Annotated in this window: 55 protein-coding genes and 1 pseudogene (2 of these 56 cut by a window edge); 16 read left to right on the top strand and 40 right to left on the bottom strand. The window is 36.5% G+C overall.

The window, feature by feature from the left end; all coding sequences use genetic code 11:
* The 4 genes in view from APB85_RS16875 to APB85_RS16860 are tightly spaced (at most 3 nt apart) and all read right to left on the bottom strand, a layout consistent with a single transcriptional unit that may run on beyond the window.
* Nucleotides 1-270, bottom strand: the beginning of a protein-coding gene (locus APB85_RS16875) for a glycosyltransferase family 2 protein (protein WP_057480672.1). The gene continues 576 nt to the left of window position 1, outside the view; 270 of the gene's 846 nt are visible here — the first part of the coding sequence; its start codon is at nucleotides 268-270; its stop codon lies off the left edge, out of view.
* Nucleotides 242-1,333 (bottom strand): glycosyltransferase family protein, encoded by a 1,092-nt coding sequence (locus tag APB85_RS16870; protein ID WP_057480673.1) that lies wholly within the window; start codon nucleotides 1,331-1,333, stop codon nucleotides 242-244. The genes APB85_RS16875 and APB85_RS16870 overlap by 29 nt, the downstream gene beginning before the upstream one ends.
* Nucleotides 1,327-2,400: a glycosyltransferase gene (locus tag APB85_RS16865; RefSeq protein ID WP_057480674.1), complete on the bottom strand. Its 1,074-nt coding sequence runs from the start codon at nucleotides 2,398-2,400 to the stop codon at nucleotides 1,327-1,329. The genes APB85_RS16870 and APB85_RS16865 overlap by 7 nt, the downstream gene beginning before the upstream one ends.
* Nucleotides 2,401-2,403: 3 nt before the next feature.
* Nucleotides 2,404-3,912 carry a glycosyltransferase family 2 protein gene (locus APB85_RS16860; protein WP_057480675.1) on the bottom strand — a complete coding sequence of 503 codons (1,509 nt, stop codon included), beginning with the start codon at nucleotides 3,910-3,912 and terminating at the stop codon, nucleotides 2,404-2,406.
* A 184-nt stretch (nucleotides 3,913-4,096) separates the two neighbouring features.
* On the opposite strand from APB85_RS16860, the gene APB85_RS16855 reads away from it, so the two are divergent.
* Complete coding sequence (locus APB85_RS16855; protein WP_057480676.1) at nucleotides 4,097-5,122, top strand: helix-turn-helix domain-containing protein; 1,026 nt, start codon at nucleotides 4,097-4,099, stop codon at nucleotides 5,120-5,122.
* A 523-nt stretch (nucleotides 5,123-5,645) separates the two neighbouring features.
* On the opposite strand, the gene APB85_RS16850 is transcribed toward APB85_RS16855, so the two are convergent.
* The gene (locus APB85_RS16850; protein ID WP_262506229.1) at nucleotides 5,646-6,779 is read right to left on the bottom strand and encodes a GAF domain-containing sensor histidine kinase; all 1,134 of its coding nucleotides are present in this window, start codon (nucleotides 6,777-6,779) and stop codon (nucleotides 5,646-5,648) included.
* Between the two features lie 295 nt (nucleotides 6,780-7,074).
* Here APB85_RS16850 and APB85_RS16845 point away from each other — a divergent pair, with 295 nt between their 5' ends.
* The 3 genes from APB85_RS16845 to APB85_RS16835 all read left to right on the top strand — a co-directional run bounded on the left by APB85_RS16845 (nucleotide 7,075) and on the right by APB85_RS16835 (nucleotide 9,768).
* Nucleotides 7,075-7,629 carry a hypothetical protein gene (locus tag APB85_RS16845; protein ID WP_063870567.1) on the top strand — a complete coding sequence of 185 codons (555 nt, stop codon included), beginning with the start codon at nucleotides 7,075-7,077 and terminating at the stop codon, nucleotides 7,627-7,629.
* A gap of 255 nt (nucleotides 7,630-7,884) precedes the next feature.
* Nucleotides 7,885-8,649 (top strand): LytR/AlgR family response regulator transcription factor, encoded by a 765-nt coding sequence (locus APB85_RS16840; protein WP_057480679.1) that lies wholly within the window; start codon nucleotides 7,885-7,887, stop codon nucleotides 8,647-8,649.
* A 12-nt stretch (nucleotides 8,650-8,661) separates the two neighbouring features.
* Entirely contained in the window at nucleotides 8,662-9,768 is a 1,107-nt protein-coding gene (locus APB85_RS16835) for a sensor histidine kinase (protein WP_057480680.1), read from the top strand.
* Here the strand turns inward: APB85_RS16835 and APB85_RS16830 are convergent, their stop codons facing one another.
* Nucleotides 9,769-10,851 (bottom strand): Gfo/Idh/MocA family protein, encoded by a 1,083-nt coding sequence (locus APB85_RS16830; RefSeq protein WP_057480681.1) that lies wholly within the window; start codon nucleotides 10,849-10,851, stop codon nucleotides 9,769-9,771.
* 148 nt (nucleotides 10,852-10,999) lie between these two features.
* Here APB85_RS16830 and APB85_RS16825 point away from each other — a divergent pair, with 148 nt between their 5' ends.
* On the top strand, nucleotides 11,000-11,575 hold the full coding sequence (locus APB85_RS16825) for a DJ-1/PfpI family protein (RefSeq protein WP_057480682.1): 576 nt from the start codon (nucleotides 11,000-11,002) through the stop codon (nucleotides 11,573-11,575).
* A gap of 157 nt (nucleotides 11,576-11,732) precedes the next feature.
* Here the strand turns inward: APB85_RS16825 and miaA are convergent, their stop codons facing one another.
* The 7 genes from miaA to APB85_RS16790 all read right to left on the bottom strand — a co-directional run bounded on the left by miaA (nucleotide 11,733) and on the right by APB85_RS16790 (nucleotide 18,773).
* Entirely contained in the window at nucleotides 11,733-12,653 is a 921-nt protein-coding gene (miaA, locus tag APB85_RS16820) for a tRNA (adenosine(37)-N6)-dimethylallyltransferase MiaA (RefSeq protein ID WP_057480684.1), read from the bottom strand.
* Nucleotides 12,643-13,476, bottom strand: a complete 834-nt coding sequence (locus APB85_RS16815; RefSeq protein ID WP_057480685.1) for an ion transporter — start codon at nucleotides 13,474-13,476, stop codon at nucleotides 12,643-12,645. The genes miaA and APB85_RS16815 overlap by 11 nt, the downstream gene beginning before the upstream one ends.
* Nucleotides 13,477-13,541: 65 nt before the next feature.
* Nucleotides 13,542-14,915: an exonuclease domain-containing protein gene (locus tag APB85_RS16810; protein ID WP_057480686.1), complete on the bottom strand. Its 1,374-nt coding sequence runs from the start codon at nucleotides 14,913-14,915 to the stop codon at nucleotides 13,542-13,544.
* A 24-nt stretch (nucleotides 14,916-14,939) separates the two neighbouring features.
* Entirely contained in the window at nucleotides 14,940-15,593 is a 654-nt protein-coding gene (locus tag APB85_RS16805; protein ID WP_057480687.1) for a YggS family pyridoxal phosphate-dependent enzyme, read from the bottom strand.
* A gap of 12 nt (nucleotides 15,594-15,605) precedes the next feature.
* Nucleotides 15,606-16,850 carry a DUF1015 domain-containing protein gene (locus APB85_RS16800; RefSeq protein ID WP_057480688.1) on the bottom strand — a complete coding sequence of 415 codons (1,245 nt, stop codon included), beginning with the start codon at nucleotides 16,848-16,850 and terminating at the stop codon, nucleotides 15,606-15,608.
* Nucleotides 16,851-16,864: 14 nt separating this feature from the next.
* Nucleotides 16,865-17,752, bottom strand: coding sequence for a 3-hydroxyacyl-CoA dehydrogenase family protein (locus APB85_RS16795; RefSeq protein WP_057480689.1), 888 nt, complete (start codon nucleotides 17,750-17,752; stop codon nucleotides 16,865-16,867).
* Nucleotides 17,753-17,807: 55 nt separating this feature from the next.
* The gene (locus APB85_RS16790) at nucleotides 17,808-18,773 is read right to left on the bottom strand and encodes a Gfo/Idh/MocA family protein (protein WP_057480861.1); all 966 of its coding nucleotides are present in this window, start codon (nucleotides 18,771-18,773) and stop codon (nucleotides 17,808-17,810) included.
* 136 nt (nucleotides 18,774-18,909) lie between these two features.
* Between APB85_RS16790 and APB85_RS16785 the strand changes: the two genes are divergently transcribed.
* The gene (locus tag APB85_RS16785; RefSeq protein WP_057480862.1) at nucleotides 18,910-19,551 is read left to right on the top strand and encodes a protein-L-isoaspartate(D-aspartate) O-methyltransferase; all 642 of its coding nucleotides are present in this window, start codon (nucleotides 18,910-18,912) and stop codon (nucleotides 19,549-19,551) included.
* Nucleotides 19,552-19,729: 178 nt separating this feature from the next.
* On the opposite strand, the gene yidC is transcribed toward APB85_RS16785, so the two are convergent.
* From yidC to APB85_RS16755, 6 genes are all read right to left on the bottom strand, one after another.
* Complete coding sequence (gene yidC / locus APB85_RS16780; protein ID WP_057480690.1) at nucleotides 19,730-21,601, bottom strand: membrane protein insertase YidC; 1,872 nt, start codon at nucleotides 21,599-21,601, stop codon at nucleotides 19,730-19,732.
* A gap of 52 nt (nucleotides 21,602-21,653) precedes the next feature.
* The gene (locus APB85_RS16775) at nucleotides 21,654-23,288 is read right to left on the bottom strand and encodes a CTP synthase (protein WP_057480691.1); all 1,635 of its coding nucleotides are present in this window, start codon (nucleotides 23,286-23,288) and stop codon (nucleotides 21,654-21,656) included.
* A gap of 121 nt (nucleotides 23,289-23,409) precedes the next feature.
* Nucleotides 23,410-23,646: a DUF3820 family protein gene (locus tag APB85_RS16770; RefSeq protein WP_057480692.1), complete on the bottom strand. Its 237-nt coding sequence runs from the start codon at nucleotides 23,644-23,646 to the stop codon at nucleotides 23,410-23,412.
* 67 nt (nucleotides 23,647-23,713) lie between these two features.
* Nucleotides 23,714-24,082 (bottom strand): response regulator, encoded by a 369-nt coding sequence (locus APB85_RS16765; RefSeq protein ID WP_057480693.1) that lies wholly within the window; start codon nucleotides 24,080-24,082, stop codon nucleotides 23,714-23,716.
* A complete protein-coding gene (locus APB85_RS16760; protein ID WP_057480694.1) occupies nucleotides 24,079-24,945 on the bottom strand; it encodes a hypothetical protein in 867 nt (288 codons plus the stop codon). Before APB85_RS16760 ends, APB85_RS16765 begins: the two co-directional genes overlap by 4 nt.
* Nucleotides 24,946-24,950: 5 nt before the next feature.
* Nucleotides 24,951-25,523, bottom strand: a complete 573-nt coding sequence (locus APB85_RS16755) for a carboxymuconolactone decarboxylase family protein (RefSeq protein ID WP_057480695.1) — start codon at nucleotides 25,521-25,523, stop codon at nucleotides 24,951-24,953.
* A 276-nt stretch (nucleotides 25,524-25,799) separates the two neighbouring features.
* Between APB85_RS16755 and APB85_RS16750 the strand changes: the two genes are divergently transcribed.
* A complete protein-coding gene (locus APB85_RS16750) occupies nucleotides 25,800-27,359 on the top strand; it encodes an NAD(P)/FAD-dependent oxidoreductase (RefSeq protein WP_057480696.1) in 1,560 nt (519 codons plus the stop codon).
* A gap of 107 nt (nucleotides 27,360-27,466) precedes the next feature.
* A complete protein-coding gene (locus APB85_RS16745; RefSeq protein WP_057480697.1) occupies nucleotides 27,467-28,993 on the top strand; it encodes a GH3 family domain-containing protein in 1,527 nt (508 codons plus the stop codon).
* Here APB85_RS16745 and APB85_RS16740 read toward each other — a convergent pair.
* The 4 genes from APB85_RS16740 to APB85_RS16725 all read right to left on the bottom strand — a co-directional run bounded on the left by APB85_RS16740 (nucleotide 28,990) and on the right by APB85_RS16725 (nucleotide 34,458).
* Nucleotides 28,990-29,568, bottom strand: a complete 579-nt coding sequence (locus APB85_RS16740) for a M48 family metalloprotease (protein ID WP_057480863.1) — start codon at nucleotides 29,566-29,568, stop codon at nucleotides 28,990-28,992. The genes APB85_RS16745 and APB85_RS16740 overlap by 4 nt on opposite strands.
* 229 nt (nucleotides 29,569-29,797) lie before the next feature.
* Nucleotides 29,798-30,280, bottom strand: coding sequence for a DUF4168 domain-containing protein (locus APB85_RS16735; RefSeq protein WP_057480698.1), 483 nt, complete (start codon nucleotides 30,278-30,280; stop codon nucleotides 29,798-29,800).
* A 255-nt stretch (nucleotides 30,281-30,535) separates the two neighbouring features.
* Nucleotides 30,536-32,401: a TIGR00341 family protein gene (locus APB85_RS16730; protein ID WP_057480699.1), complete on the bottom strand. Its 1,866-nt coding sequence runs from the start codon at nucleotides 32,399-32,401 to the stop codon at nucleotides 30,536-30,538.
* Nucleotides 32,402-32,586: 185 nt separating this feature from the next.
* On the bottom strand, nucleotides 32,587-34,458 hold the full coding sequence (locus APB85_RS16725; protein ID WP_057480700.1) for a S9 family peptidase: 1,872 nt from the start codon (nucleotides 34,456-34,458) through the stop codon (nucleotides 32,587-32,589).
* A 146-nt stretch (nucleotides 34,459-34,604) separates the two neighbouring features.
* Here APB85_RS16725 and APB85_RS16720 point away from each other — a divergent pair, with 146 nt between their 5' ends.
* Nucleotides 34,605-35,045, top strand: coding sequence for a VOC family protein (locus APB85_RS16720; RefSeq protein WP_057480701.1), 441 nt, complete (start codon nucleotides 34,605-34,607; stop codon nucleotides 35,043-35,045).
* Here the strand turns inward: APB85_RS16720 and APB85_RS16715 are convergent.
* Nucleotides 35,042-35,854, bottom strand: a complete 813-nt coding sequence (locus tag APB85_RS16715) for an HAD family hydrolase (RefSeq protein WP_057480702.1) — start codon at nucleotides 35,852-35,854, stop codon at nucleotides 35,042-35,044. The genes APB85_RS16720 and APB85_RS16715 overlap by 4 nt on opposite strands.
* Nucleotides 35,855-36,086: 232 nt before the next feature.
* Between APB85_RS16715 and APB85_RS16710 the strand changes: the two genes are divergently transcribed.
* A complete protein-coding gene (locus APB85_RS16710; protein ID WP_057480703.1) occupies nucleotides 36,087-38,567 on the top strand; it encodes a TonB-dependent receptor in 2,481 nt (826 codons plus the stop codon).
* 62 nt (nucleotides 38,568-38,629) lie between these two features.
* Complete coding sequence (locus tag APB85_RS16705) at nucleotides 38,630-39,748, top strand: PepSY-associated TM helix domain-containing protein (protein ID WP_057480704.1); 1,119 nt, start codon at nucleotides 38,630-38,632, stop codon at nucleotides 39,746-39,748.
* Between the two features lie 23 nt (nucleotides 39,749-39,771).
* Here the strand turns inward: APB85_RS16705 and APB85_RS16700 are convergent, their stop codons facing one another.
* Complete coding sequence (locus tag APB85_RS16700) at nucleotides 39,772-40,128, bottom strand: phage holin family protein (RefSeq protein ID WP_057480705.1); 357 nt, start codon at nucleotides 40,126-40,128, stop codon at nucleotides 39,772-39,774.
* Between the two features lie 148 nt (nucleotides 40,129-40,276).
* On the bottom strand, nucleotides 40,277-40,909 hold the full coding sequence (locus tag APB85_RS16695; RefSeq protein WP_057480706.1) for a SanA/YdcF family protein: 633 nt from the start codon (nucleotides 40,907-40,909) through the stop codon (nucleotides 40,277-40,279).
* Nucleotides 40,910-41,035: 126 nt separating this feature from the next.
* On the opposite strand from APB85_RS16695, the gene APB85_RS16690 reads away from it, so the two are divergent.
* Nucleotides 41,036-41,668, top strand: coding sequence for an NAD(P)H-dependent oxidoreductase (locus APB85_RS16690; RefSeq protein ID WP_057480707.1), 633 nt, complete (start codon nucleotides 41,036-41,038; stop codon nucleotides 41,666-41,668).
* On the opposite strand, the gene ribB is transcribed toward APB85_RS16690, so the two are convergent.
* The 12 genes from ribB to APB85_RS16630 form a co-directional block, all read right to left on the bottom strand.
* Complete coding sequence (ribB, locus tag APB85_RS16685; RefSeq protein WP_057480708.1) at nucleotides 41,665-42,813, bottom strand: 3,4-dihydroxy-2-butanone-4-phosphate synthase; 1,149 nt, start codon at nucleotides 42,811-42,813, stop codon at nucleotides 41,665-41,667. The genes APB85_RS16690 and ribB overlap by 4 nt on opposite strands.
* Before the next feature lie 30 nt (nucleotides 42,814-42,843).
* The gene (locus APB85_RS16680) at nucleotides 42,844-44,223 is read right to left on the bottom strand and encodes an LptF/LptG family permease (protein WP_057480709.1); all 1,380 of its coding nucleotides are present in this window, start codon (nucleotides 44,221-44,223) and stop codon (nucleotides 42,844-42,846) included.
* A 70-nt stretch (nucleotides 44,224-44,293) separates the two neighbouring features.
* Nucleotides 44,294-44,935, bottom strand: coding sequence for a LolA family protein (locus APB85_RS16675; RefSeq protein WP_057480864.1), 642 nt, complete (start codon nucleotides 44,933-44,935; stop codon nucleotides 44,294-44,296).
* A gap of 16 nt (nucleotides 44,936-44,951) precedes the next feature.
* A complete protein-coding gene (locus APB85_RS16670; protein ID WP_057480710.1) occupies nucleotides 44,952-47,324 on the bottom strand; it encodes a DNA translocase FtsK in 2,373 nt (790 codons plus the stop codon).
* 193 nt (nucleotides 47,325-47,517) lie between these two features.
* Nucleotides 47,518-47,880, bottom strand: a complete 363-nt coding sequence (locus APB85_RS16665) for a diacylglycerol kinase (protein WP_057480711.1) — start codon at nucleotides 47,878-47,880, stop codon at nucleotides 47,518-47,520.
* Nucleotides 47,880-48,380, bottom strand: a complete 501-nt coding sequence (gene tpx / locus APB85_RS16660) for a thiol peroxidase (protein ID WP_057480712.1) — start codon at nucleotides 48,378-48,380, stop codon at nucleotides 47,880-47,882. Before tpx ends, APB85_RS16665 begins: the two co-directional genes overlap by 1 nt.
* 131 nt (nucleotides 48,381-48,511) lie before the next feature.
* Complete coding sequence (locus APB85_RS16655) at nucleotides 48,512-48,760, bottom strand: DUF6952 family protein (protein ID WP_057480713.1); 249 nt, start codon at nucleotides 48,758-48,760, stop codon at nucleotides 48,512-48,514.
* Nucleotides 48,741-49,055 (bottom strand): thioredoxin family protein, encoded by a 315-nt coding sequence (locus APB85_RS16650; RefSeq protein ID WP_057480714.1) that lies wholly within the window; start codon nucleotides 49,053-49,055, stop codon nucleotides 48,741-48,743. The genes APB85_RS16655 and APB85_RS16650 overlap by 20 nt, the downstream gene beginning before the upstream one ends.
* 22 nt (nucleotides 49,056-49,077) lie before the next feature.
* Nucleotides 49,078-49,716 carry a peroxiredoxin gene (locus APB85_RS16645; protein ID WP_057480715.1) on the bottom strand — a complete coding sequence of 213 codons (639 nt, stop codon included), beginning with the start codon at nucleotides 49,714-49,716 and terminating at the stop codon, nucleotides 49,078-49,080.
* A 185-nt stretch (nucleotides 49,717-49,901) separates the two neighbouring features.
* Nucleotides 49,902-51,389 (bottom strand): Na+/H+ antiporter NhaC, encoded by a 1,488-nt coding sequence (nhaC, locus tag APB85_RS16640; RefSeq protein WP_057480716.1) that lies wholly within the window; start codon nucleotides 51,387-51,389, stop codon nucleotides 49,902-49,904.
* A gap of 134 nt (nucleotides 51,390-51,523) precedes the next feature.
* A complete protein-coding gene (locus APB85_RS16635) occupies nucleotides 51,524-52,105 on the bottom strand; it encodes an outer membrane beta-barrel protein (protein ID WP_160319229.1) in 582 nt (193 codons plus the stop codon).
* Between the two features lie 103 nt (nucleotides 52,106-52,208).
* Nucleotides 52,209-53,411 (bottom strand): aminotransferase class I/II-fold pyridoxal phosphate-dependent enzyme, encoded by a 1,203-nt coding sequence (locus APB85_RS16630; RefSeq protein ID WP_057480718.1) that lies wholly within the window; start codon nucleotides 53,409-53,411, stop codon nucleotides 52,209-52,211.
* Nucleotides 53,412-53,568: 157 nt separating this feature from the next.
* Here APB85_RS16630 and APB85_RS16625 point away from each other — a divergent pair, with 157 nt between their 5' ends.
* From APB85_RS16625 to lpdA, 3 genes and pseudogenes are all read left to right on the top strand, one after another.
* Entirely contained in the window at nucleotides 53,569-54,027 is a 459-nt protein-coding gene (locus tag APB85_RS16625; RefSeq protein WP_057480719.1) for an Lrp/AsnC family transcriptional regulator, read from the top strand.
* Between the two features lie 29 nt (nucleotides 54,028-54,056).
* A pseudogene (locus tag APB85_RS17545) lies at nucleotides 54,057-54,273 on the top strand (aldehyde dehydrogenase family protein); the annotation flags it as partial.
* 88 nt (nucleotides 54,274-54,361) lie between these two features.
* Nucleotides 54,362-55,768, top strand: a complete 1,407-nt coding sequence (lpdA, locus tag APB85_RS16615; protein ID WP_057480720.1) for a dihydrolipoyl dehydrogenase — start codon at nucleotides 54,362-54,364, stop codon at nucleotides 55,766-55,768.
* Nucleotides 55,769-55,851: 83 nt separating this feature from the next.
* Here lpdA and APB85_RS16610 read toward each other — a convergent pair whose 3' ends face one another.
* Both APB85_RS16610 and APB85_RS16605 read right to left on the bottom strand, forming a co-directional pair.
* Nucleotides 55,852-56,490 carry a hypothetical protein gene (locus APB85_RS16610; protein ID WP_057480721.1) on the bottom strand — a complete coding sequence of 213 codons (639 nt, stop codon included), beginning with the start codon at nucleotides 56,488-56,490 and terminating at the stop codon, nucleotides 55,852-55,854.
* A 6-nt stretch (nucleotides 56,491-56,496) separates the two neighbouring features.
* Nucleotides 56,497-56,991, bottom strand: a complete 495-nt coding sequence (locus tag APB85_RS16605; protein ID WP_057480722.1) for an RNA polymerase sigma factor — start codon at nucleotides 56,989-56,991, stop codon at nucleotides 56,497-56,499.
* 219 nt (nucleotides 56,992-57,210) lie between these two features.
* Here APB85_RS16605 and APB85_RS16600 point away from each other — a divergent pair, with 219 nt between their 5' ends.
* On the top strand, nucleotides 57,211-57,671 hold the beginning of the coding sequence (locus tag APB85_RS16600) for an NAD(P)/FAD-dependent oxidoreductase (protein WP_057480723.1). 847 nt of this gene lie beyond the right edge of the window; only the first 461 of its 1,308 coding nucleotides appear in the window; the start codon lies at nucleotides 57,211-57,213; its stop codon lies off the right edge, out of view.

Raw genomic sequence — 57,671 nt, 5'->3', positions numbered from 1 at the left:
AATACAGTCAACATCCAGGAAAATTAAGAATTCATTTTCTGCATATTCAGCTCCTAGATTTCGGGCTTTTGCTATAGGAAGATGTTTACCCTCCCAATTTATGTTTATAAATTTTATAGGTAAAGTCGGAAATTCTTCAGTATTAAATTTATCGTTTATTCCAACAATTATTATTTCATCGGGAATAGAAGATCCTTTGGAAATACCGGTTAATTGATTTTTTAAATGTTGTTGGCGTCCACTAAATATGGTAATTAGGCTTAATTTCATCCTGGTAGAGTTGCGTTTGAATTTCAGCTAGATTTTTTCTTAATTTCTCTGGGTTGTACTGATACTTTTCTATCCAGTACCTGAAAAGTTCAGGAGCCGATTGATTTATAAATCTCTGGTTTTTCACCGGTTTATTTTGAATAGTTTTGTCATCGTGCTTTTCTATAAAGTCTAGATCCAGAGCGAGTTTGTTCCTTAAAAGATAAGCGTGCATGTATTCCTGCTCATTAAATGGTCTGGGCTCAGGAATACTTAAAAATGGTTTCTCAGTCTCTATAATTTCAGAAGTTAGATTTAATCCGCAATTTGCGACTATGAGATCTGCCTCGTATAAAGTCTTTAAAAAATTTGTGGCAGATTTTCTGAAACTTAAATTTTCTGTATGGGCTGGATTTTCCTTAGCACCATAAATGTTTATTTCACTATAATGAAAGCGCTTCTGGAGGCGTGGTATAGCTTTTAAAAGTTCTTTATTCCCACCTTTTCCGCTAAGCACCACCACATTTTTTATATAGTTGTTCTTATTAGTGGATTTAACCTGGTTGATTTTTGAAAAGCGATTGAAAAATCCCAGGTAAATAGTTTTTTCTTTTACCCAAGCAGGAGTATTAGAGGACTCAAATGCTTCGGGAAAATAGGCTAGAAGAAATACTGCTCCCTGGAAGGCCTGCAAATGGCCGGGATCGTTTCTTTCTCCGGGAAGGCGCACATATGAATAAGGAATACTGGCTGAACGTGCAAGGGCAGCAATTTCGGCGCTAACATCTATGATCATTAATTTTACCTCTTCCCGAATAATGCGATTTAGGATTTGCGCACTTCTATGCTGAATAGTTTTTTGGCCAACAGGAGAATAATGTAAATAGGCCGGCGGCGGAATAAATTTTTGGTCAGTGCCAGTGCCATCGGGATCTTCGCTTGCTAATTTATCAATTTTTACATTTGGGTTAAATTGAAAATTAGCACTGGTAAAAATTACACTTTCGTAATCAAAAGCTTTAGAAAAGATTTGGGCGTAATTACAATGGCCGCTGCCGTGGTGATGGGCATAATAACTTAACATACTTCTTGAAGATTTAAACTGTTTTTTGGCTTCAACATCCGGGTATATAAATCTAAATAGCCATTTACCATTTTTTCTACCGAGCAAAATTCTATTGCTCTCACTCTGCAATCTCTTCGGTCTAATTTTTCTATTTCTATAAGGGCATTTTGAAATTCAACCATATTAAAAGGCGCCACCACCCGGCCGGTTTTATTGGTTAGGATTTCGGGAGCGGCACCTTTATTCCAGGATACTACTGGAGTTCCTGAAGCTAATGATTCTGCAATGGTTAATCCGTAGGGTTCATCCCAGGTACTGGTAAAAAGCAAAGCACGAGCGTTCTTTAGCCAGTGATTTACTTCAACCTGATTTAAATGTCCCAGGTAAACTACATTTTCGTTATTAATTAAGGGAGCAACTTCTTTGATATAATACTCCATATTGCTTTTAGGACCGGCGAGATAGATTTTCTTACCTAGTTTGGTTGCTGCTTCTATTGCGGTATGCGTACCTTTTTCGGGGCAGATTCTTCCATACCAGAAATAATAATCTGAAGGATTATTCGCAAACTCCCATTTATCAATATCTATCCCATTATACACAACATCGCATTTTCCGAATTCGGCATAAAGCTTACTTAAGCTTTTACTTACTGCAGAAAAATATTGCTGAGGTGATCTTAGTGCATTTAATGCGTAAGAAATTTCGGGGAACACAGGAGTATGAAAACTTGTTAGAAAGGGGATATCCAGACTATTTCCTAAAATTATAGGTAAATAGTGCAGGGAATTATTATGCACAAGATCGTAATTACCTTCCTTAATTTTTAGAAAGGCGAGGGAATAATAACTAGCTACGTTCATATTAAAAGCCTCGGTTCCTAATTCAGCCGGATCCCAGTTATAATTAGGATCGTTTAAAGCAACTGGCGCTAAATTTATTGCGGAAGATCCTAAAGCAAATAAATCTACCTGATGGCCTTCTTTTCTAAGTGCCTTTACTATCAAAGCGGTTATCATTTCCAGACCTCCCTCATAAGGTTCTTTAATAGGATGATTTGCGTGGGCTAAGATTGCAATTTTCATAATTTAACTTCTTTTAAAATTGGGGATAGCAGTATTTCTACTGTTAAGTTGCTGTTTTAGAATAATTTGTCCCGAAAAAATAAAAATAGCTGGAAGTAAAAATAAACCGGCCAGGATTACATTTTCCATTAAAGCCAACATAGCACTAACTGTAAATAGCCCCAGGCCCAGTATTGAGCATTCTAAGTTTTGATTGGTGTTGATGATAAATTTACTGGTTCTCTCAAAAGGCTTTGACTTACCTTGCAAGACTCCTATCCAGCAGAAGGTATTTAAGCCGGTAAACACTAAATTGATAAGCCAGGTCTTTAAATGAAGTTTAGGCTTAAAGTTCGTAGATATTCCAAAGAGAATAAACTTAAAGCTTATAAAGACCCAGAGACTACTTGCGGTAATGGTTAAGGCCCGGTGAAAATAGATAGAAGGAATTAATGGAAATAGCATTATTGAAAGTAGAGCTGAAAGTAAACTGAAATTCAAAAAGTTAACCCAGGAAGTGAGTTGAACCATTAATGATAATTTGCGCCTTAAGCTAATTTCTGAAGAGTTAAAGAGTTTGCCGATACATTGCATATTCCCATACACCCAACGTTCGCGTTGTATCTTTAAATCTTTTATACTAAAGGGTAGCAAGCCTTTTCCTATCGTTTTTTCGCAGAAGACAGACTTCAGCTGTTTTTCCTGGAATTTTAGGCCCATTTCAGCATCTTCAGTTATACTGTTGCATTTCCAACCACCTACTTTCTCAAGTGCCTTTTGTTTATAAAGGGATAAAGTACCCGTTGCCAGTACAGAGTTATTGTAATTTCCGCCTTTAGCAAAAACTCTGAAATAATGGGCATACTCTTCTATTAATGCACTGTTTTTTCCATTACTGTAATAATCCTGCGGGAACTGTACGAGATCGGCATTTTGATTTTCGGCAATTTCAACAGCCGTTTTTAAACAATTAGCGCTTACACGATAATCGGCATCAACAATAAATATATACTTAGAATCGGGATTGGTAAGTTCCATACAAACATCCAGCGCGCCGGCTTTGTATCCCTGTAAATTGTCAATATGATAAAAGAAAACATTCTTTTTATCTGAGCAGAAATCTCTAACCGGCAACCAGGTTTCCTGGTTCGGAGTATTATTATCTAAAACTATAATCTCGAAATTTGGATAATCAATATTTAGGCAGGATTGAATGGTGGCTATTAGAATATCAGAAGGTTCATTATATGCGGGAATATGTATTGAAATTTTAGGGCTTTTATTACCTGGTTTATTCTTCTCATATAATTGGTTCGCTTCTGGACTGGCAATGGAACTGCTACTTTTCTTTGTAGTTTTTTCTTTTTTCAGTGCCCACCACAGTTGAAGCGACCCGTGTAAACTTATAACGAATAGGTTAAATATTAAAAAGCCCAGTAAAATTTTAGGAGCTAAAATTAATAGCGCACTTATTAAAATAACTGAAACTATTAACAGGTTATTACTTTTAAAAATAGGTATTAGTCGAGACATTTTTTGAATTTAGCGAGGATAAAATTGAGGTATATCATGTGCCCCAAAGTGCTGTATTGAAAAATGTTTTTGCTGTATTAGTTTCTTTTAGAAAGTTTTAACCACTTCCTGGTTTTTTTAGGAAGTAATTAATAAATTAAGACTACTATATATTTTAAAATTGGGGTGTTAATATTTGCTTTTAATGAGAAACTTTAAATTACTGGTCGGAAAAGAAGATAGAATTATCCCAGAACTCGCTAATCAACTAGGGGTGAAATATAATTCAAACCTTGGAGAATATTCTTTAAAAATCCCCTCAGAACTCGGTTCAGGTAAGGTACAGGGAATTAATTTCCCCAACGGGGTGGGGCTTTATATTATAAGAGCTAATTTTTCTAAACAAATAGAGTTAGAACTAACCAATGATGAAGTGAAGCCCCTTAGATTCATCTACTGTCTAGAAGAAGAATTTAAGCATAAGTTTGAAGAAGATAACGATTGGCAGGCCATTGAACAGTATCAACATTTAATTTCGGCAGCGAAACAGGAGCAGGTGCAAAAGTTACAATTTTCAGCTAACGCTAAAACTGAGATCTGTTACCTCGAGATTGATCGGAAGAAATTTCAGGATTACCTTTCCTTTCAATTAAGCGATATCGAGAAAAATATATATGAACTATTTGCAGATGTGAATGGGATAAAACAAATATGTTCCAAAGGATATTTTAGCCTTGAAATTTCGAATGTTATTAACCAAATTCTTTCTTATAGAGGAAAAGGGTTTCCACGAACCAATTATTTAGGCGCCAAAGCTTTGGAAATACTTTCTCAAATGTTGGTGATTTATCAAAATGAATCCAAACCAGGGGAAGATGAGATTTTAAAAAAGGCTGATGTTGGAAAAATTAAAATTGCTTCTGATTATATTGATGACAATCTATCCAGTCTTGAGAATATTCCACAGATATCAAGAATCGCAGGACTTAATACTTCTAAAATACAGGAAGGTTTTAAAATCCTTTATAATCAAACGGTAAACGAATATGTAAAACAAAAGCGGTTAGAAAAGGCTATAAAACTTTTAACAGAGGGAAATAGGAATATAAGTGAGGTAGTCTTAGAATTAGGACTTTCGAGCAGAAGCTATTTCTCAAAAATATTTAAAGAGAAATACGGTTTAACTCCGAAGGAATTTGTAAAAAATTCTACGGCAAAGAATATTTCTTAAATTTTAATAATCTATTTAATTGAATGTTTTACAGATAGTTAAACAGTATTTTGCGCTTTAAAATAGAAACTTTTACAAAATAGCTTTTTTCATTCCTGTTCTTTGATTAAAAAACGGGGGAATTTCCTAATACCGAAAAAGAAAGACTAGTCTTAACTTAAAGGATACCTTTTTGGGAAATCAGCAGTAAATATGGCGCATTTTTATTTGTTAGTCTATAGATTAGATTTTTAAAACCGGGTTGAAGTTTATTGTCAGGATAATTTGATTTATATAACCCTGTTATTTCATAGCTGCTTTACCAATTAAGGTCTCAAGTTTAACCTTAATTTCTGTGCTATGAATCCATTCTATATTTTTCTTGAAAATTACAAGACAGCTACCGCCGGTTTTCATATTCTGGCCAAACTATTTATTTTTTTAATCCTAACCTGGATAGTTGTTGCAGCTATCTTTGCAGTTTTGGGAACTTTAAATTTGATATTTTAAAGTCATTAAATCTTTTAAATTCTGGCATTCAGGCTTAGTTATGTGCAGGCATTACAAAGCTGAACACTGTTTCTTTGTCTGTAGATTTCACATTTATATTTCCTTCGTGAGCTTTAGCAATTTCGGAAGCTATATATAGACCAAGCCCTAAACCTTGTTTAGGCTCTTCACCTTCAATACGATAAAAAGGTTCAAACAATTTCTCTCTTACTTTTTTCGGGATTTTTGCTCCTTTATTGGTGATTTCTAATTTAAATTGTCCATTTAAACAAACAGCTTCAAGCTCTATAGGGTTATCCTGCGAACCGTGGGTAACAGCATTTCCCAGGAGGTTAGAGCATAATTGTGCAATTCTATTAGGGTCACAATTAACAGGATTTTCAATTCTAATATTTGTAGAGAAATCTCGGTTTGGAGATATGGTTTTTATTTCATTAATTACCTGCTCCAAAATATTTTCCAGCTTCCCAAAATCCTTTGTTTTATTTAATTTAATGCCTTCACCTAAGCGGCCACGAGCAAAATCCAGAAGGTTATCTATTAAATTTTCCATTCTAATGCTGGTAGATTTAATAAGGGCAGCATTGCGTTTTACAATATCTTCCTTGCTAAATTTCATTAGAATTTCAGCACTCATTCTGGTGGTGGCAATAGGGTTCTTAAGATCGTGTCCTAAGATCGCTATAAATTGCTCCCGCAATTCGGCTATATGTTGCTCTTCGTTAAGCTCTGCAACTGCTCTTTCCTTCTCTTCAATCGCTTCAAGATGAAAACTTATTAGCTCAGCGTAAAGTTGAAACATTCCTTTAACTTCCTCATTATCTACTTTGGCCGGCTCTTTATCTATAGCGCAAAGCGTTCCAAAGAAACTTCCATCTTTTTTATAAACCGGTACAGATATATAACTGCCAAATCCGTACATAGCCGGGGTGGGATGCTTAGCATATGTGTCACTAGTAGCTACATTATCAATATAAACCGCTTCATTTTGCCTTCGCACCTGGCTGCAAAGCGTAGTTTCTACTTTTAATTCGTCACCTGGTTTTAAGCCAAACGAAATTTTATCCTTACTTGCGCACGTTATCCATTTGTCTTCGGTAACACGTGCAATAGCAGCAAATCCCATTCCTGTATTAAGGCAAACAATGTCTAATAGCTGAGAGACGATTGGGATTTTATTAATATTTGCAACGTCAGTTTTATAATCTTGATACGTAGAGGTAGTCTTAATAAGAATAAATTTTTGGATGTAAAAAGTCTATAAAATTAGTAAATATTTTTGATTTCTGAAAAGATTAAAAATTGACTCTTGAGCTTTATATCAAATTTCTAACAGCTCATTATCAAAAATATGTAGTTTGTATCATTACTGCTTAATTTACCTGTATTGCTACTTAATTTTAGGATATAATTAAATACAAGCTTTTACCTAAACCTTTTATAAATCCTAAAATTTTATTGTTATGAAAACATTAGTCGTTATTTTGATGCTTGTGAGCTTTAGCTTTAATAGCTACGCTCAGAGAATTACTGAACTAGAGGAAACAAAAATTGCTTATTCTCCTATTGTCCTCGCCGAAACCGATAATCCAGATGAGTATCGATACGAGGTGAACGATGGTTTTGCCGCCGAATTCACTGAGGACCCAATGGCATTTATGGAATCTTATTTTGATATTTCTGAATTTATTGAAGAAGTAAAAGATAAGGACTATAATTCTTACCTGGTGCGTTTTTCATCTGATAAAGGCTTTCTTGAAGCCAATTATTCAAAAGATGGAGAATTAAACCGAACCAGGCAGCTATTTAAAGATGTTGCCTTACCTCTTGCCGTAAGAAATGAATTATGGAGACAAACCGAAGGCTGGAGTATGGTAAAGAATAGTTACAAAGCCAAGGGAAAACGAGATCTTCTGGATCAAGAACAATATCGAATTAAAGTGGTAAAAAACAATAAATCGAAAATTATTAAAATTGATCCTAAAAATATTAATGAAGAGCGTGTGGCCGGTATGTAATTTCTCAAGAACCTCAAACTATTGCCTGTAAAGTATAAACTTCAGTCTAAATGAAGCTCGAAAAAACTTTACAGGCATTTTTATGTCTTTATATCAAATATGAACCTATTGACATCATAAAATAAATCTCTGGTAGCAAAATAAGCGACATTCATCGAATTAATTTATTTGATGTCAATCACTTAGATTCAAAAAAAATATTCAACAAGAAAAAATAGTTTTAAATTACATGGGTATATCTCAAATGTAAAAATTATGAAAGCACTTGTTGTAGATGATGAAGAACTGGCAAGAAGAAGAGTGCTTAACCTGCTTGCCGAAGTAGAGGAAATTGAAGTTTTAGGAGAATGCTCCAATGGGAAAGAAGCTATTGCTCAAATTAACAAGCTTAAGCCGGGACTTGTTTTTCTTGATATTAGTATGAAAGATATGAGTGGCTTTGAAGTGTTGCAAAAGCTTAATGTGAACCCCAAACCGGTAGTCGTCTTTGTAACGGCTTATGATAATTATGCCACCAAAGCTTTTGACGTTGATGCTTTCGATTTTCTGCTGAAACCATTTAGAGACGAGCGGTTTTTCAAAACCATAAAAAAGGTACTTAACATCACAAATAATGAAGTTCAGGAAAATTTTGAAAAGCGCCTACAAACCTTATTCGAGGTTTATAGCAAAGACAGGAAAACTTCTAAGATCCCATTAAAACTTCCGGTTAGGCAGGGTAATAAAACCGTTTTGCTAACACCCCATGAGGTCAGTTATATATGTGCCTCCGGTTATTATGCTGAAATATATACCGAAAACAGTAAATATTTACTGCGGGAATCTTTAAATAACCTGGAAGAGTTTTTTAAAAACCATGCCTTTTTTAGAATTCATAGATCAGCTATTATTAACCTGAATCACATTAAAGAGATTGTTCATTCAGATTTTTCTGAAGTAGATGTAAAAATGAAAGACAACAAATTATTACGCATCAGTAAATCCAATAAAAAAGAATTATTTGATAAACTCGGAATTTAAAATATCCTCAGAATGAGCCTTTCAGCCTTAAAAAATAAATACATAGACGTAAAGCTTATTTTGCTTTTGGCGGCTTTCTATACTTTATTCAATCTGGTTTACCTGGGTAAATTGGCTTATATGCGTGCTTTCGTTTACAGAGAAATCGTAGAATCCTGGCACGACATTATTATTCACAATATGCTTATAGACTGGATTATTGTAGTGGTTTATATGAGCCTTATTGCAATAAGTACGAAGCGTCTTTTAGATGAAAATTATTCGTGGATAAGGATTTTTCTACTGCATACTCTATTTTCAATTTTAATAGGATTTGTAATTCGGTTTGTTTTCGATCTTCATGGAATTTTACTCGGCCGAATGACTTTTGCCGATTATAGTATAAAAGCCAGTATAGACCGAATGATATTTGTAATAGATCTTAATTTTCTCATCTACTTTGCGATGATTTTTATAATCTATACCTATTATTATTTAAAACAGGTGAAAGAGACCGAAAAGCAAAAAACGCTGCTGGAATCCCAACTTACCAATACTCGAATGAAAATGTTGTCTTCCCAGCTACAACCACATTTTTTATTCAACACTTTAAATTCAATCTCAGTTTTAGTAGAGATGGATGCTAAAAAAGCCCAGGATACTATTGCAGATCTAAGCGATTTGCTTCGGGAAATTTTATACAGTAGCGAGAATTATAAGGTTAGCCTCAGAAAGGAATTACGAATGCTGGATTATTATCTAAATATTCTCACTCTAAGATTTTCAGATCATTTAATAATTGAGAAGAATATAGATGAAAGCCTTTTAGATCAATTAGTGCCTTCCTTACTATTGCAACCTGTTATCGAGAACTCGGTTAAACACGGTTATTCTTACCACAACATACATCTTAAAATTGTAATCAATATTTCTAAATCTAGAGGTTACCTGGTGCTTAGCGTTCATAATAATGGAAAACCACTTACCGAAAAACAAGAAGCTTTGTTAGAAAAAGGAGTGGGAATTTCTAATACCAGGGATCGTTTACTTACACTTTACGGAAAAAAGGCCAGTTTTAAAATACGCAATAAAGAGGGGGGAGTAGAAACATTAATAAAAATACCCTTTTCCAAAACCTGATTACAGATTTAAACGTTCCCCGTTCTTACTGGCAGATTCATATATTTTTTCCGGGATTATAATGTCTTTTAATCCATCTTCCCCGGGCACCAAAACCGGTTTATCCTCAATAATCGCCAGGGCATCATCATCCATTTGTACAGCTTGCTGATTTTTGCCAAATGGAGGTAATACCGTTCCATCGCTGCCTTTTCCTTTCACGCCCGAGTAAGATTGAAAAGGCCTTAAATAATACCATCCATCTTCGCAATTCACTTCAAGATTATTTAGATTTTCTCCAAAACTGGTTTTACAATCAGCGGTAAGTCCATTTGGGAATTCAAGATTAAAGGTGGTCGTTTCATCTACTTCATCAAAAATTTCGGGTCTATTAATAATATGTCTTGCACTTACCGAAATAGGTTCTAAACCGGTGGTATAGCGCGCGGCATTTAAAGGGTAAACTCCCATATCATACATTGCACCGCCACCCATTTCTTTTTCCAGTTTCCAGGGTGTCATGGGGTCTCCATAATAACCGGCTTCTGCTTTTAGGTTTTTCATTTTACCAAAAGGTTTGGTTTCTGCCCACTTTATTAATGTTTGAGTATTCTTTTCGTGTTGCATTCTATAGCCAATAGAAAGTTTTACCCGGTTTTTATTACAGGCTTCGATTATTGCCCGGCATTCTTCCGAAGTTTTTGCCATAGGTTTTTCGCACCATACTTGTTTCCCTGTATTTGCAGCTTTAATGGCATATTGTGCGTGCAACCCGGTAGGTAACACAATATAGATCACATCTATTTCGTCGTTATTGGCAATACGGTCCATATTGTCATAATTATACACGTTTTGATCTTTAATCTCGTATTTACGTTGCCAAAGCGGGATTTTTTCAGGACTTCCGGTAACTATACCCTTTAGTTCACAAAATTCTGTTTCCTGCAGGGCAGGAGCCAATTGTCCGGTGCTGTAATTTCCCAAACCAACCAGGGCAACACCTAGTTTTTCTCTATTCTTCGGAAATAAAAAGTTCGGAATTGGTAGCGTGCTCGCCGCAATCAATAATCCCGATTTTTTGATAAAGGTTCTACGGTTTTGCATATTGAAGTTTTTATTAGGCTTTAAAAGTTACTCAAGTGTTCTTAAATTATAACTTCAAAAATTACTTTTAACTATTTTTTAAAATCTGATTTCCAATGCTTAGGCTGAATTTCCTTAACTTAAAGAAAGATTTTAAAACTTATTAATTATGAAAAAATTACTCTTTTTAACCGGAGATTTTGCTGAAGATTATGAAACTATGGTTCCTTTCCAAATGCTGGTTATGTTGGGATATACCGTCCATACTGTTTGCCCCGGAAAGAAAAAGGGAGAGAAGATAAAAACTGCTATCCACGATTTTGAAGGAGACCAGACTTACACTGAAAAACCGGGTCATTTATTCGAACTCAACTACTCTTTTGATGATGTAAAACCCGAAGATTATGATGGTTTGGTAATGGCCGGTGGCCGTGCTCCGGAATATCTTAGATTAAATAAAAAGGTAATTGAAATCACTAAGCATTTTTTTGAAAAAGATAAACCGGTTGCTGCAATTTGCCACGCGATTCAAATTCTTACAGTTGCAGATGTATTAAAGGGAAGAACGCTTACAGCATACCCAACCATAGGCCCGGAAATTGAATTAGTAGGAGGGAAGTACAAAGAGGTAGAACCTACTGAGGCGGTGGTAGATGGCAATTTAGTGACCTCACCAGCCTGGCCGGGGCATTCTGCTTTTATTGCGGAATTTGTAAAACTTTTGGGAGCCAAAATTGAGATTTAAGAATAGCGTTAAGCTTTTTTTTCTTTTTAGAAATAGTGTCATTCCCAGGCCGGCTCCAATTAAAGCTCCGCTTATAAATCCATATGCCTCTGGAAGAATAGTGAAATGTAAGACCAAACCGCTTATAAATAGAATAATACCAATAAGTTTAAACCGATCAATTTTCATAATTTTTGATTTTTGAGTTAAGGAATTGCTGAATTTCTTCTACAGGAGTTTTATAATCAAACCAATTTATTTCCTGATCTTTTCTAAACCAGGTGAGTTGCCGTTTTGCAAATCTCCTGGTATTTTTCTTAATTTCTGAAACCGCAGTTTCCAAAGAATCTTTCCCTTCTAAATATGAAAAAAGTTCTTTATAGCCCACAGTATTTAAAGCATTCAATTCGCGTTGCGTGAAAAGTGCCTTAGCTTCATCCATTAGACCTTCAGTTATCATAAGATCTACCCGACGATTTATACGATCATAGATTATTTCGCGCTCGGCGCTAAGCCCTATACTTATAGCAGTAAAATTGCGTTTCTTTTTTGGCTGGTTGAGGTAAGAGGAGTAAGGTTTTCCGCTGCTCATACAAACTTCCAGCGCTCTAATCACCCGATGCGGATTTTCTAAATCTACTATTTTATAATAATCAGGATCTAATTTATGCAATTGCTGTTGTAAAGAATCCAAACCTTCTTTTTCTAATTTCAGGTTATGCTCCTGCCTTATTTCTAAAGAAACTTCAGGGAAATAATCTAAACCTTCCAATACACTTTTGGTGTAGAGTCCGCTACCACCAACCATGATCACGATCTTATTATTTTTGAATAATTCGTCTAATTTTTTAATGGCGTCAGATTCAAAGTCGCCTACATTATAATTATCTTCAATAGAAATATGCTGAATAAAATGGTGTTTTGCAGCATTTAGTTCTTCGGTCGAAGGTACGGCCGTGCCTATGCTCATTTCCTTGTAAAACTGCCTTGAATCTGCCGAAATTATTTCAGTATCGAACTTATTTGCGAGTTGAATGGCCAAAGAAGTCTTGCCAATGGCAGTTGGCCCAACAATATTAATAAGGTAATTAGTGGTCATTTAGAGGTTTTCCGCAGTTATGGCAAAATTCAGCTTCGTCTAAATGTTTATCTTCATTACAATAAACACAGGACTGAGTATTTTTAGGAATTTTATCTTTTTGCGAGCGGGTGATCTCTGAAGTAACAATTCCTGTTGGTACCGCAATAATTCCATAACCAACAATCATAATAAAAGAAGCTATAAAACGTCCCACAGGTGTTACCGGGTGGATATCGCCAAAACCAACGGTGGTAAGCGTAACAATACACCAGTAAATGCTAAGTGGTATATTATCAAAACCTCCTTTTTCCCCTTCTACCAGGTGCATTACCGTACCCATAATGATGCAAATAATAAGTACAGCAAATAGGAAGACAATAATCTTGGGCCTACTATTTCTTAAGGCTAATAAAAGGCGGTTAGACTCACCTATATAGCGAGTGACTTTTAAAATCCTGAAGACTCTAAGTAATCTTAAAGCTCTAACGGCAAATAGTAAGTTATGGCCACCAAAAATAAAGGCGAGATAGGTTGGGAGTGTAGATAATAGGTCTACGATCCCATAAAAGCTAAAAATATAATTCTTAGGTTTTTTTATAGCGATTATGCGCAGAATGTATTCTATACTAAAAATTATGGTGATAATCCATTCTGCAATATAGAAATGCCAGTAATACTTGGTGTTTAGTGTTCCTACACTTTCCAGCATTACTAATGCGATACTTATGGCAATTACAATAAGTAAGGCCACGTCAAAAAACTTCCCTGAAGGAGTATCGGCTTCATAAATTACTTCATGAAGTTTTGCTTTCCAACCTGGTTTTGCTTCTATTTTTGGCAATAATTGGTGATTTATGAATTATTCAAATTTAAATAAATTCCTGAAGCTAGTCAGTAATTTAGAACTTATTTGGCCAGCGGATCTAACTGAACAATTTTTAACCTGGAATTACGGCGCAAATAACTCTGAATAATATGCTGCGCGTCCCTGTCGTTTTTCATTGGGGTTATTATAGATCTAATAATATCTATATTGTTAATCTGGTGATTTAAATTAAAATAGCCAATACCTTTAAACTCTCCGTCTTCAACCAATAAAGCACTTTTTTCGTCTACTTCCCGCCCGCGGTCTATCACCAACATGTGTTGGTTTTTGTAGGAATGCTGATCTATTAGCGCTCTAACCCTTTCGTTGTAAGCTTCAGCTGGTTCTTCCCTGATGCAAGCGCCTTGACATTTTTTAATGGTGTAATTAAAGCAATTTCCAGATCCTTTTTCCAGGTGGCAAAGCTTATGGCAAAGATCGTATTTGGCTATCCATGTTTCTAATACATTCCTGGCTCTTTTTAGAGAAGAAAAGGTAGTGATACTGTTCTTTTTGCCGGCTCTGCCAATATAAAGATTGATATATCCATTCTCATCTGTAGAATGATAAAGCGCGTGGCTAAAAATATTCTTCTTTAAAGCTTTATTGTACTTGGGTTTGTTATGCTTTATTTCCTGATTTTCCTTTAATAGGGCGGCGAGTTCATTTCCCGTAGCTTCATAACTTACCGAAGAAACTTCTTTTTGGAGTTGCCGGGCTTTATGTTGCTCGCTGGTAAAATGCTGCGTGACGCGTTTTTTGATATTCTTACTTTTCCCTATGTAAATAATATCCCCGTCTGAATTATGAAAATAATACACGCCCGTAATTCCGGGTAGGTCTTCTAAGATATAAACCAGGCGGGTATCCACCTGGCGTTTGGGTTCCAGCTTTACGGCGTCCTTTAAAATATTCTTTTCAACATCTTTGGCGAGTAACATTTTAAAGAGTTTAACGGTTGCCTGTGCATCTCCGCTAGCTCTATGCCGATCACTTAAAGGAATTCCCAAAGCTCTCACCAGTTTGCCTAAACTATAAGATTCCTGGCCGGGAATAAGTTTTTTAGAGAGTTCTACAGTACACAGCGATCTTCTTTCAAAATCAAAGCCCAATCTCTTAAATTCGGTTCGAAGAATACGATAATCGAATTTTGAATTGTGCGCTACTAAAACACAATCTTCGGTGATTTCTACAATGCGTTTAGCAACTTCGTAAAATTTGGGCGCATTGCGAAGCATATCGTTATTTATGCCGGTAAGGTTAACTACAAAAGGCTGTATGGCTTTTTCGGGGTTCACCAGGCTTATAAACTGGTCAACCACCTTTAGCCCATCAAATTTATAGATAGCTATTTCGGTAATTCCTTCTTCATTATATTTACCACCGGTGGTTTCTATGTCTACTACTGCGTACAAAAATTATGTTTCTGTTTTCTTTAATTAATCTCTGGCTCCAAAAATTTCACTCCCAATACGCACCATATTGCTTCCGGAATCTATAGCAATTTTATAATCGCCACTCATTCCCATGGAGAGAATTTCGAAATTTGAATATTGCTCCTTAAACTCGTCGAATACAGTTTTTAAATGATCAAACTCTTTTTTCACTTGTTTTTCATCGTCGGTAAAAGTGGCCATTCCCATTAGACCTTTAACTTTTACATGATCTAGCTCTTTAAATTCTTCTGAATCTAAGATTTCCCTGGCTTCATCTGCTGAAATTCCATATTTACTGTCTTCTTCCGCAATTTTGATTTGAAGCAAGCAATCTATACAATGACCATTTTTGTCGGCTTCCTTGTGAATTTCTTTCAATAATTTTAAACTATCTACAGCGTGTATTAATGAAACATAAGGCGCCATATATTTCACTTTATTGCGCTGTACGTGGCCTACCATATGCCATTTAATATCTTTGGGAAGTTTTTCCCATTTTTCGGTCATTTCCTGGATCTTATTCTCTCCAAAATGCCTTTGGCCGGCTTCGTATGCTTCTAAAAGATCATCTACCGATTTGGTTTTTGAAATAGCTACCAGGGTTACATCTTTAGGTAATTCATCCTGGAAATTTTTAATATTTTCTGAAATATCCATGCAATTTACTTTTTAGTTAATTTCAAACTCATAAATGGTCAATCCGCTTAATAGTTTGGGTTCAATATAGGTGCTTTTTGGCGGCATTGTTAAGCCTTCATCGGCGGTTTCTTTAATTTCCTTTATGCTTAATGGAAGCATGCCAAAACCTACAGCAAATTCTCCTTTATCTATACGAGTTTTAATTTCTATGAGATCATTCTTACCGTGAATATAAGAAATACGCTTGTCATTTCTAAGGTCTTCGATTCCCAAAATTGGCTGAAGCACTTTTTTATATAAAATATAAGGATCTAATTTAGATAAAGAATCACCAAATTCATAGTTTGTTTTTCGCAAATAAAGGGAATAAAATTCGCCATCCAAATACATATTGAAATGATGTTTTTGCATCGGCTTATAAACTTCCATCCCGTGATTTTCAATCCGAAAATACTCATCTAGCTGAATAAGGAACTCTTCCTTGGTATGCCCATTCAAATCGGTTACCAACCTACTAAATTCGTGGATCTTTAAATTGCTTTCTGAAATAAGATAGCTTAAAAAATAATTATAAGCTTCCTTGCCGGTGTGATTTGCATTAGCTGCTTTCGATTCCTGGGCTAACAAATAAGAGGAGGCACTTCTATGGTGGCCGTCAGCAATATACAAATGCGGCATCTGCTCAAACTCTTCCTTAATTTGTTCCAATAGCTCTTCCTCATCAATCTTCCATAAATAATGGATTTCCCGGTTTGCAGTGGCAAATTCATATTCGGCACGGGTTGCCATAACCTGGGCGATCACGTCATTAATTTTAGAATTATCGGGATAAGTAAGTAAAACCGGTTCGGTATTAAAACCTACTACTTTCAAATAATCCTTGAACAATGTTTCGCGATGGGCAATGGTGTCTTCGTGTTTTTTAATGAGGTTATTTTCATAATCCTCGGCACTGGCCGCAGCGATAATTCCGCAGCAACTACTTTCCCGGCTTACAATTTTGTAAAGGTAGTAAGCGGGTTTTTCATCTTTTATAAAAGAGTTTTCTTCTTTAAATTCCAGGTAACGATTCTTAACCATTTGAAATCGTTGTCCGCCCGTTATTTCGTGCTGAAATTTATAACCCGGATTCAGAATATGTAAAAATGAATACGGGTTATACTGTAAGATCGCTCTTATTTCAGCTTCAGTATAATCTTCAAAAGATTTTGTAGCTACAAGGCCGGCTTTGGCGCGTTGCGGCCTAACCGCTTTAAATGGAAGTATTTTGGTCAAATTCTACAAATAATTTAGCTGAATTGTGAAGAAACCTTTTCGGCTTTTTTACTTTCAGAATAATCATAAAAACCTTCACCAGATTTTATTCCCAGTTTTCCGGCCATAACCATATTAGTCAATAACGGACAGGGCGCATATTTTGGGTTTTTAAAACCGTCGTACATTACTTCAAGGATAGAATGACAAACATCTAAACCAATAAAATCGGCCAATTGAAGTGGGCCCATTGGGTGCGCCATTCCAAGTTTCATTACGGTGTCAATTTCCTTAACACCAGCCACATTGTTATAAAAAGTTTCAATCGCCTCGTTTATCATAGGCATTAAAATACGGTTGGCCACAAAACCCGGGTAATCGTTAGCTTCAACCGGAACTTTTTTCAGGTTTTCTGAAAGTTCCATAATGCTTTTAGTAACCTTATCGCTGGTATTATAACCGCGTATAATCTCTACCAGTTTCATAATTGGCACCGGGTTCATAAAGTGCATTCCAATTACCCGTTCTGGATTGGAAACTACAGAAGCGATTTTTGTAATAGAAATCGAAGAAGTATTACTCGCCAAAATGGTTTCTGCTGAGCAATTTTCGTCCAGTTGCTTAAAGATCTTAAGTTTTAGGTCTTCATTTTCTGTAGCTGCTTCTACTACAAGGTCTATTTCCTTAACACCTTTAGGTATATCGGTATATGTTGTGATATTGTTAAGCGTTGTCTCTTTATCTGCTGCACTTATTTTTTCTTTAGAAACCATTCGGTCTAAATTCCCAGAAATAGTTTTCATTCCCTTATCCAGACTTTCTTCTGAAATGTCTATAAGGTTTACTTTGTATCCAAATTGGGCAAAAGTGTGGGCGATTCCGTTGCCCATAGTTCCTGCTCCTATAACTGCTATATTTTTCATATTGTGTGGTTTTTATATGAATTTCAGCCTTAAATCAACTGAAATAGATTTTATATTATTTACTAAAACTTTTAATAACTCCATTGGCAACGCGCAAAGCTTCAGCGCCCTGTTCCAGCGTCACTATTGGAATGGTATTATTATTAATGGCGTCAGCAAAAGTTTCCAACTCATCTAAAATGGCGTTGTTTGGGGAAACATCAGGATTATCAAAATAGATTTGTTTTTTCACTCCTTCGGCATTTTGCAAGATCATCGCGTATTCATCTTCTTTTTCAGGGGCATCTTTCATTTTTACCACCTCGCATTTTTTCTCCAGAAAATCTACCGAAATATAAGCGTCTCGCTGAAAAAATCTGGATTTGCGCATATTTTTCATTGAAATTCGGCTGGCGGTTAAGTTGGCCACGCATCCGTTTTCAAATTCAATTCTTGCGTTTGCAATATCTGGAGTATCGCTAATTACTGAAACTCCGCTGGCATTGATATTTTTCACCTTCGACTTTACTACGCTTAGAACCGCATCAATATCGTGGATCATTAAATCCAGAACCACCGGAACATCTGTGCCGCGAGGATTGAATTCTGCAAGACGATGCGCCTCAATAAACATAGGGTTTTCAATTCGAGAAGCTACGGCTCTAAATGCAGGGTTAAAACGCTCTACGTGACCAACCTGGCCTTTTACACCGTGTTTTTTGGCTAAGGCAATAAGTTCTTCGGCTTCAGCAAATGTATTGGTAATGGGTTTTTCTATAAAAAGATGTTTACCCGCCGTAATTGTTTTTTTTGCTACTTCAAAATGGGAAAGGGTAGGAGTTACTACATCTACCACATCTACCGCCTCGATGAGGTCTTCTATGATATCGAATTTTTTATAACCGAATTCCGCAGAAATCTTTTCAGCATTTTCTGAACTGGCATCGTAGAAACCTACGAGCTCATATTTTTCAGACTGATTAAGTAATTTTAAATGTATCTTCCCTAAGTGTCCTGCACCAAGCACGCCAACTTTCAACATATTTTTTAGCATTTTTCACAAAAATAGCATTTTGATTGCAAATAGTTTAGGGATTAGACGGGGAATCTCCCGTGATTTCGCTTGGCAACTTTGACTTGTAATGAGTATTTTTGCAATCTAAACGAGAAATTAAGTGATTCAGGACAATTATAGACATAAAGGAAAAAGACAACAATTGGTGAAGACCGTAAAGAAAAAGGGAATCACCGATAAAGCGGTTTTAGACGCGATTGGAAAAATTCCCAGGCATCTCTTTATGGATAGTAGTTTTGAAGATCACGCCTACCAGGATAAAGCTTTTCCTATTGCTGCAGATCAAACTATTTCCCAACCTTATACCGTTGCTTTTCAAACCGAAAAATTAGAAATCGAAAAAGGCGATAAAGTTTTGGAGATCGGAACCGGAAGTGGTTATCAGACCGCGGTTTTATGTGAACTTGGAGCGAAAGTTTACAGCATAGAACGCCAGCGAGAGCTTTATAGAAAAACAAAAATGTTTCTGAATAAAATAGGCTATCGTCCTAAGCATCTTAGTTTTGGAGATGGCTACAAAGGAATGCCAGATTATGCACCTTTTGATAAAATAATTGTAACTGCTGGCGCTCCTTTTGTTCCTAAAGATCTTTTAGGACAGTTAAAAGTTGGAGGCAGGATGGTAATTCCTGTGGGCGACGATGTGCAAACGATGACCCTTTTTATAAGAAAATCTCCTACTGAATTCGATAAAACCGAATTTGGGCAGTTTAGGTTCGTGCCTCTTCTTGGGGATAAGAATTAATAGCAGTTTTTAAAAAAAACTTTTCAATTTATCGTCATCCTGAATTCATTTCAGGATCTAGAATGATTTAATTTTTTCCAACCTAATAGATCCTGAAACAAGTTCAGGATGACGTAAGAAAAAACCCGGTCTAAAATTATTTTTAGACCAGGTTTCTCTATTTTAAGCTAAAATCAGTTTACTTTTTCTTCTGTTGATTTTTTTGCTGTTCTGCCTGCTCCATCATTTCCTGCATTTTCCTGGTGAACTTATTCTGCTTTTTAGGCTTTTTCTTGTTTTCCTGGATCTTTGCGTGAATTTTATCTTCATCAATAATCACATATTTGATCACCAACATAATACCTATGGTAATAAGGTTAGAGGTGAAGTAGTATAATGAAAGTCCACTCGCATAGTTATTAAAGAAGAACAACATCATTAGCGGAGACAGGTACATAATAAATTTCATATTAGGCATTCCCGGTTGCTGGGTTTGCTGCATACTCTGTCCCGTAGTCATCATCATATAAATAAAGATTGCAATAGACGCTAAAATTGGGAATAAACTCACGTGATCTCCATAGAATGGAATGGTGAACGGTAACTCGGCTATAGTATCATAACTTGATAAATCGTCTGCCCATAAAAATCCTTTCTGTCTTAACTGGAAAGCACTTGGGAAGAATTGGAATAAAGCATAGAAAACCGGAATTTGCATTAAGGCGGGTAAACAACCACTCATTGGGCTGGCTCCTGCTTTACTATACAGCTTCATAGTTTCTTGCTGTTTTTTCATCGCATTATCCTTATACTTCTCGTTAAGCTCGTTAATTTCAGGTCTTAAAACCTTCATTTTAGCTTGTGAGAGATAAGATTTGTAAGTAACCGGAGAAAGTACAATTCTCACAACAATGGTCATTACAATAATTGCAATACCGTAGCTCGGTAAAACTCCGCTTAAAAATGCGAAGAACGGGATGAATACATATTTATTGATCCATCCAAAAATTCCCCAACCTAATGGTACAACTTCATCAAGGTTACGGTCATAATCGTTTAAGATCTTATAATCTGTAGGCCCGTAGTACCAGTCCATATTATAATTAAGCTCCCCACCCTGTAATTCTAAAGGCAATTGCGCAGCAAATTTTTTGGTATAAACGGTATCTACCTCTTCGTCTTGAACCAGGTTTTCGGAGGTGAATTTTCCTCTCTCAAAAGGATTATCTGTTAATAATATAGAGGTGAAGAAATGCTGTTTGAAGGCTACATAAGTAATATTTTCATCTTCCTGTTCTTCAAAATCACCGCTACCTAAATAATCGTCATCACCTTCGTCATATTCATAGATGAGTTCGGTATAACGATTTTCGTAGGAAATACTTTTTGCGTGGCGATAACCTTTTAATTCCCAGTTTAAATTAATATCTCTCGAACTGTTTATGACATCGTTTAATCCCTGGGATCTAATGCTGAAATCCAGCATATATTCACCTGGTTTCAGCACATAACGATATTCAAGAAATTCGTTTTCTGAAACTTTAAGCTTCATAGAGATAATATGGTTATCTCCATTCTGAGTTACTTCAGGTTCGAAATATAGATTTTCAGTATCTAGTGTTCTTCCGTCTGTAGTGGTGAAATTAATGTTGAAGGAAGCATTCCCGTCTTTAATTAAATAAACCGGAATAGAATCGAAGGTTTTATAATTGGTTAACCTTGCTTCTGAAATATATCCACCTTTATTGTCTATTTTAAGTTCTAAAACATCGTTAGAAATTGTGGTAGTATTTTCTGTAGCCGATGGAAGACTTGCCGAATACCCAAAAGCGCCTAAACGCTCACGTGCCTGGGCAAGAGCAGTAGAATCTGCGCCCTGGCTTTGTAAGTCTTGTTCTTGTTGCGGTGGCTGGTTGGAATCTGTATTTCCTGGAACCTCAACCTGTTCGGTTTCTTGCTGTGGGTCTACTACTTCTTCTGAAGCGCTATTGGTGTATAACATCCAAATTAAGATTCCACCAATAAGTATAAATCCAATTAAGGACTGAACATCAAATTTCTTTTCTTCCATGCTTTTCTAAACTATAACTTGCTTTTGGTCAATAAGTCGGCCATTATTGATTTTATGCCAGACTGGCATTTTCTTTATTTTTTGAAAAATCGTATGCTGCTTTAATAAAGGCGATAAATACCGGATGCGGAGTAGCAACCGTACTTTTATATTCGGGATGATATTGTACTCCTACAAACCATGGATGGTCTTTTAATTCTACCACTTCTACCAGGCCTGTTTCAGGGTTGATTCCTGTGCTTAACATTCCAGATTTTTCCAGCTCGTCTTTGTATTTGTTGTTATATTCATAACGGTGACGATGCCTTTCTTTGATCTCGGTTTTACCGTAAGCTTTTTGAATTTTAGAACCTTCGGTAAGTTTACAATCCCAGGCTCCAAGACGCATTGTTCCGCCTTTGTGAGTTACCTCTTTCTGCTCTTCCATAAGATCTATAACCGGGTGTTTGGTTTTAGGATCCATTTCGGTAGAATTGGCAGTTTTTAACTTTAATACGTTTCTTGCAAATTCAATTACTGCCATTTGCATTCCTAAACAAATGCCTAAAAATGGCAAATTATGTTCTCTTGCATATTTAACGGCATCAATTTTTCCTTCTACACCGCGTTCGCCAAATCCGGGCGCAACCAAAACTCCGTCTAAATTCGCGAATTTATGGTCTATAGTATTTTCATTTATAAATTCTGAATGAATACTTTCTACATTCACCTTAACTTCATTCTCGGCACCTGCGTGTATAAAAGCTTCAAGAATAGATTTATAAGAATCCTGTAATTCTACATATTTTCCAATTAAACCAATAGTGATTTCAGCTTTAGGATTTTTATGTCTATCCAAAAACTGGTTCCACCGGTCTAAATTTGGTGTAGTGTCATCTGGTAAATGTAATTTCTTTAGTGTTACGGTATCCAGGCCTTCTTTCAGCATTAAATTCGGAACATCATAAATAGTAGCCGCATCAATACTTTGAATTACTGCTTCCTGTCTTACGTTACAGAAAATAGCTAGTTTACGACGAATATCATCTGAAAGTTCGTGTTCTGTTCTACAAACCAGGATATCGGCTTTAAGTCCGCTTTCCATCAAAGTTTTTACACTATGTTGGGTTGGTTTGGTTTTAAGCTCACCTGCGGCGGCAAGATAAGGGACAAGGGTAAGATGAATAATTAAAGCATTTTCATCGCCTAATTCCCATTTTAATTGACGTACCGCTTCAATGTACGGCAGGGATTCAATATCACCTACAGTTCCACCAATTTCAGTAATAACGATATCATATTCACCATTCTGACCTAAAATCTGGATTCGGTCTTTTATTTCGTTGGTAATATGAGGAACTACCTGAACGGTTTTTCCTAAAAATTCCCCACGGCGTTCTTTTTCAATAACACTTTGGTAGATACGGCCGGTAGTCACATTGTTTGCCTGGGAAGTATTTACATTTAAAAAACGTTCGTAGTGTCCAAGGTCAAGATCGGTTTCGGCGCCATCCTCGGTAACATAACACTCGCCGTGTTCGTAAGGGTTAAGCGTGCCGGGATCTACGTTAATGTAAGGGTCGAGTTTCTGAATAGTGGTTCTAAATCCACGCGCTTGTAATAATTTTGCCAGTGAAGCTGCTATAATCCCTTTCCCGAGGGAAGAAGAAACGCCGCCGGTGACAAAAATATACTTGGTTTCGGCCATCTTTGAAGTGTTTGTTGCGTTGTTTTATTCAGGGCGCTAAATTACAAAGAAGAATAGAAAAGGCGTTAATTTTAAACCTAATATTTTAAAAGTTAAAACCAGGTTTTTAACTGCGGAAAATTCAGGGTTTTGGAAACTTTCTTCTTATATCTCTAAGCAATTGTTCCATCCCATTAAGTTTAAGTTCAAAGACCTCGCTCATTTGTTGACCAAGCTTTCCTTCGGGGAATCCTTTTTGCCGATACCAGACCAAATAATATTCGGGAATATCGCTTAAAAAATAGCCTTTGTATTTTCCAAAATGCATTTTAGCGTGGGCGAGTTCTAAAAGTGCTTTATGGTTGGGTTGTATGTTCATTTACTCGAAAATCGAGATTTAATTATTGCCTTGTAAAAAATACTTATTGAGTTTAATCAAAAGTAATTTATTGCTGTTGCAAAAATGGTTGAAGTTTCTTGAATTTATCTTTGTTCAATGGTTTTTCTACATATTTTATCACCGAATCATATTCTTTAGCCCGGTTTTGATCTATGGTGCTGGTACTAGAAGTAAGGATAATAATTCTATGTTCTTGAGATTTAGATTTTAGATAATCTAAAAATTCCCATCCGTTCATTTCTGGCATATTTAAATCTAAAAAAATGAGCGTGTTTTGTTTATCTTCCAAATATACCAAAGCCTCTTCAGGATTGGTGAAGTCTATAACATCTTCATTATAACCTTCAATTTCCAGGAGTTTTCGCGTGATAAAATTGGCTATGGGCTGGTCGTCTACCAGTATAATGGTGCTCATAACTCATTTGCTTTTAATTGGTTCAATTCGGTAGTGGCCATTTTAATTACTTCTTGCAAAACCTGGTCCATTTCTTCTGAAGACTGTTTGAGTTTTGGCAGAAGTTCTTCCCTGCAGGTTGCATCATCAAAAACATCATAAAGTTGAACTATACCCTGAATTCTGGATAAAGGTTCCCTTACGTTATGAGCGTTTAAAGCCGAAATACGCAATAATTTCTCATTTTTTTCCACGACTTCTTTAGTACGATCGGCAATAGTTTGTTTTTGATTCTCTACGATCTGGTTGATCTTTCTATTCTGATTTTTAATAATGTCTAAAGCCTGAAGAAGGGATTTATTTTTACTGTTTAATTCTTCTTTAAGATAGATTTCCTGGAATTTAGCCTGGAAACTGTCGCTTATCAATTTCAACATTTCAATATCTCCAGTATCAAAGGCTTTATTCTCATCGGCTACCAGGGAAACGGTAAAATCTATATCCATTTTTTTAAAGGTCCAGCACCAGAGAAAAGGCGACTCTAAAATTGTTTCAGAAATTTTTTTGCTTAATTCAATCGGAATCATTTCGGTTCTAATAGGAATATTGTCTTCCAGGATCTTTACTTCATATGGAAGCAGATTTTCTTTCGGAACAAGTTCAAATTCTCCTTTTGAATTACATTGGCAGTAAACCAGGTAAGAACCAGCCTGGTTAACACTAATCCTGAATAGATGGAAATTCAGCAAATATTTTAAGAAACGCTCGGAAACCTTAGAGACTTCTTCTAAACTCTTACAACGATTTAAGTTGTTGCTGAATTTAGAAAAAGTTTCATAAGTAATTCTGTAAACCCGCGAGTTCCTATCCTGTAGGGATTCCATAAATGTTATTCTGGAGTTTCCAGTAATTCGTTGTCTATTTTGATTCCGGAAACATCAGCTATGGTATTCAGCATGTTTACTAAATCGGCCTGTGCCATCAATTCCTGAACTTCCTTTTCGGTGAAACCTGCTTTTTCCAATTCCTGGAAATCTTCATCAGATACTTCACTGTGGTTTAGGGCTGCATTGGTAACAATTTTCACCGCTGTTCTAAAACTGGCCGGCATAGATGGAGAATCAATATTTTCGGTAGCTTTAAAACCTTCTTCCTCAGAGATCATGGCGCTCATACTATCAGCAAAAATACCGTGCGCGTGTGAGCAGTAATTGCAACCACGTTGCTTTGAGACATTATAAATAATAAGTTGCTTAAGCACATTTGGTACTTCACCTTCCATCAAGGTGCTTTTTAATTTTCCCCAATTTCCTTTTAATAAAGTAGCGTTATTCCCCTGGCATTTAAACCAATTAAGAACAAAAGGCAATTGAAGGGTCTTTTTGGTATCATCATAAATAGCCTGAACTTCTGGAGAGGCTTCTTCATAAGAAACCATTGGATATCGTGAGGTTAAATTCATTGTAGTATAAATTTGAAATAAGATTTAGGATTTTAAATATTTGACAAAATAAGTTAAAATTATAAAGCGACCTAAAAAAAACCTTTCCTGTTTGGGATTATTTAACAGATACTTCAAAAGTTTAAAAATCTATGGAACAAATTTGAAAATCATATTTTTGCTCGAGAATCAAGATTTAAAATTGATCCCGAAGATTAGGGACATCTCGGAAATTAAAAAAATATAGTTAATACCTCGCAGGCTTGCCTCGAGATAGTTTCGTTTAGATTTTATACAATGAAATACCAATATCAAATTAGAGTAAGCCCGGCAGAAGCAGCAAACGAAGCACAAATTAAAAGAGCTGTTTCCCGCCACGGCAGTATTCCGCTGAAAGAAATAACCGCTATAAATATATTAAAGCGATCTATAGATGCCAGGCAACGGGCGGTAAAGATCAATTTAAAGGTAGAGGTCTATGTGAATGAGGAATTTAAAGAAGACAAGATTCGCCTGCCAGAATATGAAAATGTAAAGAATAACGAAGAAATTATTATAGTAGGAGCAGGGCCTGCCGGATTATTCGCAGCCTTGCGCTGTATAGAGCTGGGATTTAAACCCATAATTATTGAACGTGGCAAAGACGTTAGAACTCGTCGTCGCGATTTAAAGGCCTTAAATATTGAACATATTGTAAACGAAGACTCCAACTACTGTTTTGGCGAAGGCGGTGCAGGTACCTATAGTGATGGTAAACTTTATACCCGTTCTAAAAAACGCGGTGATGTAGACCGAATTTTAAAATTACTTGTAGGTTTTGGCGCTACCCCAGAGATTATGGTCGAGGCGCACCCTCATATAGGAACTAATAAACTTCCGGCAATTATTGCAGATATTCGTGAACTTATTACTGCCTGTGGAGGAGAAGTTCTTTTTGAAACCCGGCTAACCGATATTCTTATTAAAGATAATGAAGTAGCAGGCATAAAAACTCTAAGCGGGGAAAGTATTAAGGCGAAAAAGATCATTCTGGCTACGGGACATTCAGCTAGGGATATTTTTGAACTTTTACACCGAAAAAATATAAAAATTGAAGCCAAAGCTTTTGCCCTTGGGGTAAGGGTAGAGCATCCACAAGAACTTATAGATCAAATTCAATATAAATGTGATTCCAGGGGAGAATTTCTTCCGCCTTCACCTTATAGTATCGTTAAACAGGTAAAGGGTAGGGGAATGTATTCGTTTTGTATGTGCCCCGGCGGAATAATCGCTCCCTGTGCAACTTCTCCGGGAGAGGTAGTAACCAATGGCTGGTCACCCAGTAAACGCGATCAACCAACGGCTAATTCCGGAATTGTAGTAGAATTAAGACTTTCAGACTTTATAAATGTTGAAAAGAATCCATTGGCTGCAATGGAATTTCAAAAAAAAATAGAGCAAAAAGCCTGGTTGGAGGGCGGAAGTACACAAAAAGTCCCGGCACAACGCTTAATGGACTTCACACAGGGGAAAATATCTAAGAATTTGCCGGTAACTTCCTATAAACCCGGAGTAACTTCTGCTGATTTAGGAGATGTATTCCCAAAATTTATTCATAAAATTTTACAGAAAGGTTTTATAGAATTTAATAGGAGTATGCCTGGCTTTCTAACCAACGATGCCGTGGTTCACGCCCCGGAATCCAGAACTTCTTCCCCGGTAAGAATTCCGCGAGATCCTTACAGTTTTGAGCATATACAAATAAAAGGACTGTATCCTTGCGGGGAAGGAGCCGGTTATGCCGGCGGTATAATTTCTGCAGCAATAGATGGAGAAAGGTGCGCCGAAAAATGCGTTGAAAGTTTACAAAATTCTTAGTGCATTAAAAGGTTAAATTCTTGATAATTGTCAAGACATTAATAGTGATGGTTTTGGTTTTTTTTATCTTCATTATTTCAAAATAACCATAGATAAAAACCAGAATTATGCCCATAGTAGGTTCCTTAATAAAAAGTCTTATAGATCTTCGCGATACCATTGTTTCAGAACCGGAAGCGAAAGAAGCCCAACAAGAAGTACTTACCAAGTTACTTAAAAAAGCAAAAGATACACAGTTTGGAAAGCATTACGATTTTGAATCGATTTTAAAGGCTGATGATATTCAGAAAGCTTTTGCTGAAAAGGTGCCTTACTTTGATTATAATAAGCTAAATGAAGAATGGTGGCACAAGTTGCACGATGGGGAAGGGGATGTGACCTGGCCGGGAAGACCGCCTTATTTCGCGGTAAGCTCTGGAACTACAGGGAAATCGAGTAAACGTATTCCCGTGACCGATGAAATGCTTGAATCTATTAGGAAAGCAGGAATAAAGCAAGTAAGTGCCCTTAGTAATTTTGATCTTCCACCAGATTTCTTTGAAAAAGAAATTATGATGCTCGGTAGTTCTACAGATCTGGAAAAAGAAGGTGATCATGAAGAAGGTGAAATTAGCGGAATTAGCGCCAGTAATATTCCTTTTTGGTTTCGAGGTTATTACAAGCCCGGAGAAGAAATCTCTAAGATTGAAGAATGGGATGAGCGAGTACAACGCATAGCCGAAAACGCTAAAAACTGGGATATTGGTGCATTAAGCGGAATTCCTTCATGGTTAGAATTAATGATGAAAAAGGTTATTGAATATAATAACCTTGATAATATTCATGATATCTGGCCAAACCTGCAGGTGTATGCTTCAGGAGGTGTTGCTTTTGAACCTTATGAAAAGAGTTTTAATGCGTTATTGGCGCGGCCTATTACCGTTATTGATACTTACCTTGCTTCAGAAGGATTTTTGGCGGTACAGGCAAGACCTGATACCAATGCCATGAAACTTATTCTGGATAACGGAATTTACTTCGAATTTGTTCCGTTTAAGGCAGAATATATTAATCAGGACGGTTCTATAGTAGATGATGCGCCGGTGATCTCTTTAGATGAAGTTGAAGAAGAAAAAGATTATGTATTACTTATTAGTACGGTTTCCGGTGCGTGGAGATATCTTATTGGAGATACAATTAAATTTACCGATGTAAAGCGGAAGGAAATTCGCATTACCGGAAGAACAAAATTCTTTTTAAATGTGGTTGGTTCTCAACTTTCAGTGAATAAAATGAATGATGCCGTACAGGAGCTAGAGGAAAAATTTGATATTAAAATTCCTGAATTTACCCTTGCTGCGGTAAGAATTGATGGTGAATTTCATCACCACTGGTATTTAGGAACCGAAGGCGAAACTTCAGAAGAAGAACTTAAAGAGGCTCTAGATGAATCGTTGAAAAATGCTAATAAGAATTATAAGGTAGCCCGTTCTAAAGCTTTAAAAGGTGTAAAGGTGACCAAAATTCATCCAGATATTTTCCCGGAGTGGAGTGCTGCCAATAAGAAAAAAGGTGGGCAGGTGAAAATGGAAAAAGTTATGGACGAAGAGAAATTTGCGAAGTGGGAGAAATTCGTTAGCGAAAAGAACGCTTAATCGTCGTCTTCGTCTATTTCGTCAATTAAGGCCATAATTTCTTCTTGCGAAAGATATAATTTCTTGATTCGCTCCTTGTAAGAATCTGCAAGATGCGTGTGGTTTAAGATGAAATCCTTAGTGGCGATAATATATTTACCAAGGCCGTGGTTTACCGCATAGGTGTCTGCGGCTCTTTCAGCTTCCTGAATATATTTCTTAGAAGTTAAATATTTAATGCCGAACCAAACCATATTTGCCGCACTACGCTCGCGATAATCCATAATATGGCCCAACTCGTGACCAATCCAACCAATTAAGACTTCTGAAGGAACATTTTTTACATCAAAGATTTCATCTTCAATCTTAATGTGTTCACTTATCATTACAAAATAAGAACGATTTTTCTTATTTTTTAATAAACCCGAAAGTTTTGGCTGGGCCTGCATAAAAGATTTCTGGATCTTCTTTTTAAATTTAAATTCAATAGGAGTATCTTTTAATTCGGGGTAATGAGAAAGTGCAACATAGGTTTCACGCCATATTTCATCGGGTACTACTTTGTTTTCAAATTTTAAAGTGTCTTTTTGTTTCATGGTTTTTTGTGCGTACAGAGCACTCCAATTTAATTGAGAAATTAAAATTGAAGCTATTAATATAAAGTAAGTTTTAGGCCCAGATTTCAAATTGAATTTCTTTTTAGAATCTATCTAAAAATATAGCCTACTTGCGCTGTTGTACCAAAAATCAAGTTATAAAATAAACATAAAAAAGGCCATCTAAGAAGATGACCTTTTTATTAGATTTCTAAAAACTATTTAGAAATTATCCTTGCATTAGCTGTTGTAAACGCTGTTGTAATTCGGTATCGGTTTGAAGCGCCATCGCGATTTTCTCGTAACGTTCAACCTCAAGACCTTGTTCTGAAATAGCGTTTTCCATTTCTTTTTGAAATTCGCCTTGCATACTTTCAATTTCTGCAACTACTTCTTTGTGCTTTTTCTTCTCTTCCTCAGTTGCGTCACTTTCAGTATTTGGGTCTAAAGCCGCCTGGTGAATTTCATTAAAACGTTGAATATCAAATCCGCTATCTTCAACTTTCTTCGCCATTGCTTTTTGTGCTTCCTGATTTACCATTCTAATTCTTTGGTAAGCATCAGCAAATTTAGAAAGCTCCTCGTCGCTAACATCTACTTCTACAGCTTGTTGCTGTTGTTGCGGTAATTGCTGGGTTTGAGCAAATACACTTGCTGTGCCTAAAAGGGCGAAAGCGAATAATAAACCTGCAATCTTCTTTGATTTAATCATAATCTTTGTTTAAATTTTTAAATGACTCGCAATCTATAAATACGCTATTGCTATTCAAAAAATATTGCTCATTAATTTGTGTTTTTTAGAGAAGCTTAACTCAATTATGGCTGTTATTAACATGTTTTCCCTAATTTTTCAGCTTTTATTCTAAGATTTACGATGAAACAAATGAATGTTTGCCTGAAGGAAATATTTTATTCTATAAACTTCGTAATTACCTTGAATTCAGTTTATTATTTGGATTTTGAAATTTTAAAAGCCCCGGGCAGAGATCACTTCAAGTTTAATGGGTTCGCCAATATTTTCCTCTATTTCATTTTTAATTTCCCTAATTTCATCACCTTCCAGGTTATCGGGGCCAACCAGTGTTAGAGAAACTCTTAGCGGTTCTTCAAACCTCACACTCACATTTCTAATTACTAGTTCATTTATTGTAGATCCTTCCAGTTGACGAGTGATATTAGCCTCTTTTTTAATTCGGTTAAAGGAAAGAGAAAGTGGCACCATGACCATTCCAATTAAAATTAGGGTATAAATTAATCCGATCCTGGCTCTTCTAAATGGCGCAAATCCAAGAAAAAGAAAGGTGATTCCGGCGAACATAATAATTCCGGCAAGGTTGGTTAAATACAATAAAAATGCTCCTGAAAATACTGCCCAGTCCCACCAGCCAATTCCAATTCCCGCTACGGCGAGTGGAGGTACTAATGCCACCGCAATTGCAACGCCTGCAAGGCTTTTAGCAATGCCTTCTTTAGCATGAGCATAAGCTGCGGCAATACCTGAAGCTACAGCAATTCCCATATCTAAAAGGGTGGGAGATAGCCGGGCATCTATTTCAGAAGTAATTATTTTAATTGGAATAATAAGACTAACTCCTGCCGAAAATAATAAACAAACTCCCGTACCAATAAGAATGGTTATAAGCCCCTGGTTAAGCATATTCTTATCGTAACGTACCATTCCCATTGCAAATGATACAATGGGAGAAATAATTGGCGCCAGTATCATCGCTCCAATTATTACCGGAGAGGAATCTCCAAAAAGCCCAAAAGTTGCAATTAAAGTAGAAAGGATCATCATAACTACATAAACCGAACTGATTTTAGAATTTTCTCGCAACACTTTAAACAATTCCTGAAATTCTTCGGTAGTAGCCCTTGGATATATCGGAAGGGTACGTTTGGTTAATTCCTCTCGTTTTTCACCAGTTGGTAAAGTATTGGTTTGAATGCTTTTTTTGAGATTGGCTTCATCTTTCTGGGTGTCGTATTTACTGGATTGTGCGAGACATAATGATTCCTGATCTACCCTGAGAGTTATTTCTTCAGCTTGCTCCTTTTCGCCATCTATTGTGAACTCAATAGCGGAATTGTTTTTTATTTTAAGTTTATGAATTCTTATTCTTCCTATAAAAGACGGGGTTTTATTGAGCTGTTTTCCGCCGGGGAGTAAACTGCGCAATAAAAACCAGATTAATTGTAATAAATTGGTAGGCGAAAGAATAAGCGCGCTAAACAAACCATCGTTAAGCGAACTATCTGAAACCAGCCTCCTGGAAACTACGGAACTGAGTGCGTGTTCTACCACAATTATCCCCAGCGCCGAGGTGCGAATTATTTTTTCATCTTCTGAAGTTAATTCGTAAGAATTATGAGAAAGAGAGGATACGTGCCTAATATTTTTAAAGAAGGAAAGCACCTCCCGAAAGACGTTATTATTCTGATGGTCTTCCGTAAAAATAAAAACATTCCCAATATTCACAGATTGGAAAACGGGAATATCATTGCAGAAAAGCATATCCAGTTTATGCACCTCTTTATTATTGAGAATTTCCTCGATGACTTTTTCGGGATCTTCTGAAATACCTAAACCTTTGGTAGTATAAGTATTTTCGGGATGAGGTAAAATACCAATATTAATATTTTCCTGTGCCGCCCTGGGTAAAAACTCTCTTAGATTTTCATCGCTTAAATAGGTGACTATAATATCATTTTCTCCTCGTTTAAAGTCAGTTTCAGGATAGCTTAAAATCTCTTTTTTCGTATTTTCTAATAATGGAAAGATATCTTCTTCCATTTTTTCCCTATCCTCAGGATGATGTAAAATATACAGCATAGTCAGTTATTGCGATTGCAAGACCAAGATAAGGCTTTTTGAAATCGGTACTAAATGTTTAACCGGAGTTTTAGAGTTTACTCGAAAATGGAGATTAAATGATTCGAGTTTTGCCTCGAAAAAAATTACATTTTCCAATCGTAATACTTAGTGAACTTGCTTCGAAGTAGTTTGCCTGAGCAACTCTATTCTTCTTCTTTTAAGTATTTATCCAGAAATTCCCTGATTTGCCTGTAAGCTTTAATTTCATTTTCTTTTTTGATAAATCCGTGGCCCTCATCTTCAAAAACAATGTATTCTACTGGTACATCATTTTCCTTTAAAGCGGCTACAATTTCATCAGATTCTACCTGGAGTACCCTGGGATCGTTTGCTCCTTGTAAAACCATAACGGGATTTTTAACCTGGTCAGCATGAAAAAGCGGTGATTTATTATATAGAGCTATAGAATCTTTTACCGGGTCACCCATTTCCTCATAAAGTGCCTCACGAAAAGCTTCCCAGTAAGGAGGGATAGATTTTAAGGTGCGCAGCCAGTTGGTAACACCAAAAATATTTACTCCCGCCTCAAACTCATCTGGAGTAAAAGTCATGGCGGCCATCGTCATGTATCCACCATAGCTGCCGCCTATTATTCCTATTTTATCAGCGTCTATATATTCTTGATCTTGAAGCCATTTTCTGCCCCAAATACAATCTTTAAGATCTTCATCACCATGTTTTTTATCATCCATTCTAAAAAAGGTTTTTCCATAACCGCTACTGCCACGGTTATTTACAGCCAGTATCGCATAACCCTGGTTTACCAAATATTGAATTAATGCAGAATAACCTACTCGCGATTGACCGCCCGGACCACCATGCACCCAAACCAATGCCGGTACTTTATTATTTTCTGAAGCTTGATGAGGTTTGTAATAAATAGCTGGAATCTCCAGGCCGTCAAAAGATTCGTAGCGAACAACTTCAGCCGAAACCAAATCTTCAGCATCTATTTCAGGGTTTAAGGTGTTGGTTAATTTCTTTAGGTCTCCAGATGAAAAATCATACACATAAAGATTATTTGGAGCCTTGGCGGTACCAATGGTAAGCCTCATTAATTCTTCGCTATCTGAAATATTTACGGCTACAATATCTTCATTTTGCATATCTGGAAGATCTACTTCTTCACCGGTTTGCGTATTGTTAATTATCAGGCTATTCTTACCATCTTCATTAATTCCTATTACACGGTATTTATCATTTTCACTAAGGTAACTATACATTACATCCCAATTGGTTTCAAACAGGTTGTTGCTTTTTTTGGTTTTTAAATTATATTCAATTAGGCTTTTAAATTCTCGTCCGGCGTTAGTAATGTAATAGAAGTGCTCATCGTTTTTATCAAAACCCGAAGCCGAATATTGTGCAGCTTTGGCTGAAAGCTCTGTCATTTCTTTGGTTTGAAGGTTATAAAGAAAGAGCTTGTTTTCACTGGTAGTGATTGATTTTGAGAGTGCCAGGAGTTGCCCATGGTGAGAAATATCCTCTACCGTAAGATTTTCTTCATTTTTATAGATCATTTCGCTTTCCAGACTCTGCATATCCATTTCATAGAGGTCAAAAAATTGTGGGTTTCTTTTATTTGAAATATAATAGAAGCCAGATTTATCTTTATTCCAACCTGCAAACTGTGCTTTTTCATTTTCACCCGGGGTTAGATCTGTGGAATTTCCGTTTTCTTCCAATAGGTAAATATGATTGATCTCGTTACCGCCTTTATCTGCGGAATAAAGCATATTCTCTGAATTTGGAACATAATCTATAGCGAAGTAAGAATCTTCTTTAGAGTTAGTGATTTGTTGCATTTCTGCGTTCGAAATATCAATTTCAAATAGATTAAATATTCCACTTTTATCTGAACTTACCAGCAATTTGTCTTCATCAGGAGAAAAATAACCTCCCGCTATTCGAGTGTTTTCATAAAATTGTTCAATGGTATAATCTTTTGGTTGGATTGCTTCCTGTGCGAGTAATGGCAGGCTAACAAAAGCCAGGAGATAAATTAAGAGCTTCATAATTATAAGTTTTGGTTAGTGATGTATTCTGATTATCAACGAACTATGCTGAATAAATTTACGTAATTTTCATTATAATATATCAAAGAGTATTTTTTTTGTAAGAAAGTAGGTTTATTGCTACTTTGAAGAAAATTTTTTTGGAGATGAAGAATAGAGGCTCAGCTATAATCATATTATTTTCAGCTAAATCAGCTGCAAATCCCTTTAAGCTTAGAAAAGATCACGATACCATTAGGGTAAAAGATCTAAAGACTTCAGTGAATTTTTACAAGAATATTCTTGGGTTAGAACAAATAGATAATGGCGGCCTGGGAGACCATATTAAATGGTTTCAGCTAGATAATAAAGTACAGTTGCATTTGGTGGAAAGCGATGCGCGAATAGAAAAGCATAAAGGTTTTCATTCTGCTTTTAATACTGCAAATCTATCTGAATTTATGGATTTGCTAAGAACTAATAATATTCCTTTTGAAAACGGGAAAGGTGAAAAAGATACGTTCACCAACCGGCCCGACGGGATCAGGCAAATTTACTTTCAGGATCCCGATGGCTATTGGATTGAAGTTAACGATAATAAGGTTTAGCTCTTTAGAGTATATTCTGCTTTAAGCAAGCCTAGCTCGTCTATGGTTTTTAAAACTCCATTTTCGTTATTACTGAAAGTAGTTATATAATTGCTCGCATTAATAATTTCAGGATGCGCATTTTTCATCGCATAACTGTATTTCGCGTTCTGCATCATTTCCAGGTCGTTAAGATAATCGCCAAAAACCAGAGTTTCCTCAGGAGAAATATCTAACTCTTTTTGAATTCCGCTTATAGCATTTCCTTTATTTGCAGTTATAGAGGTAATATCTATAAAAACATTAGCCGCAATAGCTACCTTATAGTCGTTTGTATATTCTTTAAAATGAGGAAAAGTGTGTTCTTCAACGCCGTTAAAGTTGCAAAAAGTAACTTTTAGAATGGTGTCGTCTACTTCTGTAAGATCTTCAACCTTTTCAATTCTTTTGTAGAATTTATTGATCTCGTTAAAGAAGCTATCGTCTTTGCTTTCTATATAGGCCGAGCTTTTTCCACACAAAACCAAATGGGTTTCGGGAAGTTCCCTTCCTTTTCGAATAAAATCCATTGCGGCTGACTTATCTAACGAGTTTACATAAAGATCTTTTCCTTTATGAACCACATGGGTGCCATTTTCAGCAAAAAAGAGCATTCGGTCTTTAATTCTATCAAACTTGCTTTCCAGGTTATAAAATTGACGACCACTGGCTACCGAAAACATAATTCCCTTTTCATTCAGCGATTCTTCTATTTCCCAAAAATCGGGGTGGATCTCGTGTTGATCATTCAACAAAGTTCCGTCCATATCGGTAACAATCAATTTTATCATAGCGCAAATTTAAGCGGCAAATATAAAAGATTAGTAACCGGAAGCAGTTAAGAAAAGATCAAATGTGCTTTTAGCAGTATAAATTTTTGTGATCTATTTCTTTGATACCCAAAAAGCTGCACTTTCACGAGCTATTTTTATTTAAAATAATTATAAATAAGCTTTTAAAAATTCAATTTGCTTTATACATTTGCGTGGTATTTAAAATCAATCTAAATAAAAACAAACACTAATGAAGCTTTCAAAGAACCTCATTATTCTATTTCTTTTTGCTATTCAAATTAGTTTTGCTCAAAGCACTGGGGCAATAAAAGGTAGTGTAGTAAATAGCGAGGCAAATGCGTTGTCTAATGTAAATATAGAAGTTAAAGGTCTTCAAATTGGGGATGAAACCAATAACCGCGGAGAATTTAGCTTAAAGAATATTCCAGAGGGAAATTATACCATCCAGGTTTCTTATGTAGGTTATGAGACCCAAAACCTAAAGGTTAATGTACAGCCAGGTACAACCACAAAAATTCCATCTATTATTTTAATAGGAAAGCAAGAGCAACTGGGTACAGTTGTATTGAGGGGAAATGGAAATGGAAATAAATTTACCCGAAATACCAGTGTAAGTGTAGCAAAGATGCCACTTAAAAAGATCGAAAATCCGCAGGTTTATAATAATATTACCGCTGAGCTTTTACAGGAACAGGTAATTACCAATTTTGACGATGCGATTAAAAACGCATCAGGTCTTACCAAGCTTTGGGAATCTACAGGGCGTGGCAATGATGGCGCAGGATATTTTTCTCTTAGAGGTTTTCCCGTACAACCAACTTTAGTAAATGGATTGCCGGCACTAACTAACGGAAGTCCAGATCCTGCGAATATGGAAAATATAGAAGTGATTAAAGGCCCCTCGGGAACTTTATACGGCAGTAGCCTTGTTTCTTATGGCGGACTAATAAATATTACAACCAAAAAGCCTTATAATTATTTTGGCGGAAATATTTCTTACACTCTTGGCAGCTTCGGGCTTAATCGTGTAACTGCCGATGTGAACACTCCGCTTGACGAAACCGGCGATGTTGCTTTAAGAATTAATACGGCGTATCATACCGAAAATAGCTTCCAGGATGCAGGCTTTAATAAGTCTTTGTTTGTAGCGCCTTCATTAAGTTATAAGGTAAATGATAAACTTTCGTTCTTTGTAAATACTGAATTTTATGATTCTGAAAGTACAAATCCTTTAATGCTATTTGTAGATAGAGGAGCGCCGCTTACAGCTACTAACCTGGAAGAATTAGGCTATAATAATGAGAATTCTTACACCAGTAACGATCTTACAGTAGAAAATCCAACCTTTAGTTTGCAAGCACAAATGAATTATGAACTTTCAGACCAATGGACTTCACAAACAGCTGTTTCAACGGGTTCGGCTAAAGCTTTGGGGAATTATTCATATTTATACGAAACCACACGCTTTAAGCAGAATAGGGAAGAAGTACCCGGGGAAGTAACTAATCTTGATGAAGGACTTATTTTTTCTCGCTATATAAGCAATCAAAATTCTACAACTTTAAGCACTGATATTCAACAGAATTTCATTGGAGATTTTGAAATAGCAGGAATGCGTAACCGTACCGTAGTTGGCCTGGATTACTTTAATAGAAGAGTGATAGACAATAATACCGGTTATATTAAAAATGGGGATGTTTATATTGGGAATGCAAGTTTGCAAAATGTAAACGAAAGTGTTTTCGGAATTTACGAGCCTGCAAATTATATTACAGATAATGATAGCGGAATTCTTAGTAAAGAAGCCACTGCAGGTTTGTTAGAAAATGTAAACCGAAATAACAATATTGCTGAAGAAGATATTTATAGCGCATATATTTCTAACGTTCTTAACTTTACTCCGCAGCTTGCTTTAATGACCAGCCTAAGATTAGACCAGTTTGAAACTGAAACCAATAGCCAGACTGCGCTATCTCCAAAATTTGGAGTGGTTTATCAGCCAATTCTAGATAAAGTAGCGCTTTTCGCAAATTATATGGATGGATTTAGTAACGTTGGGCCAAGACAGGTAGATAACCTTGAAACGGGGGAAAGCAGAACTTTGGTTTTTGACCCGGAAAGAGCAAAGCAATTTGAGGTTGGAACTAAATTTAATTTACTGAATAATCACCTTTCAGCTACCTTAAGTTATTACGATATCCAGGTTTCTAATATAGTAATGCAAGACGCCGAAAATCCTTTTAACCTTGTACAGGATGGCGAACAATATAGCCGCGGGTTTGAAGCCAGTGTAACTGCCAGCCCTATCGAAGGTTTAAATTTAATAGCAGGATTTAGCCATAACGATAGCGAATTAACTGAATCTGATCAGGTGGATTTTCTTGGAAGAAGACCAGAATCTGCAGGGCCTGAAACTTTAGCTAATTTCTGGGCGAGTTATCGTTTTACTCAGGGAAATCTTGAAGGTTTCGGACTTGGTTTTGGTGGAAATTATGCTAGTGAGAATATGATCTTTAATCGCCAAACCGCAGGAGTTTTCACGCTACCATCCTATACTATTCTAAACGCCTCTTTGTTTTATAATGTAGATAAATTTGGAATTAATTTGAAGTTAAATAATCTTACAAATGAAGAATACTATACCGGTTGGTCTACAATAAATCCGCAAAGACCAAGAAACTTTGCAGCAAGCTTAACTTATAATTTTTAATTAAATAGCATTTCTTTGGTCACCACTAAAATTGTTTTGAGTTTTGGTGGTGACTTTTTTAGATGAAGAATAAAAAGAAAAATAATAGCTTTAAGAAGTTTATCGCTAAACTTCATTTATGGCTGGGACTTGGTTCCGGTCTTATTGTTTTTATAGTAGCTGTTACCGGTTGCATCTTTGTTTTTCACGATGAAATCAAAGATATCACCAGGGATTACCGAAAAGTAACTCCTGAAGCTTCAGCATATGTAGCACCGTCCAATCTTCAAAAAAAAACTAAAAGTCTTTTTCCTGAAGCTCAACCGGGAATGGTAGTTTACCAGGGTAGCGATCGGTCTGCTTTTGTGTATACGCTAATAAATGAAGTGCCGTATCATATTTATTTTAATCCTTATTCGGCTGAATTTCTTCAGAAAGAAAACCTTGAAAATGACTTTTTTCTTATTGTAGAAGATCTGCATATGCATCTTTGGCTTCCGCCGGAAATAGGAAAACAGGTGATAGGTATTTCTACCCTTATTTTCATTTTTATGCTGGTTTCAGGAATAATATTATGGTGGCCTAAAAAGCGAAAAAACCTAAAGAAACGGCTAAAAATAAAATGGAATGCGAAGTGGCGACGTCTAAATTACGACTGGCATAGCGTAACCGGATTGTATATTTCACTAATTGCCTTGTTTGTTGCTATTACCGGACTTAGTTTTTCCTATGAATGGATGAATCACGGCCTTTATGATCTTGCAAATTTATGGCAGGAAAAACCGGAAGACCAATTAAATATTCAGATCGAAAGTGCTAATTATTCTGAAGCTGCGATGGATATTGCTTTAGCTGAAACTTTAAAATTAAAACCCGGTGACGAAATGTTCTTTGTTTGGGAGCAGGGTGGAAGCGCACCAATAACCACGGGTTCCTATCCTGATGCGTTGGATTATGACCATCAATCAAACTTCTATTTTCATCCTGAAACCGGGGCACTACTAAAAGATCACGACTACTCCAGCAAAAGTGCCGGAATGAAATTACAGGAAATGACCTATGGTTTACATACCGGGCAATATTTTGGGCTTATCGGTAAAATCATTGCCTTTTTTGCCAGCCTATTTGTGGCCGCACTTCCCGTAACCGGATTTATGATTTGGTTTGGCCGCCGTAATAAAAAGCAAAAGAATCGGTCTTGAAAAAAGTCTAGGCAAACTAAAACCTAAAAAAGTATCGCATCTACAATTCCGCCTACAATAGCTATAAATATGGCTAACCACAGGGAAGGAAGAAAACCTTCGGTCTTAAAGTCATCGCTAAACTGGTCCGCGATCTCGATAATAATGGCGTAGGCCACCACGCGCGTTACAAATCCTAATCCCAGGAAGTAAAAAATCCCCAAGGTCGCTACATTTAATAAAAGGGTGATCACCCAACTTAACAGGAAGCTTAGTAAACCTATAATAAGTGCTACAATTATAGCTGTTTTAAAACCTGTAAGCTTTACCTTAGGCATAATATTGGCCGCGGCAAGTAATACCAGGGCATCGATTATTATATGCACTACCCATTGAAGCATTTGTTAGGTATTTAAGGTTAGTATATTTAAAGGTAAAAAAAAAATTGGTAAACTACTTCAGAGTAAGCTCACGAAGCATTAATTGAAAAACATAATTTAATTTCGAGGCAAGCCTCGGTGCTTTTAATCTCGATTATCGAGTAAAGATTTAATCTATTCGGTTTTCCAATGTAGTGGGTTTTTGATTGGTAATTAGTTCCCAAATAGCTTTAAAATTAGCAAGTTGTTCACGGCGCTTAATCGTTTCAGAAGAAGTGTAAGCTAAAGGAGCGGCTTCAAAACCTCTATAGGATGCATCGAGGTTTTTAGCGATATAAAGACTACGGGGTAAATGAAATTTTTGCGTGATCACAATGGCGTCTTCAATTTCAAAAACTGCTTTTGCTCTAAACATACTATCGTAAGTGTCAAAACCCGAGTGATCTAAAATGATGTCTTGAGCAGAAACCCCTTTCTCAATGAGGTAATTTTTTATTGCATTAACTTCATCATAATCGTCGGTTCTGTGATCTCCGCTTATCAGGAAGTTTTCAATTTTATTTTGCTGGTAAAGTTGATAGGCAGTTTCTACACGATCTTGTAAAATAGGCGATAATTTCCCATCTGCGTGCACGCTGGCTCCCAGGATTATTCCTGTTTTAGCACTGGGTAATTCTGTGATTTCAGAATAAATGAGGTTTGAAGTTTCTTTTTGGATATAAGCTTCCAGTCCAAAAATGATAAGGATGCCTATAATTACAAAAAGTGCAAAAGCAAGAATTAGTTTTCTAAAAAGCTTCATAGACCTCGGCGGTTATAACACGAAGATAAAGAATATTAGTTTACCTATATGTTTAATTTATTGAGGATGCTTTAAGCAATGAATGTGAATGTTTACCTTTGAAATTATTAAAAGAATTTGTGAAAAATGACGAATATTAAAGCTTTACAATGGCGTTATGCCACCAAAAAGTTCAATCCGGAGAAAATACTTTCTTCAGAAAAAATAGACATTCTAAAAGAAGCTTTTAATCTTACCGCAACTTCCTATGGGTTACAACCCTTAAAAATGGTAGTAGTGCGTAACAAAGAACTTCAGGAAAAGTTAAAAAGTGCTTCCTGGAATCAGCAGCAGTTGAATACTGCCTCCCACGTTTTAGTGATTTGTATTGAAAAGAAAGTTGATAAGGATTTTATTGAACAATATTTCAAAAGGGTAAAACACCTAAGGGAAACCCCCGATGAGGTTTTAGAGCCTTTTAAAAAATCTCTGGTAGATAGTTTTGAATCTAAAGCAGAAGAGGAAGTACACGCATGGGCGCTAAACCAGGCCTATTTAAGTTTAGGAACGCTACTAACCGTTTGCGCTACCGAAGAAATAGATGCCTGCCCGATGGAAGGCTTTGAACCCGATAAATACGATGAACTTCTAAATTTAGAAGCGCATAATTTAAAATCGGTTTTGGCTTTACCGGTAGGGTATCGTGCAGAAGACGATATGTTTTCTGAATTTAAAAAAGTACGACGACCTCTTGATGAGGTAATTATTGAAGTGAATTAATAATTTACGTAGCGGGTAATTTCAAGTCCGTAGCCAATCATACCCACACGTTTTGTTTGCTGGGTGTTAGAAAGCAATTTGATTTTATGAATTTCCAGGTCGTGTAGAATCTGGGCACCAATCCCAAAATCTTTATTATCCATATTAATAGGCGGAGCTTTTACTTCGCCTTTTTTCTGGCGTTCTTTAAGCTCGGCAAGTCTTGGTAATAAATTTAAAGATTGTACCGCAGGATTTATAAAAACAATAGCACCGCGACCTTCTTCATTAACCGCCCTAAACATATTATCCAGTTTCTTTTCGGCATCATTGGTAAGTGTTCCCAAAATATCGTTATTAACCAGAGTAGAATTCATACGAACAAGAATTTCTTCATCGCTTTTCCAGCTTCCTTTGGTTAGCGCAAGATGAACCTGCCCGTTTGTAGTTTGGCGGTAAGCTCTTAATCTAAATTTTCCAAAACGGGTCTCAAGATCAAAATCTTCTTTCTTTTCAATTAAAGAATCGTGTTGCATCCTATAAGCAACCAGGGCTTCAATAGAAACAATTTTGAGATCGAATCGCTGAGCTACTTCCATTAACTGCGGAAGTCTTGCCATAGTTCCATCCTCATTCATAATCTCTACAATTACTCCTGCTGGCTCAAAACCGGCAAGTCTTGCAAAATCTATAGCAGCTTCGGTATGACCGGTTCTCCTCAAAACACCACCTTCTTTTGCTTTAAGCGGGAAGATATGCCCGGGACGGTTAAGATCTGTAGGATTGGTTTCTGGATCTATGAGAGACTGTATGGTTTTAGCTCTATCTGAAGCTGAAATACCCGTGGTAACACCTTTGCCGCGTAAATCTACAGAAATGGTAAACCCGGTTTCCATAGGATCAGTATTGTTGCTCACCATCATCTCCAATTTCAGGTTCTTGCAACGTTCTTCGGTAATCGGGGCACAAATGAGTCCGCGGCCATGAGTGGCCATAAAATTGATCATTTCCGGAGTCACCTTTTCGGCAGCGGCAACAAAATCTCCTTCATTTTCCCTGTCTTCATCGTCTACCACAATAATCACCTTGCCAGCACGAATATCATCAATCGCTTCCTGAATGCTGTGAAGCTTAAGGGTGTTTTGGGTAGTTGTTTCCTGAGCCATGTTGTGTGTTATTTTGGGCTGCAAAGATATTTAATCTATTTTTCTTTTCGGCTTAATAATACCAGCTTTTTTGAGCGCTTTTCTTATAGGTTCGGTAATATTGTCGAAAGCAAAAAGTCCCTGATCTGTAGTAGCCCGGTATGTGAGGTAGATTCCTAGCGGAAGCATAATGAGTGTTGAAAGCCAGGTAGCCATAAACGGACTAATACTACCATCTTCTGCACTGTTTTTAGCAAATATTCCTATAAAGTGATAAGTTAGAAAAAGTAGAATTGCAACCACCATTGGTAATCCCATTCCTCCTTTTCTAATAATTGCACCTAATGGGGCACCTACAAAAAAGAGCACTATACAGGCTATTGCTAAAACATATTTTTCGTGTAATGCTATCTCGAATTTATTAAGTTGCTTGGTAGAATTCTTTAATTCAGATTTTTTAATATTAAGGTGTGAAAGTGCTCCATTTACAGAGCCAAGCGATAAGTTAACAATTTGCACCGCCTGATAAGTATCGTATTCTTCCAGGATGGTATTTTCTATTTCCTTAATAGAATCTGAAGGGTTTAAATTCACCGCAATATTATCAAAATTTGTACGCTGGTACATATTTTCGGTTAAAGCTCTTTTCTTTTCGTTATGCGAAGTAGCAAAGGAATCTATACTCTGGCGCAGTTCAGATATATTCAGCATACCCTGGGTATTGCTGTAACTTTCATCTTCCAGGTCTACATTATTAAAATCAGATAAATCCAGGTTTATGGTATATTCATCAAAATAACTTTTTAGATAAGGTTTGTTCCTTCTTTTAGAATAATCTGAAGCTTGAACTTCGTCGTAATAATTACCGTCTTTCAAAATAAGCGAAAGCACATCAGAATCTGTACTTCCTACCAATTCTCCTTCTTCGGCTTTAATTACGGTAAAATTACCACTGCGATTTGTTTTCTTATGAATAATCACATCGGTAAGATATTGGCCGTTATCACCACTTTTATCTTCAACTTTAATATTAATAGTTCCAAGATCGTTGAAAACCCCTTCGGTAATAGCCATTGCCGGTTTTAATTTGGCAATGTTTTTCCGAAGATTTATAGATTTATATTCTGCGGCAGGAATTACATTATTTGCAAAAAAGAAGGCGGTAACACTAACCAATAGAATAAAAACGGTTAAGCTACGCATTGCTCGTTGCAGGGAAATCCCCGAAGATTTCATAGCTGCGAACTCATAATTTTCGGCAAAATTACCAAAAGTCATGATGGAGGTAAGCAGGATGGTAAGCGGTAGAACCAGTGGCACCAGTTTAGGAGAAAAGTAGAGAAGGAATTTTAGAATAATTTCTGTATCCAAATCTTTTCCCGCCAGTTCACCTATGTACAGCCAAATGGTTTGGAGTACAAAGATGAACATAAGAATAATAAAAACTGAAAAAAATGTTTTTAAGTAACTGGTGAGTATGTACCGGTCTAGTATTTTCAACTTAGTCTAATCTATTAATGTAAAAATCTTCGTAACGAGCTTCTTCAAAAGTAAAAAGGTTTTTAGCCAGCTCCTGGTCGGTTTTAAAGCTTTTTACAGTAATAGTAATTTTTGTATCGTTATCCTGGGTTTGGATTAGGTTGTAAATATGCTTGGTTTGGCTATCTATACCCAATAAAATATTCTTAACCTCGGCATTGCTATCTTTTGGAGTTAATTTTACGTATTGAATATTGCGCCCATTTACATTTTTAACAACGTCCATTTCGTAGTTATAACCTTCTTCATAAAAGCTAAACATTTTTGAAGGAGTAATATTATTTTCTTCCTCTTCAACATAGGTAGAAATATTAATCTCCTCATCTTCCGGAATTATAGTGTAGACTTTCTTCCCATCAAACATTTGGGTAGTTCCCATTAGGTTTAATACATATTTCTCTCCTTTTATGCTAACATCGCCACGTGTTTCCTGGTTTACATTGGCAGCATTATTTTGAAGACTATATTTAAAGTCGATCACCATATTATCGTAGGTTTTAACCTTAGAAGAAACTTCATTAAGAAGGTTTTCGGCTTTTTTAGAATTTTGTGCCTGCAAGCTTATGGTGAAAATAGCGAGCGTGATAAAAATTAATTTTTTCATTTTAGTAATTAGGTGTTTATTCTTCATTTAATAATTGATCTAAGGCTGCAAGATCTGTAACTAAAACCTGCCTGGCTTTACTTCCTTCAAAAGGTCCTACAATTCCCGCCGCTTCTAATTGATCTATGATCCTACCGGCGCGGTTGTAACCAAGTTTCAGTTTACGTTGCAGCAAAGAAGCCGAGCCTTGTTGAGCGGTAACGATCACTTCGGCAGCTTCCCTAAAGAGTTTATCTCTTTCACTTACATCTATATCAACACCTGTGCCACTATCATCTGCTTCATAGGCAGGAAGTTGATGCGCTTCTGGATAAGCTTTTTGAGAACCTATGAACTCTGTTATTTTATCAACTTCAGGGGTGTCTACAAAAGCACATTGTAAACGCTTTAATTCATTTCCCTGGGTGAAAAGCATATCTCCGCGACCAATTAACTGATCGGCTCCCTGGCCATCTAAAATGGTTCTGGAATCTATTTTAGAGGTTACCCTAAAGGCAATTCTCGCCGGGAAGTTAGCTTTTATAATACCGGTAATTACGTTTACCGAAGGTCTTTGGGTAGCAATAATTAAGTGAATACCAATTGCACGGGCTAATTGTGCTAAACGGGCAATAGGGGTTTCTACCTCTTTTCCGGCAGTCATTATTAAATCGGCAAATTCATCTACCACCAGAACAATATAAGGTAGGAATTTATGTCCGTTTTCCGGGTTCAGTTTCCTGGCTTTAAACTTAACATTGTATTCTTTAATGTTACGAACCATCGCGTCTTTAAGAAGTTCGTAACGATCATCCATTTCAATACAAAGTGAATTCAATGTGTTAATCACCTTGGTATTATCAGTAATAATAGCGTCACCTGAATCTGGTAGTTTTGCGAGATAATGACGTTCAATTTTATTAAAAAGCGTAAGCTCTACTTTTTTAGGATCTACCAGTACAAATTTTACTTCAGCAGGATGCTTGCTGTAAAGTAATGAAGTTAATATAGCATTTAATCCAACCGATTTACCCTGGCCTGTAGCACCGGCCATAAGCATATGCGGCATTTTTGCAAGGTCTACCACAAAGGTTTCGTTAGAAATAGTTTTACCCAAAGCCATTGGTAATTCCATCTCGGCATTCTGGAATTTAGGTGAAGCGATCACCGAACGCATAGAAACAATGGTAGAATTTTTATTGGGAACCTCTATACCTATAGTCCCTTTACCCGGAATTGGCGCAATAATTCGAATACCCAATGCCGAAAGGGAAAGCGCGATATCGTCTTCCAGGTTCTTAATTTTTGAGATCCTAATTCCCGCTTCAGGTACAATTTCGTATAAGGTTACCGTTGGGCCAACCGTAGCTTTAATTTGCGCGATCTCAATTTTGTAATTTTTAAGCGTATCTACAATCCGGTTTTTATGTTCCTCTAGTTCTTCCTGGTCTACCGTAATACCGCCACCATATTCCTGGAGCAATTCCAGGGTAGGGAATTTATAATTACTTAATTCTAAAGTAGGATCAAACTCCCCAAAATCTTTAACGATCTTATTGCTGATCTTATCTTCTTCTACTTCCTCTTCTTCGGTAGTTTCTACTTCCATTTCCACTTCGCCGCTCTCTTCTTTCTTTGCAGGTTTAGGCGAAGGAGTAGGGGTTTCTTCTTTTGGAAGTGTTTTTTCCAGTTTTATTTCTGCGGAATTTTTTTCGGCAGGTTTTTCCTGTTTTGGGGCAACTTGTTCTTTCCAGTCAGTTTCTTCTTCGGTAGCTGAAATTTCTTCTTTATTTGATTGAAATTCTTTGTTCAGGCTTTCTTTCTTAGACTTTACAAAACCGCCAATCAATTCGGGGGTTAGTTTTAATCTTAAGCTTAAATAGGCAATAAACAGGAATAGCATTAATAAAATAGTACCGAAGAAACCTAAATAATCCTGAAGAAAATCATTCATTTCATAACCTATTCTTCCGCCTAATAATGGGTTGTTAACAGCGAAAAATCCGAAGAAAATAGCTAGCCATAACATAATTAAAATACCCCAAAACCAGGATTCTCTTAGTTTGGTAGATTTTACACCAAGAAAAAGATGAAATCCGCTGTAGCTTACTAAAATTGAGAAGATAAAAGCAGCAACGCCAAATCCTTTATACATAAAAAAGTCACTAACTGAAGCGCCAAATTTGCTTAGCCAGTTTTTGGTTTCTACTTCGCGATTTGAGAATTCACCAAGCGTGCTTTGGTCTACCTCCCAATTGAATAAAAATGAGATGAATGCCACACTTAAAGCCAGGCCGAATAACATTAAAAAACTACCTAAAACTACCTTTTGTTGCCGGTTAAGTTTGAAGGAAAATTTAGTCGACTTTTTCCCGGTGTTTGTTTTAGTCCTGGTTTTCTTTTTGGCCATAGATGATTTGAAGGATTTTGAGCAAAAATACAAATTAGCCCCTTCTAAAATAAAGAAAATTGACTTCAGTTTAGAGGAGGTTATTTTATTAGCTTAAACGTTCAAATCTAAGCAATTATTTTTTGAGAAGTAGCGCTGAAAATAATTCAGAATTTAAGTGCCTTAGGTTCTGAAAGCTAGACTATAATTTATTTTAAAAAATGTAGGGAAAGTAAATAAATGCACCTATAATTACCGCAATTATAGCTGCTATAAAAACCGCTCCTGCCGCAATATCTTTAATATGGCCTATTTTACTATGAAAATCTGGATGTACAAAATCTGCCATAGCTTCCAAACCGGAATTCAAACCTTCAGCAGTCATCACCAGGCCTATAGCTACAAACTGAAACATCCATTCGGTTTTAGTAATTTCAAAGAAATAGCCGGCAATACACATAATTATTGCCAGTGCAAACTGCACCTGTATGCTTTGCTCGTGTTTTAGTAATAACCAGGCTCCTTTAATAGCATAGCCGCCTCCTCTTATTCTTTTTCCGAGAAAACTATCTCGCATTATAAAAGGGTTTTTAGCGCAGAAAGATAATCTGGTTCTTCACCTATTTCAGGAACTTGTTGGCTGTGAATCACGTTGCCTTCTTCATCTAATACAATTACAACACGGGAAAGTAAAGCCTCAAAAGGGCCATCCATAATTTCCAGGCCGTAATCTTTTCCGAAGTTTCTATCTCTAAAATCTGATAGATTGATGACATTCTCTAAACCCTCGTCATTTACAAAACGTTTTTGAGCAAAAGGTAAATCTCTTGAGATACAAAGTACCACGGTATTATCCAGACCGGTAGCTTTTTCATTAAATTTTCTAACTGAAGTTGCACACACCCCGGTGTCTATACTGGGGAAGATATTTAAAATAACCCGCTTTCCTTTAAAATCGTTTAAAGTTGCGGTACTAAGATCAGATTTAATAAGTTCAAAATGGGGAGCTCTTTCGCCTTTTTCGGGTAAGCTGCCATAGGTGTTTATTTTTTCACCTTTTAATGTTATTTGCGACATGGATATTACTATTAGATTGGTTTGATAAATTTAGAACATCTGTTTTAGGGATTTACTAAAATTATCATAAAAACAAAGGGCTGCCTAAATATAAGACAGCCCTTTATAAATTATAATAAAAACGCGATTTCCTAACGGTCTATAGAACCAACTACTTTTTGCATAAAGTTGTTACAGGCATCCTTTTCTGGCGTTCCACCATCAATAGAATGCTTAACTTCTACAGCTCCGCATAAGTTCGAGATCAATTCACCTATCACATCCATTTCCTCGTCTTTTACCGAACGATGTTCAGTATAGCTTTCAAGTACTTCTATGGTATGTTCCAGTTTTTGAGCTTCGTTCTCGCGTGCTAAATGTTTAATTACTGGTAACTTCATTTACTAGGTCTTTTAGAGGTTCAAATTTGTTAGTTTGTACCTGATTAACGAAACTTCCGTTTTTGAAAGTGGCAAAAGTTGGTAGGTTATCTACCTTAGCCAGTTTTCTGGATTCCGGATATTTCTCAGCATCTACCATCAAGAACGTTGCGTTCTCATTTTCTGAAGCTAATTTCTTGAATTTAGGCTTCATTAATCGGCAGTTACCGCACCATCCGGCCATATACTGTACCACAACGGTTTCGTTATCAGAAACTATTTCGTTTAAATTATCTTGTTCTAATTCTTTTATCATAACAATCTCTTTCCCTTTTTTCTTAGTTTAAGCTTAGGTAAGAAGCAACTCCGTCTCTATCGGCATTCATTGCATCTTTACCTTCTTCCCAGTTTGCAGGACAAACCTCACCTTTTTCCTGTACGTGAGTGTAAGCATCTACAAGTCTTAAGAATTCTGCTACGTTTCTACCTAGTGGCATATCGTTTACACCTTCGTGGAAGATTTTTCCTTCCTCATCAATAAGGTAAGTAGCACGGTAAGTTACGTTGTCTCCTTCTAGAGTAACATCTCCGGTTTCTTCATCATAAGATTCTCCGGTAATATCTAGAATTCCAAGACGGGAACTTAGGTTTCTGTTAGAATCTGCAAGGATTGGATATTTTACGCCTTCAATTCCTCCGTTATCTTTTGGAGTATTTAACCAGGCAAAATGTACTTCTGGAGTATCACAAGAAGCTCCAACTACCATTACATTTCTTTTTTCAAATTCTTCAGCTGCTTTTTGGAAAGCGTGTAATTCTGTAGGGCAAACAAAGGTGAAATCTTTTGGGTACCAGAATAGCAATACTTTTTTCTTGTTTTTCTGGGCTTCTTCTAAAATATTTAGTTGAAATGTATCACCCATTTCATCCATTGCATTTACGCTTAAGTTTGGAAACTTTTTTCCTACTAATGACATATAAATTTTGTTTTTATTGGTTTAACTTTTATTGTAATTCGAGTACAAATTTAGGGAAAGTTCTCGCTGAAAAAAGTTATTGAAATTTTAAAATACTATCTAAGAATAAGTTTTGTTTATAGGTTTTTCTAAAATGAATAGAAAACTCCTATTTAACAGTTTTAATGCCTATTATTGCTGAAGTTTTAAGCCGTTTGAGTTTTCGCAGATTGACTTAATTCCTTGATTTTAATGCCGAAAGCAGCAAAAAGTAAGGTCATAAACGGACTTAAATAATTAAAGAAGGCATAGCCCGCGTAACTTAGTGTAGGAACACCAAGAACACCGCTGTGATATGCACCACAGGTATTCCAGGGAATTAGCACCGAAGTTACCGTTCCCGAATCTTCTAAGGCTCTACTCAGGTTTTCTGGAGCAAGACCTTTATCGCGGTAAGCTTTAGCGAACATTTTTCCCGGAACTACAATTGCTAAATATTGATCTGAAGCAGTAGCGTTTAGAGCCAAACAGCTAAAAACAGTACTGGCGAATAAACCAAAGGTGGTATGGAATAGATTCAGTAAAGCTTTACTAATTCTAGCCAGGGCACCAATTGCTTCCATAATTCCGCCAAAAACCATCGCACAAATAATTAGCCAGATAGTTCCCAGCATTCCCGCCATTCCTCCTGAAGAAAATAGGTCATTCAAGTTTTTATTATCGGTTTCTATTGCAGTATCTACGGTAATTGCCTGCATAACTCCACGGTAACCGCTTATAAAATTAAGATCTGTAGTTCCTGCTATTTGCGCTACAATTCCCGGTTGAAAGAATAAGGCAGCGGCTGCACCCAAAAGTGTTCCCAGTAATAAAGCGATTAAAGGTGAAGTTTTTTTAACAATCAATGCGATTACTATTGCCGGAACAAGAAAAAGCCAGGGGCTAATTGTAAACGATTTTTCAATAGAGGCCAGGATGGCAGAAGTGTCTGTAGTTCCTGTAGTATCTAAATTAAAACCGATGATAACGAAGATTATAAGTGTAATAGTAATAGTAGGAACCGTAGTTAGGGTCATATAGCGAATATGTGTAAACAAATCTGTTCCCGCCATAGCAGGAGCAAGGTTGGTAGTATCACTTAAAGGTGATAATTTATCTCCGAAATATGCCCCGGAAAGAATTGCTCCTGCTGTCATCCCTACCGAGATCCCTAAAGCTTCAGCTATTCCTATTAATGCAATACCCACGGTTGCTGAAGTAGTCCAGCTACTACCCGTGGCAACTGAGATCACGGCACAAATAATTACACAGGCGGCTAAAAAGATAGTAGGATTTAATATTTGTAATCCGTAGTAGATCATAGTAGGAATAATCCCTGAAATAAGCCAGGTTCCTGCCAGAGCTCCTACCATTAAAAGAATAAGAATAGCACCGGCCGTACTTTGAATATTCCCGGCAACTTCATCTATCATTTTATCGTATTCCACATTATTGAAGTAGCCCACAACAGCAGCGACAGCGCCACCCAATAATAAAACAAACTGATTGGAACCACTTAGTGCATCGTCTCCAAACACAAATACATTAAAAGCAAGCATTGCAATAAGCGCAAAAACGGGAGTTAATGCCGGCCAAATACCGAGTTCTTTATTAGTAGGAATTTGTTCAGTTTGAGACGGGTCTTGGTTTTCCATTCAGCTATGAAGTATATGATGAAACCTATTTTTAAGGTTTTGGTTGAATTTATATTAATCAATTTTTCACTTTCGCTTGTAATTTTACGATTTTACAGGAAAATGAGCAAGTTTTGTATTAAACTATAAATTAATTAGAACCTATAGCCAACCCCTAGCTGTACCCCAAAACTGGTAAGTTTTTGATGGTAATCTTCTTCTTCAAAAGGAATTACCGCATATCTTCTAAAATTGGGATTTACATAAATATTAAATTTATTAAATGCATATTGTGCGCCAAGGCCAAAGCCTACACCAATGCCCGCTTGTGGATCTACAGATTCACTCTCTGAACCTTGAAAATCCATCACAGGACCACCATTTACAAAGAAATAATCTAAAAAAGTATAATTGGCAAAAATAGGAATTGAAGTAGTTTGCAATTCTTGCGAGCTAGAAGTTTCGCCCGGCCTGGGGAGCGCAGAATTAATTACTACATCGCCTTTCCAGTAGTTAAGTCCTGTTTCCAGAGCTAAATTATCGGTCACTTCGAGCAAATATCGAAATCCAAATTCATAAGAATTTTCAATATCAGAACTGCCACCACCGGCGATTTCTTCACCTCTTAATAATTTGCTATCCGTTATTCCAAAATAGAGGCGAACTTCATTTTGGGTTTGTGAAAAAGCGCTCAGACTAAAAAATGCAAGTAATAGGGGGAGTAGTAGTTTTTTCAAAGTTTTATTTTTTGTGAATATACAAAAAAGAAGAAGTTCGGAAATACTGTCCATAAATTAGACCTTAAATCCGAACTATTTTTAAGTATGATTAAGCTTGTCTTTATTTGAAAACTCCTACTTCCTGCATACAGGATTTCATCATTTTATAAGTGCGTTCTATATCGTTATCCAAACCAATAGAAAAACGAATTAAACCATTGCTTAAGCCCATTTTTTCCTGTTCTTCTATGGGGATTTCCGAAGAAGTAGAACTACCGGGTGCACTAAAAAGTGTTTTGTAAAAACCTAAACTTACCGCTAGGTAACCCAGGTTTTTCTCCTGCATAAGTTCCATCAATTCATTGGCTTTTTCCAGGCTGCCAACATCTATGGTCAATAAACCTCCAAACCCATAATCTTGATTCATCATTCTTTTAAAGGTTTCATGGCCCGGATGATTTTTTAAACCTGGATAAACTGTTCTTAAACCATCTTGCTGAAATTTCTCGGCCAGGAACATGGCATTTTTGCTATGTTGTTTAATCCTAATGTGTAGTGTTCTTAAGTTCTTTAAAACCGAAGCCGCTCGCATACTATCCATCGTGGGGCCTAATAGCATATTAGCGCCATCATTCACACTACGAAGTGCGTTGATAAAATCCTGGCTGCCGCAGGTTACACCGCCAACCGTATCGCTGCTTCCGTTAATGAATTTGGTTAAACTATGAATTACCACATCGGCACCCAATTCTTTCGGGCTTATGGAAAGAGGGGAGAAGGTGTTATCTACTACAATAATAAGTTGATGTTTTTTCGCGATTTTAGCCAATGCTTCTATATCTGCAACTTCCAGCAAGGGGTTGCTTACAGATTCGCAGTATAGGACTTTGGTGTCTTTGGTGATCGCTGCTTCAACCTGTTCCAGATTGGTGATATCTACAAAGGAAGTTTGAATATTAAACTTCGGGATAAAATTCTTCAAAAAAGCATAGGTTCCACCGTACACGGTTCGGCTGGAAACAATATGATCGCCAGCCTGGCATAAATGGAGCAGGGTGGAAGTAATAGCGGCCATCCCACTTGCAGCAACATTTGCGGTTTCGGTTCCTTCCATTGCTGCAAGCGCTTCGCCCAAATATAAATTTGAAGGCGAGGAATGCCTCGAATAGAGATAGCAGCCTTCTGCATTTCCTTCAAAGGTATCGAACATTGTTTTTGCCGAAAGAAACGTATAGGTAGAGGAATCGGAGATGGAAGGATTTACACCTCCATATTCTCCAAAATATTGAAGATCCTGAATATTATCAGCAGGTTTATATTTCATCTTTACTGAATTTTAAGTTTACATAAAATTAAGCCTAAAAAGAATGAAAGTCAATTAGATGTATTATATTCAGTAAATAAAACTATATAAATTCTATTTATTAGAATTATAATCTATATTTCGGCGTCAGTAAATTCAGCTTAGAAAAATTTTCAGTATGAAATTAGACCAAAAAGATCTTCAAATCTTAAAACACTTGCAACAGGACAGTAAAATGACCAATAAAGAAATTTCTAACAAGCTGGAGCTTTCGGTAACAGCAGTTTTTGAGAGAATCAAACGCCTGGAGCGTGAAGAAGTTATTTCAAACTACGTGGCTCTTATTTCTCCCGAAAAGGTTGAAAAGAATTTTATGGTTTTTTGTCAGATAAAACTTATCCAGCATTCCAGGTCTTACCTAACGAAGTTTGAAGCTGAGGTCGCAAAGCTTTCTGAAGTTCTGGAATGTTATCACGTTAGTGGTGAGTATGATTATATTTTGAAAGTGCTGGTAAAAGATATGGAAGCCTATCGAGAATTTATGGTAACTAAACTCACCAATCTTGACCATATTGGAAGTACCCAGAGTACTTTTATAATTTCACCGGTTAAAAGTACAACTGCTGTGCCGTTATAATTCATTAGATAAACAGCCCTGTTTTAAAATTTAAACTTTCAGTGAAATTAAAATTCGGACTGGGAACTACGGTTTTCACAAATGGCGGGCAGGGTTAGTGACAGTGCCTATTTCGTTAATGAACTTGTAAAATCAGATCCCCGGCTTCCGTTTGGTGTAAATAAGCGATCTGGCTATGGCCGCGAGCTAGCAAAAGATGGAATGACGGAGTTTGTTAATAAGAAAACAGTTTATGTTAAAGCCTAAAGCATAATTTTTTCCACATTGGTCATTGCCACGAATAGTTGTACTTTTGTGTTTACTTTGTTCAAAAATCAACACAAAAAACAAAATTATGAGTAAATATGATGTTGCAGTTATAGGTTCTGGCCCTGGAGGATATGTGGCCGCTATACGCTGCGCGCAACTGGGAATGAAAACTGCTATCATAGAAAAATATTCAACTTTAGGAGGAACCTGCCTTAATGTTGGTTGTATTCCAAGTAAAGCTTTACTTGATTCCTCTCACCATTACCACGATGCCGTAAAACATTTTGAAGAACACGGAATAGATATTCCGGGAGAGGTGAAAGTAAACCTTGAGAAAATGATGGAGCGTAAATCTTCAGTAGTAAGTCAAACTTGCGATGGAGTGAAGTTCCTGATGGATAAAAATAAGATTGATGTTTTTGAAGGCGTAGGATCTTTTAAAGATAAAACCCACATCAATATTGAAAAAAACGATGGTGAAACAGAAACCATTGAAGCGGCGAAAACAATTATCGCTACAGGTTCAAAGCCGGCCAACCTTCCGTTTATCGAGTTGGATAAAGAAAGAGTAATTACTTCTACTGAAGCTTTAAAATTAAAGGAAATTCCTAAACACATGGTCGTAATTGGCGGTGGTGTAATTGGCCTGGAATTAGGTCAGGTTTACCGTCGTTTAGGAGCTGAGGTTACGGTTGTTGAATTTTTAGACCGCATTATTCCTACCATGGATGCTGCACTTTCAAAAGAACTTCAAAAGGTGCTTAAGAAACAAGGTGTAAAATTCCATACTTCTACCAAAGTGAAATCTGTAGAGCGTAATGGCGATGAAATCATTATAAAAGCCGACGATAAAAAGGATAAAGAAATTGAAATAAAGGCAGATTACTGTCTTGTTTCTGTAGGACGTAAACCTTTTACCGATGGTTTAAATGCTGATGCTGCGGGAGTAAAAGTTGATAACAAAGGTAGAATTGAGGTGAACGAACATCTACAAACCAATACAGATAACATTTATGCTATTGGTGATGTGGTAAAAGGCGTGATGCTGGCTCATAAAGCCGAAGAAGAAGGGACTTTTGTTGCTGAAACTATCGCCGGACAAAAACCACATATTGATTATAACCTAATTCCAGGTGTTGTTTATACCTGGCCTGAAGTTGCTTCGGTAGGAAAAACCGAAGAACAACTTAAAGAAGATGGTGTTAAATATAAAGAAGGGAAATTCCCAATGCGTGCTCTTGGACGTTCCAGAGCAAGTGGAGATACAGACGGATTTGTAAAGATCCTTGCCGATGAAAAGACTGATGAGGTTTTAGGCGTTCATATGATTGGTGCTCGTACTGCCGATCTTATTGCTGAAGCTGTTACTGCAATGGAATACAGAGCATCTGCAGAAGATATAGCCAGAATGAGCCATGCACATCCAACTTACGCTGAAGCCGTTAAGGAAGCTGCTCTTGCTGCTACCGATAACCGTGCACTTCACGTATAGGCGGTTTTAAAATAACTTATAAAAAAATGGCTGTTTGATAGAATTTCAAACAGCCATTTTTTATTTATAGGAGCGCGATATTTCTAAATCTCCAACTTCTTGAGTTCTTTATAGTTTCTATTCAATCTTCTTAGTAAAATTCCGTAGACCACGCGGTAAAATAACCATATTAATCCAAGAAAAACAGCGAGACCACCAATCATAATTCCCGCAAACATTAACCACTGTAGAGGAGTAAAACTATATTTCTCCATATCATCTACCACAGTGCTAGATGTGTGATAATCCATCATAAAATAGGTGTAGATCAAAGCTACCAGGGCAGTGGAAATTAAAATATAGCCTATATAATATTTAACGGTTTTCTTGGTGCGTAAAATGTTTTTCATCAATTCGGCCGCATTATCTGTAGCAGATATTTTTCGGTAATTCTTATAAAAACAATAGATAAAGAAAAAGGTAATGGCATAATTAATTACATAGGTGGCCACGGTAAATTCTTTTAGGTGAATTTGTTCCATTTCTTCCCAATATTCGTGATCGGCCATAAAAATGTTTATGACTCCCCAGAATAAAAATTCAATAATACTAATTACAAAAATCCACTTTACTATAGAAGACGAGCGCTTCCATAGCATTTGGTAAATTTGGTCGTAGGAAAGATGCGGAAGGCTAGCTTCTCGTTTTTTCCAGTCTTTTTTTAATAAATCCAATCCATCCATTATTCACTAAGGATTTAAAATGTTCTTTAATTTTGTTTTTACCCTATTCATCTTCACTCTTGCATTTACTTCAGTAATACCAAGGGTTTCAGAAATGTCCCTGTAATTTTTATCTTCGAGATATAAAAAAACAAGGGCCTTTTCAATATCATTTAATTCCTGAATTGCAGAATACATCACTTTTAATTGCTGCTCAGTTTCATCGTCATATTCCTCTGCCTTTATCTTAAAATCTACTGTATCAAAATCCTGAGTCGGTATACTTCTCTTTTTCTTTCGGTATAAAGTAATTGCAGTATTTAGTGCAACACGATACATCCAGGTGCTAAACTTTGCTTCGCCTCTAAATTTTGGGTAAGCTTTCCAGAGCTGAATGGTAATTTCCTGAAAAAGATCGTTGTGCGAATCCTGATCGTTCGTATAGATTCGGCAAATCTTATGCGCAATGTTCTGGTGCTTTTCCAGGTTGGTTACAAACTGATGTTCTAATTCCTTATTCACAATAGTTGGTTAGCACTTATATGTAGCGCAAGTGCTTGCAATGTTACAAAAAAGTATAAAGTATCGTTAATGCGCCCTTATTTTTTCAGGCAAAGCAGGAGAAAACTTAAATTTGGATAAAATCCTTTAAATCGGGGATTGATTATTAAAAAGGAATACTGCACATTAAATTGAAGTTTAACGTATTCTAAATCTCGATTATCGAGTAAAATCAAGCTTATGAATATTCCAAGAACAAATTTACCGAGAGTCGTTATTATTGGTGGCGGTTTTGCGGGAATGGCGATAGTGAGAAAGTTGCTTGGCGAAGATGTCCAAACTGTAATTTTAGACCGTCATAACTATCATACCTTTCAGCCTTTACTTTACCAGGTTTCAACCTCTGGGCTGGAGCCAGACTCTATCGCTTATCCTATGCGTAAAATTACACGTAATAGTAAGAAATGTCTTTTTAGAATGGCCGAGGTGAAATCTATAAATCCCGAAAAAAGCTTGATTGAAACCTCTATTGGAGATTTGATCTACGATTACCTGGTGATTGCAACCGGTTCTAAGACTAATTTCTTCGGAAATAAAAGTATTGAAAAGAACGGCATGTGGATGAAAACCGTGCCGCAGGCATTGAATATTCGTAGTTTGATACTGGAAAATTTAGAACAAGCTGTAATTACCGATGATCC

It is taken from the genome of Salegentibacter mishustinae, assembly GCF_002900095.1.
Taxonomy (GTDB): Bacteria; Bacteroidota; Bacteroidia; order Flavobacteriales; family Flavobacteriaceae; genus Salegentibacter; species Salegentibacter mishustinae.
Note: the sequence above shows the minus strand (reverse complement) of the source record. Positions and strands in the feature narration are given on the sequence as shown.

What these genes read in the sequence shown, in the direction of transcription:
- APB85_RS16750 (WP_057480696.1), top strand. Translation starts at nt 25,800, where the DNA reads ATGAAATACCAATATCAAATTAGAGTAAGCCCGGCAGAAGCAGCAAAC.
- APB85_RS16680 (WP_057480709.1), bottom strand. Translation starts at nt 44,223, where the DNA reads ATGTTCATCTTTGTACTCCAAACCATTTGGCTGTACATAGGTGAACTG.
- miaA (WP_057480684.1), bottom strand. Translation starts at nt 12,653, where the DNA reads ATGACCACTAATTACCTTATTAATATTGTTGGGCCAACTGCCATTGGC.
- APB85_RS16705 (WP_057480704.1), top strand. Translation starts at nt 38,630, where the DNA reads ATGAAGAATAAAAAGAAAAATAATAGCTTTAAGAAGTTTATCGCTAAA.
- APB85_RS16655 (WP_057480713.1), bottom strand. Translation starts at nt 48,760, where the DNA reads ATGAAGTTACCAGTAATTAAACATTTAGCACGCGAGAACGAAGCTCAA.
- APB85_RS16840 (WP_057480679.1), top strand. Translation starts at nt 7,885, where the DNA reads ATGAAAGCACTTGTTGTAGATGATGAAGAACTGGCAAGAAGAAGAGTG.
- APB85_RS16790 (WP_057480861.1), bottom strand. Translation starts at nt 18,773, where the DNA reads ATGTTGAAAGTTGGCGTGCTTGGTGCAGGACACTTAGGGAAGATACAT.
- APB85_RS16745 (WP_057480697.1), top strand. Translation starts at nt 27,467, where the DNA reads ATGCCCATAGTAGGTTCCTTAATAAAAAGTCTTATAGATCTTCGCGAT.
- nhaC (WP_057480716.1), bottom strand. Translation starts at nt 51,389, where the DNA reads ATGGAAAACCAAGACCCGTCTCAAACTGAACAAATTCCTACTAATAAA.
- APB85_RS16775 (WP_057480691.1), bottom strand. Translation starts at nt 23,288, where the DNA reads ATGGCCGAAACCAAGTATATTTTTGTCACCGGCGGCGTTTCTTCTTCC.
- APB85_RS16665 (WP_057480711.1), bottom strand. Translation starts at nt 47,880, where the DNA reads ATGCGAGATAGTTTTCTCGGAAAAAGAATAAGAGGAGGCGGCTATGCT.
- APB85_RS16825 (WP_057480682.1), top strand. Translation starts at nt 11,000, where the DNA reads ATGAAAAAATTACTCTTTTTAACCGGAGATTTTGCTGAAGATTATGAA.
- APB85_RS16735 (WP_057480698.1), bottom strand. Translation starts at nt 30,280, where the DNA reads ATGATTAAATCAAAGAAGATTGCAGGTTTATTATTCGCTTTCGCCCTT.
- APB85_RS16795 (WP_057480689.1), bottom strand. Translation starts at nt 17,752, where the DNA reads ATGAAAAATATAGCAGTTATAGGAGCAGGAACTATGGGCAACGGAATC.
- APB85_RS16865 (WP_057480674.1), bottom strand. Translation starts at nt 2,400, where the DNA reads ATGAAAATTGCAATCTTAGCCCACGCAAATCATCCTATTAAAGAACCT.
- APB85_RS16830 (WP_057480681.1), bottom strand. Translation starts at nt 10,851, where the DNA reads ATGCAAAACCGTAGAACCTTTATCAAAAAATCGGGATTATTGATTGCG.
- APB85_RS16650 (WP_057480714.1), bottom strand. Translation starts at nt 49,055, where the DNA reads ATGATAAAAGAATTAGAACAAGATAATTTAAACGAAATAGTTTCTGAT.
- APB85_RS16860 (WP_057480675.1), bottom strand. Translation starts at nt 3,912, where the DNA reads ATGTCTCGACTAATACCTATTTTTAAAAGTAATAACCTGTTAATAGTT.
- APB85_RS16755 (WP_057480695.1), bottom strand. Translation starts at nt 25,523, where the DNA reads ATGAATTTAACCTCACGATATCCAATGGTTTCTTATGAAGAAGCCTCT.
- APB85_RS16700 (WP_057480705.1), bottom strand. Translation starts at nt 40,128, where the DNA reads ATGCTTCAATGGGTAGTGCATATAATAATCGATGCCCTGGTATTACTT.
- APB85_RS16625 (WP_057480719.1), top strand. Translation starts at nt 53,569, where the DNA reads ATGAAATTAGACCAAAAAGATCTTCAAATCTTAAAACACTTGCAACAG.
- APB85_RS16740 (WP_057480863.1), bottom strand. Translation starts at nt 29,568, where the DNA reads ATGAAACAAAAAGACACTTTAAAATTTGAAAACAAAGTAGTACCCGAT.
- APB85_RS16765 (WP_057480693.1), bottom strand. Translation starts at nt 24,082, where the DNA reads ATGAGCACCATTATACTGGTAGACGACCAGCCCATAGCCAATTTTATC.
- APB85_RS16870 (WP_057480673.1), bottom strand. Translation starts at nt 1,333, where the DNA reads ATGTTAAGTTATTATGCCCATCACCACGGCAGCGGCCATTGTAATTAC.
- APB85_RS16720 (WP_057480701.1), top strand. Translation starts at nt 34,605, where the DNA reads ATGAAGAATAGAGGCTCAGCTATAATCATATTATTTTCAGCTAAATCA.
- yidC (WP_057480690.1), bottom strand. Translation starts at nt 21,601, where the DNA reads ATGGAAGAAAAGAAATTTGATGTTCAGTCCTTAATTGGATTTATACTT.
- APB85_RS16715 (WP_057480702.1), bottom strand. Translation starts at nt 35,854, where the DNA reads ATGATAAAATTGATTGTTACCGATATGGACGGAACTTTGTTGAATGAT.
- lpdA (WP_057480720.1), top strand. Translation starts at nt 54,362, where the DNA reads ATGAGTAAATATGATGTTGCAGTTATAGGTTCTGGCCCTGGAGGATAT.
- APB85_RS16695 (WP_057480706.1), bottom strand. Translation starts at nt 40,909, where the DNA reads ATGAAGCTTTTTAGAAAACTAATTCTTGCTTTTGCACTTTTTGTAATT.
- APB85_RS16675 (WP_057480864.1), bottom strand. Translation starts at nt 44,935, where the DNA reads ATGAAAAAATTAATTTTTATCACGCTCGCTATTTTCACCATAAGCTTG.
- APB85_RS16630 (WP_057480718.1), bottom strand. Translation starts at nt 53,411, where the DNA reads ATGAAATATAAACCTGCTGATAATATTCAGGATCTTCAATATTTTGGA.
- APB85_RS16610 (WP_057480721.1), bottom strand. Translation starts at nt 56,490, where the DNA reads ATGGATGGATTGGATTTATTAAAAAAAGACTGGAAAAAACGAGAAGCT.
- APB85_RS16725 (WP_057480700.1), bottom strand. Translation starts at nt 34,458, where the DNA reads ATGAAGCTCTTAATTTATCTCCTGGCTTTTGTTAGCCTGCCATTACTC.
- APB85_RS16855 (WP_057480676.1), top strand. Translation starts at nt 4,097, where the DNA reads ATGAGAAACTTTAAATTACTGGTCGGAAAAGAAGATAGAATTATCCCA.
- APB85_RS16730 (WP_057480699.1), bottom strand. Translation starts at nt 32,401, where the DNA reads ATGCTGTATATTTTACATCATCCTGAGGATAGGGAAAAAATGGAAGAA.
- APB85_RS16645 (WP_057480715.1), bottom strand. Translation starts at nt 49,716, where the DNA reads ATGTCATTAGTAGGAAAAAAGTTTCCAAACTTAAGCGTAAATGCAATG.
- APB85_RS16845 (WP_063870567.1), top strand. Translation starts at nt 7,075, where the DNA reads ATGAAAACATTAGTCGTTATTTTGATGCTTGTGAGCTTTAGCTTTAAT.
- APB85_RS16835 (WP_057480680.1), top strand. Translation starts at nt 8,662, where the DNA reads ATGAGCCTTTCAGCCTTAAAAAATAAATACATAGACGTAAAGCTTATT.
- APB85_RS16670 (WP_057480710.1), bottom strand. Translation starts at nt 47,324, where the DNA reads ATGGCCAAAAAGAAAACCAGGACTAAAACAAACACCGGGAAAAAGTCG.
- APB85_RS16770 (WP_057480692.1), bottom strand. Translation starts at nt 23,646, where the DNA reads ATGAACATACAACCCAACCATAAAGCACTTTTAGAACTCGCCCACGCT.
- APB85_RS16805 (WP_057480687.1), bottom strand. Translation starts at nt 15,593, where the DNA reads ATGGATATTTCAGAAAATATTAAAAATTTCCAGGATGAATTACCTAAA.
- APB85_RS16760 (WP_057480694.1), bottom strand. Translation starts at nt 24,945, where the DNA reads ATGGAATCCCTACAGGATAGGAACTCGCGGGTTTACAGAATTACTTAT.
- ribB (WP_057480708.1), bottom strand. Translation starts at nt 42,813, where the DNA reads ATGGCTCAGGAAACAACTACCCAAAACACCCTTAAGCTTCACAGCATT.
- APB85_RS16710 (WP_057480703.1), top strand. Translation starts at nt 36,087, where the DNA reads ATGAAGCTTTCAAAGAACCTCATTATTCTATTTCTTTTTGCTATTCAA.
- tpx (WP_057480712.1), bottom strand. Translation starts at nt 48,380, where the DNA reads ATGTCGCAAATAACATTAAAAGGTGAAAAAATAAACACCTATGGCAGC.
- APB85_RS16690 (WP_057480707.1), top strand. Translation starts at nt 41,036, where the DNA reads ATGACGAATATTAAAGCTTTACAATGGCGTTATGCCACCAAAAAGTTC.